This is a genomic window from Mesorhizobium sp. 113-1-2, assembly GCF_016756475.1.
Lineage (GTDB): Bacteria > Pseudomonadota > Alphaproteobacteria > Rhizobiales > Rhizobiaceae > Mesorhizobium > Mesorhizobium loti_C.
This window is the reverse complement of sequence record NZ_AP023242.1, coordinates 7,685,034-7,742,369: the sequence shown is the minus strand read 5'-3', so window position 1 is coordinate 7,742,369 and position 57,336 is coordinate 7,685,034. Positions and strand designations below refer to the sequence as shown.

General features: G+C 60.1%; 48 protein-coding genes and 6 pseudogenes (1 of these 54 cut by a window edge). 36 read left to right on the top strand and 18 right to left on the bottom strand.

The features are described 5' to 3' along the window. Positions 1-99: 99 nt before the first annotated feature. From nifA to nifS, 7 genes are all read right to left on the bottom strand, one after another. Positions 100-1,860 (bottom strand): nif-specific transcriptional activator NifA, encoded by a 1,761-nt coding sequence (gene nifA, locus JN279_RS37170; RefSeq protein WP_044548983.1) that lies wholly within the window; start codon positions 1,858-1,860, stop codon positions 100-102. A 156-nt stretch (positions 1,861-2,016) separates the two neighbouring features. Continuing rightward, positions 2,017-2,316: a ferredoxin family protein gene (locus tag JN279_RS37165; protein WP_006333856.1), complete on the bottom strand. Its 300-nt coding sequence runs from the start codon at positions 2,314-2,316 to the stop codon at positions 2,017-2,019. 12 nt (positions 2,317-2,328) lie between these two features. Then, positions 2,329-3,636 (bottom strand): FAD-dependent oxidoreductase, encoded by a 1,308-nt coding sequence (locus JN279_RS37160; RefSeq protein WP_027056558.1) that lies wholly within the window; start codon positions 3,634-3,636, stop codon positions 2,329-2,331. Positions 3,637-3,647: 11 nt separating this feature from the next. Then, complete coding sequence (locus JN279_RS37155; RefSeq protein WP_010913570.1) at positions 3,648-4,754, bottom strand: electron transfer flavoprotein subunit alpha/FixB family protein; 1,107 nt, start codon at positions 4,752-4,754, stop codon at positions 3,648-3,650. 20 nt (positions 4,755-4,774) lie between these two features. Then, entirely contained in the window at positions 4,775-5,626 is an 852-nt protein-coding gene (locus tag JN279_RS37150; RefSeq protein ID WP_202351641.1) for an electron transfer flavoprotein subunit beta/FixA family protein, read from the bottom strand. 187 nt (positions 5,627-5,813) lie between these two features. Then, entirely contained in the window at positions 5,814-6,197 is a 384-nt protein-coding gene (gene nifW, locus JN279_RS37145) for a nitrogenase stabilizing/protective protein NifW (protein ID WP_027056555.1), read from the bottom strand. Then, entirely contained in the window at positions 6,178-7,434 is a 1,257-nt protein-coding gene (gene nifS, locus JN279_RS37140; protein WP_202351640.1) for a cysteine desulfurase NifS, read from the bottom strand. The genes nifW and nifS overlap by 20 nt, the downstream gene beginning before the upstream one ends. A gap of 682 nt (positions 7,435-8,116) precedes the next feature. Between nifS and JN279_RS37135 the strand changes: the two genes are divergently transcribed. The 4 genes from JN279_RS37135 (at position 8,117) to JN279_RS37120 (ending at position 11,795) form a co-directional block, all read left to right on the top strand. Next, on the top strand, positions 8,117-10,015 hold the full coding sequence (locus tag JN279_RS37135) for an ABC transporter ATP-binding protein (RefSeq protein ID WP_244734815.1): 1,899 nt from the start codon (positions 8,117-8,119) through the stop codon (positions 10,013-10,015). Between the two features lie 618 nt (positions 10,016-10,633). Then, positions 10,634-10,837, top strand: a complete 204-nt coding sequence (locus JN279_RS37130) for a CCE_0567 family metalloprotein (RefSeq protein ID WP_027033180.1) — start codon at positions 10,634-10,636, stop codon at positions 10,835-10,837. Continuing rightward, entirely contained in the window at positions 10,834-11,151 is a 318-nt protein-coding gene (gene fdxB, locus JN279_RS37125; protein ID WP_096453599.1) for a ferredoxin III, nif-specific, read from the top strand. The genes JN279_RS37130 and fdxB overlap by 4 nt, the downstream gene beginning before the upstream one ends. Then, positions 11,148-11,795 (top strand): nitrogen fixation protein NifQ, encoded by a 648-nt coding sequence (locus tag JN279_RS37120; RefSeq protein ID WP_202351638.1) that lies wholly within the window; start codon positions 11,148-11,150, stop codon positions 11,793-11,795. Before fdxB ends, JN279_RS37120 begins: the two co-directional genes overlap by 4 nt. Here JN279_RS37120 and rpoN read toward each other — a convergent pair. Beyond that, on the bottom strand, positions 11,792-13,246 hold the full coding sequence (rpoN, locus tag JN279_RS37115) for an RNA polymerase factor sigma-54 (RefSeq protein ID WP_202351637.1): 1,455 nt from the start codon (positions 13,244-13,246) through the stop codon (positions 11,792-11,794). The two genes, JN279_RS37120 and rpoN, sit on opposite strands and share 4 nt — an antisense overlap. A 74-nt stretch (positions 13,247-13,320) precedes the next feature. Continuing rightward, positions 13,321-13,869: a peroxiredoxin gene (locus tag JN279_RS37110; protein WP_096458527.1), complete on the bottom strand. Its 549-nt coding sequence runs from the start codon at positions 13,867-13,869 to the stop codon at positions 13,321-13,323. A gap of 248 nt (positions 13,870-14,117) precedes the next feature. Here JN279_RS37110 and JN279_RS37105 point away from each other — a divergent pair, with 248 nt between their 5' ends. From JN279_RS37105 to asnB, 13 genes are all read left to right on the top strand, one after another. Beyond that, a complete protein-coding gene (locus JN279_RS37105; RefSeq protein ID WP_202351636.1) occupies positions 14,118-14,609 on the top strand; it encodes a hypothetical protein in 492 nt (163 codons plus the stop codon). A gap of 262 nt (positions 14,610-14,871) precedes the next feature. Continuing rightward, positions 14,872-15,303: a hypothetical protein gene (locus tag JN279_RS37100; protein ID WP_202351635.1), complete on the top strand. Its 432-nt coding sequence runs from the start codon at positions 14,872-14,874 to the stop codon at positions 15,301-15,303. Positions 15,304-15,320: 17 nt separating this feature from the next. After that, the gene (locus tag JN279_RS37095) at positions 15,321-16,538 is read left to right on the top strand and encodes a cytochrome P450 (protein ID WP_010913582.1); all 1,218 of its coding nucleotides are present in this window, start codon (positions 15,321-15,323) and stop codon (positions 16,536-16,538) included. A gap of 38 nt (positions 16,539-16,576) precedes the next feature. Further along, positions 16,577-16,822 (top strand): ferredoxin, encoded by a 246-nt coding sequence (locus JN279_RS37090; RefSeq protein WP_027056547.1) that lies wholly within the window; start codon positions 16,577-16,579, stop codon positions 16,820-16,822. A 211-nt stretch (positions 16,823-17,033) separates the two neighbouring features. Continuing rightward, positions 17,034-17,573, top strand: coding sequence for a nuclear transport factor 2 family protein (locus JN279_RS37085; RefSeq protein WP_010913584.1), 540 nt, complete (start codon positions 17,034-17,036; stop codon positions 17,571-17,573). A gap of 183 nt (positions 17,574-17,756) precedes the next feature. Next, positions 17,757-19,397, top strand: a complete 1,641-nt coding sequence (locus tag JN279_RS37080; RefSeq protein ID WP_202351634.1) for an SDR family oxidoreductase — start codon at positions 17,757-17,759, stop codon at positions 19,395-19,397. A 250-nt stretch (positions 19,398-19,647) separates the two neighbouring features. Continuing rightward, entirely contained in the window at positions 19,648-20,691 is a 1,044-nt protein-coding gene (locus JN279_RS37075) for an LLM class flavin-dependent oxidoreductase (protein ID WP_010913587.1), read from the top strand. A gap of 507 nt (positions 20,692-21,198) precedes the next feature. Further along, the gene (gene aepX, locus JN279_RS37070; RefSeq protein WP_010913588.1) at positions 21,199-22,107 is read left to right on the top strand and encodes a phosphoenolpyruvate mutase; all 909 of its coding nucleotides are present in this window, start codon (positions 21,199-21,201) and stop codon (positions 22,105-22,107) included. A 44-nt stretch (positions 22,108-22,151) separates the two neighbouring features. Then, a complete protein-coding gene (locus JN279_RS37065) occupies positions 22,152-23,342 on the top strand; it encodes an aminotransferase class I/II-fold pyridoxal phosphate-dependent enzyme (RefSeq protein WP_202351633.1) in 1,191 nt (396 codons plus the stop codon). 30 nt (positions 23,343-23,372) lie between these two features. Further along, entirely contained in the window at positions 23,373-24,191 is an 819-nt protein-coding gene (locus tag JN279_RS37060) for a phosphocholine cytidylyltransferase family protein (RefSeq protein ID WP_202351632.1), read from the top strand. After that, on the top strand, positions 24,188-24,787 hold the full coding sequence (locus tag JN279_RS37055) for a phosphatidylcholine/phosphatidylserine synthase (protein ID WP_010913591.1): 600 nt from the start codon (positions 24,188-24,190) through the stop codon (positions 24,785-24,787). Before JN279_RS37060 ends, JN279_RS37055 begins: the two co-directional genes overlap by 4 nt. A 30-nt stretch (positions 24,788-24,817) precedes the next feature. Next, positions 24,818-25,732 carry a class I SAM-dependent methyltransferase gene (locus JN279_RS37050; RefSeq protein ID WP_202296329.1) on the top strand — a complete coding sequence of 305 codons (915 nt, stop codon included), beginning with the start codon at positions 24,818-24,820 and terminating at the stop codon, positions 25,730-25,732. 32 nt (positions 25,733-25,764) lie between these two features. After that, positions 25,765-27,657 (top strand): asparagine synthase (glutamine-hydrolyzing), encoded by a 1,893-nt coding sequence (gene asnB / locus JN279_RS37045; RefSeq protein WP_202296327.1) that lies wholly within the window; start codon positions 25,765-25,767, stop codon positions 27,655-27,657. Positions 27,658-27,695: 38 nt separating this feature from the next. On the opposite strand, the gene JN279_RS37040 is transcribed toward asnB, so the two are convergent. After that, positions 27,696-29,003 (bottom strand): alkaline phosphatase family protein, encoded by a 1,308-nt coding sequence (locus JN279_RS37040; RefSeq protein ID WP_199201500.1) that lies wholly within the window; start codon positions 29,001-29,003, stop codon positions 27,696-27,698. Between the two features lie 166 nt (positions 29,004-29,169). Between JN279_RS37040 and JN279_RS37035 the strand changes: the two genes are divergently transcribed. The 7 genes from JN279_RS37035 (at position 29,170) to JN279_RS37005 (ending at position 37,265) form a co-directional block, all read left to right on the top strand. After that, a complete protein-coding gene (locus JN279_RS37035; RefSeq protein ID WP_202351631.1) occupies positions 29,170-30,876 on the top strand; it encodes a pyridoxal phosphate-dependent aminotransferase in 1,707 nt (568 codons plus the stop codon). Between the two features lie 54 nt (positions 30,877-30,930). Continuing rightward, the gene (locus tag JN279_RS37030) at positions 30,931-31,722 is read left to right on the top strand and encodes a DeoR/GlpR family DNA-binding transcription regulator (protein ID WP_096453625.1); all 792 of its coding nucleotides are present in this window, start codon (positions 30,931-30,933) and stop codon (positions 31,720-31,722) included. A gap of 189 nt (positions 31,723-31,911) precedes the next feature. Further along, on the top strand, positions 31,912-33,474 hold the full coding sequence (locus tag JN279_RS37025; protein ID WP_202351630.1) for an ABC transporter substrate-binding protein: 1,563 nt from the start codon (positions 31,912-31,914) through the stop codon (positions 33,472-33,474). A 5-nt stretch (positions 33,475-33,479) separates the two neighbouring features. Further along, positions 33,480-34,511, top strand: coding sequence for an ABC transporter ATP-binding protein (locus JN279_RS37020; protein ID WP_010913598.1), 1,032 nt, complete (start codon positions 33,480-33,482; stop codon positions 34,509-34,511). Beyond that, positions 34,508-35,467, top strand: coding sequence for an ABC transporter ATP-binding protein (locus tag JN279_RS37015; protein ID WP_010913599.1), 960 nt, complete (start codon positions 34,508-34,510; stop codon positions 35,465-35,467). Before JN279_RS37020 ends, JN279_RS37015 begins: the two co-directional genes overlap by 4 nt. Next, positions 35,467-36,408, top strand: coding sequence for an ABC transporter permease (locus tag JN279_RS37010; RefSeq protein ID WP_202351629.1), 942 nt, complete (start codon positions 35,467-35,469; stop codon positions 36,406-36,408). Before JN279_RS37015 ends, JN279_RS37010 begins: the two co-directional genes overlap by 1 nt. Further along, positions 36,405-37,265, top strand: coding sequence for an ABC transporter permease (locus tag JN279_RS37005; protein ID WP_202351628.1), 861 nt, complete (start codon positions 36,405-36,407; stop codon positions 37,263-37,265). The genes JN279_RS37010 and JN279_RS37005 overlap by 4 nt, the downstream gene beginning before the upstream one ends. A 165-nt stretch (positions 37,266-37,430) precedes the next feature. Here JN279_RS37005 and JN279_RS38615 read toward each other — a convergent pair. The 5 genes and pseudogenes from JN279_RS38615 to JN279_RS36980 form a co-directional block, all read right to left on the bottom strand. Next, positions 37,431-37,496, bottom strand: a pseudogene (locus JN279_RS38615) (3'-5' exonuclease); the annotation flags it as partial. 281 nt (positions 37,497-37,777) lie between these two features. Beyond that, positions 37,778-38,569 (bottom strand): annotated as a pseudogene (locus JN279_RS36995) (nucleotidyl transferase AbiEii/AbiGii toxin family protein); the annotation flags it as partial. 81 nt (positions 38,570-38,650) lie between these two features. Next, on the bottom strand, positions 38,651-40,165 hold the full coding sequence (gene ltrA, locus JN279_RS36990) for a group II intron reverse transcriptase/maturase (protein WP_202351627.1): 1,515 nt from the start codon (positions 40,163-40,165) through the stop codon (positions 38,651-38,653). A gap of 617 nt (positions 40,166-40,782) precedes the next feature. Continuing rightward, a pseudogene (locus tag JN279_RS36985) lies at positions 40,783-41,006 on the bottom strand (nucleotidyl transferase AbiEii/AbiGii toxin family protein); the annotation flags it as partial. Beyond that, positions 40,999-41,592 carry a DUF6088 family protein gene (locus JN279_RS36980; RefSeq protein ID WP_202351626.1) on the bottom strand — a complete coding sequence of 198 codons (594 nt, stop codon included), beginning with the start codon at positions 41,590-41,592 and terminating at the stop codon, positions 40,999-41,001. The pseudogene JN279_RS36985 and the gene JN279_RS36980, both read right to left, overlap by 8 nt. Before the next feature lie 461 nt (positions 41,593-42,053). Here JN279_RS36980 and JN279_RS36975 point away from each other — a divergent pair, with 461 nt between their 5' ends. Then, positions 42,054-42,353, top strand: a complete 300-nt coding sequence (locus tag JN279_RS36975) for a hypothetical protein (RefSeq protein WP_202324357.1) — start codon at positions 42,054-42,056, stop codon at positions 42,351-42,353. Next, positions 42,350-42,672 (top strand): annotated as a pseudogene (locus JN279_RS38610) (VapC toxin family PIN domain ribonuclease); the annotation flags it as partial. The gene JN279_RS36975 and the pseudogene JN279_RS38610, both read left to right, overlap by 4 nt. A gap of 134 nt (positions 42,673-42,806) precedes the next feature. Here the strand turns inward: JN279_RS38610 and JN279_RS36970 are convergent. Further along, positions 42,807-43,362, bottom strand: a pseudogene (locus tag JN279_RS36970) (IS110 family transposase); the annotation flags it as partial. A 362-nt stretch (positions 43,363-43,724) separates the two neighbouring features. Here JN279_RS36970 and nifH point away from each other — a divergent pair. The 10 genes and pseudogenes from nifH to JN279_RS36920 all read left to right on the top strand — a co-directional run. Next, entirely contained in the window at positions 43,725-44,618 is an 894-nt protein-coding gene (nifH, locus tag JN279_RS36965) for a nitrogenase iron protein (RefSeq protein WP_006331760.1), read from the top strand. Between the two features lie 104 nt (positions 44,619-44,722). Beyond that, positions 44,723-46,228 carry a nitrogenase molybdenum-iron protein alpha chain gene (gene nifD / locus JN279_RS36960; RefSeq protein ID WP_202351624.1) on the top strand — a complete coding sequence of 502 codons (1,506 nt, stop codon included), beginning with the start codon at positions 44,723-44,725 and terminating at the stop codon, positions 46,226-46,228. A 131-nt stretch (positions 46,229-46,359) separates the two neighbouring features. Further along, on the top strand, positions 46,360-47,901 hold the full coding sequence (gene nifK / locus JN279_RS36955) for a nitrogenase molybdenum-iron protein subunit beta (protein ID WP_202351623.1): 1,542 nt from the start codon (positions 46,360-46,362) through the stop codon (positions 47,899-47,901). 59 nt (positions 47,902-47,960) lie between these two features. Beyond that, on the top strand, positions 47,961-49,451 hold the full coding sequence (nifE, locus tag JN279_RS36950) for a nitrogenase iron-molybdenum cofactor biosynthesis protein NifE (RefSeq protein ID WP_202351622.1): 1,491 nt from the start codon (positions 47,961-47,963) through the stop codon (positions 49,449-49,451). Positions 49,452-49,460: 9 nt separating this feature from the next. After that, a complete protein-coding gene (gene nifN, locus JN279_RS36945) occupies positions 49,461-50,843 on the top strand; it encodes a nitrogenase iron-molybdenum cofactor biosynthesis protein NifN (protein ID WP_202351621.1) in 1,383 nt (460 codons plus the stop codon). Continuing rightward, a complete protein-coding gene (nifX, locus tag JN279_RS36940) occupies positions 50,809-51,306 on the top strand; it encodes a nitrogen fixation protein NifX (protein WP_109671388.1) in 498 nt (165 codons plus the stop codon). The genes nifN and nifX overlap by 35 nt, the downstream gene beginning before the upstream one ends. A 16-nt stretch (positions 51,307-51,322) precedes the next feature. After that, positions 51,323-51,802, top strand: a complete 480-nt coding sequence (locus tag JN279_RS36935; protein ID WP_010913614.1) for a NifX-associated nitrogen fixation protein — start codon at positions 51,323-51,325, stop codon at positions 51,800-51,802. Between the two features lie 24 nt (positions 51,803-51,826). Further along, positions 51,827-52,606 carry a response regulator transcription factor gene (locus tag JN279_RS36930; protein WP_202351620.1) on the top strand — a complete coding sequence of 260 codons (780 nt, stop codon included), beginning with the start codon at positions 51,827-51,829 and terminating at the stop codon, positions 52,604-52,606. A gap of 98 nt (positions 52,607-52,704) precedes the next feature. Continuing rightward, complete coding sequence (locus JN279_RS36925; protein ID WP_202351619.1) at positions 52,705-53,592, top strand: universal stress protein; 888 nt, start codon at positions 52,705-52,707, stop codon at positions 53,590-53,592. Between the two features lie 177 nt (positions 53,593-53,769). Continuing rightward, positions 53,770-54,393, top strand: a pseudogene (locus tag JN279_RS36920) (NAD(P)/FAD-dependent oxidoreductase); the annotation flags it as partial. Between the two features lie 1,040 nt (positions 54,394-55,433). Here JN279_RS36920 and pyrE read toward each other — a convergent pair. Next, the gene (gene pyrE, locus JN279_RS36915; protein ID WP_096453656.1) at positions 55,434-56,030 is read right to left on the bottom strand and encodes an orotate phosphoribosyltransferase; all 597 of its coding nucleotides are present in this window, start codon (positions 56,028-56,030) and stop codon (positions 55,434-55,436) included. Positions 56,031-57,100: 1,070 nt separating this feature from the next. Beyond that, positions 57,101-57,336 carry the final stretch of an acetoacetate decarboxylase gene (locus JN279_RS36910; RefSeq protein WP_202351618.1) on the bottom strand. The gene runs 508 nt beyond the window's last position, so 236 of the gene's 744 nt are visible here — the last part of the coding sequence; the start codon falls outside the window, past its right edge — the gene reads right to left on this strand; the stop codon is at positions 57,101-57,103.

Below are 57,336 nucleotides of genomic sequence, written 5' to 3'. Positions count from 1 at the left end.
CGACAACGGTCAAAAGCAACGCGAAAAGTGACGTCTTGTCTCAGTTACGCCCGGTGCGGGCAGCAACCGCGCCCCCACGTTTGATGTCATCAGGGACGTTTAGAACTTCTTCACTTCGATATGATGCCGGCGCAGAGCATAGCCGACCTGCCGCGGCGTGAGACCGAGGAAACGAGCCGCCTTGGCCTGAACCCAGCCGGCTTTCTCCATCGCATCGATCAGTCGGTCGCGTTCCGTCAGACGCTGGTTGATTGCTGGGCAAGCTGGATGGTTGGGGTCGCAGGTCTCGCCGGGCGATGCCTCATTCTGGGAGGGGCCGACTCGCATGGCAGGCAGCGGCGATCCAACCGGCATCATATTGCCACGTGCGAACTCGTCGACGGCATAGGCGCCGTGCGAACGGCCGACTCCTTTCCACAGAAGCGAAGAAAGGCACTGGCTGTTCTGGCAGGCGAAATCCGACGGAGTTATTGTCATTGAACGCGCAAGTGTGGCCGTCCGTCGCACACAATTCTCCAACTCACGCACGTTGCCAGGGAAATAGCATTGCGAGATCAGGTCAAGCGCCGACGGCGTGAAGGCAAGATCGCGATGGTTCTCCTTGTTGAATCTATCGAGGAGAGCTTTGGCAAGGCGTGGAATATCGCCCGGCCGCTCTCTGAGGGGAGGCAAGACTATTGGCACCACATTGATGCGGTAATAAAGGTCGGCCCTGAACTCTCCATTCCGGACAGCCATCTCGAGGTCCTTGTTGGTGGCGCATATGAGCCGCACGTCAACCTTTAGGGTCCTGGTGCCGCCCACTCGCTCAAGTTCTCCTTCCTGCAAGACGCGCAACAGCTTGGCTTGAAAGGCAGGCGAAATCTCGCCGATTTCATCAAGCAGCAGGGTTCCGCCATTCGCCAATTCGAACCGGCCGGCGCGCTGCAGGATAGCCCCGGTGAAGGCGCCCTTCTCGTGGCCAAAGAGCTCCGATTCCAAGACGCTTTCGGGCAATGCGGCGCAGTTCAATTTGACGAAGGATTTCTCCCTCCGATGCGAAAGCTTATGGATGGCCTGTGCAAAGAACTCCTTGCCGGTACCGCTTTCGCCTCGCAGAAGCACGGTAGAATTGGTCCTGGCCACGACCGAGACGATCTCCAGCACTTGCTTGAGTGCGGGACTTTCTCCGATGATTCCGTCGATCTTGACATGCGGATGTCGGGCCGGATGGGTCCTGTCCTCGTCGAGCGATTGCTCTGGTCTCGGTTGCTTCTCGATAAGTCGCTGACCAGCCGTGCTCAAAGTGCGATGCAGGCGGATGGTCCGGCCGACCAGATTGGCGACCATGGCCAGGAAACGTAAGTCCTCCTCGTAACGGAACTTGGTGGTACCGTTCCTGACCCGGTCGATCGACAGCGTCCCGAAGATCTTTTCCTCAGCCTTTAGCGGGACACCGATAAACGCAGTTGCGATCGTGCCGCTGGTCGATTGAGGATCGGCCTGAAACAGCTCCGACGTGCTTGTGTCTTGTATGACGATCGGCACTCCAGTAGCGACGATTTTGTCTATTACGGCCTGGGGTATGACACTGCCGATGGCTGACTGAGGCACAGCGCCGCCGGTAGTTGCGCTAATCTGCGGCTCTCCTTCAGCGTCCAGGACGACAATTGCGCCATGACGCATTTGCACAAACGAGGAGAGGATATTCGCGACATTGGCAAGCGTAATCTCCAGCCGGGTCGGGGCAGTCAGAATCTTCGATATCTCGTAGATTCCCCCGAGCAAGCTGTCCGCATTGCGCGCCGCTTCGACCGCAGGTTCAGGCGGGGTGTTCCGAGATACAATTTCACCGACCTGATCTGGAAGCATGTGAGCCATGCAAACACCTCAAGGGTTGTCCAAGGTGCTCCTCCCAGGCCCTTTTTTGTATTTTGAGTTCCAGAAACATAGTATTTTCAGCCTTTCGGCAATTGTGAACAATATTGGCGGTCTTGACCGCATTCCGAGCCTCTCGTTTCCCGCTCTTTGCGCCAGTCATCCGAACTTGAAGAGAACGCCGAAGCCGCCGCGCGGGTAATTCCACACGATCTCACCGCTGGCCTCGCACAGCACGCGACAGGTGCCGCATTCCATGCAGCCGTCGGAAGTGGTCTCCACCTGTCCCTTGTCGTTCAACTCATAGCATTTGGCCGGGCAGATGTGTGTCAGCGCGAGCAGGTTCGCGCTCGGCCTCTCGTGCGGTCGCACTTTGATATGCGGGCGGCCCGGATCGACCAGATAGCGGTTCTGATAAAGCTTCTCCTCGACACGTAACTTCGTCACGGCCATCGTCATCCTGTTTCTCCTTCAGCGCCAGGCGAGTGCCAGGCGGACCACATCGCTGATCAGCCCCCAGCGCGAACGCGCCTTGATGAAGGCAGCAGTGGTCGCCTTTTCCTTCTCGATTTTCGGGGTTCCGTCGACCCGCATGAAGTTCTGCGCGGCCTGCGACATCAACTGCGGGTAAGTCATGAAGAAATTGCGGGAATTGGTGTGTATCAGGGCCGGCATGTCCTTATATTTCATCAGGTCTTTGACTACGAAGGACTTGTCCAGCATGGTCTTGTAGAGGGCGAGGTTCCTCCTGATCATCGGCTGGTTGCGGCCCTTGATCTCAATGATTGCCTCGCCCGCGATGCGACCGGAAGTCATGGCAAGGTTCGAACCCTCGCGGTGAATAGCGTTGTTCAGTTGGGCGGCATCACCGACCGCCACCCAACCGTCGCCGAAGAGCTGCGGAATTGCCTTGTAGCCACCTTCGGGAATGAGATGCGCGGAATACTCCTTGACTTCCGAGCCCGCGATCAGCGGCCGGATCGAAGGATGGTTTTTGAAGTTGTCGAGGAGGACGTAAGGGCTCTCCATTGTCTGGGCGAAATCGGAGACGAGGCAGCCAATGCCGAGAGAGATCGACTCCTTGTTGGTGTAGAGGAAGGCCAGTCCGGCCATGCTGCGGGAAATCGTGCCCGCCGCTTCGATCACGCAGCCTTCGTCGCCCTGGAGGCCGAACCGCTGCTCAATGACCTCATCGGGTAGGAAATGCATTTCCTTGACAGCGAGCGCCACGCTTTCTGGCTTCGGCATCTTGCGCAGGCCGGCCCGTGTACCGAGCAGTCCGTTGACACCTTCTGCGAGCACGACGACGTCCGCGTAGATCGGCCCGCCAGCCCGGTCGGTGCGCACGCCGATCACCTTGCCGCTGGCATTGCGGACAAGTTCGGTCACCGTCGTCTCGCAAAGCACCGTCGCGCCGGCCTGGCGCACCTTGCGCGAAAACCACTTGTCGAATTGGGCGCGGATGATCGTGTAGCGATTGGGCTTCGCCTCGTTGAAATCGTCCGATCGATACTGCATCCCGGTGTGGGAGGTGTCGTCCATCACCCAGAATCGCTGCTCGACCAGATGCCGCTCGAGAGGCGCATCATCCCGGAAATCCGGAATGATTTGCTCCAACATGTCGGCGTACATGATGGCGCCCTGGACATTCTTGGAGCCCGGATACTCGCCGCGCTCCAACTGCAGCACCGTCAGGCCCTGGCTTGCCATGGTGTAGGCGGCCGCGTTTCCGGACATACCGGCCCCGACGACGATGGCGTCGAATTCTTCCTCGATCATGGCCCTCTCCCTTAGCTCGCAAGCTTGTCGTGGCTGTGCGGCGACAGCCGCCGGGTGAAAGCTTCCGTCAATGCCGGCAGGAAACGGATTGCGTCGGTGACGATGCCGAGATGGGCAAATTCGAAGATCGGGGCGTTCGGGTCGGTGTTGATGGCTACGATCAAATCAGCCCCCTCCACGCCAACCCGATGCTGAATGGCGCCGGAAATCCCGGCCGCTATGTAAAGCTTTGGCCGGATGGTCTTGCCCGTTTGGCCAACCTGCCGATCGGCAGGCATCCAGCCCTTCTGGACCAACGGGCGCGAACAGCCATATTCGGCGCCGATTGCCCGCGCTAGATTCTTCACAAGCTGCAAATTCTCCGCTGAGCCGAGACCGAGGCCTCCGGCAACCACGATGTCGGCGTAGGCGAGATTTGCCTTTGCCGACTGGCGATCGAGGTTGAAGCCAAGGACTTTGGTGATGATCTCTTCCTCGGTCATTGACAGCTTGTGCCGGATGACACGCCCGACCGGCTTGTCCGTCCGCGGTGGCATGGCCATAACCCTCGGTCGTACCGTGGCCATCTGCGGCCGGTAGTTGAGCGTATAGATCGTGCACAGCAAGGAACCCCCGAAAGTCGGACGGGTCGCGGCGAGCGAACCGTCGACATCTACATCGAGTTCGGTACAGTCGGCAGTGAGCCCTGTCAGCAAGGTCGTCGCTACTGAGCCAGCGAGATCCCTGCCGAGCGTGGTCGCACCGAGAAGCAGGATTTCCGGCTTGTGGGTATTGACCAGATCCGTCATCGCCTTAGTGAAAGGCTCGTTGCGATAGTCGGCAAGCAACGGTGCCTCGACGAGGTAGACAAGGTCGGCGCCGTAAGCGAAGGCCTCGGCAACGGCATGCTGCGTCGCGTCACCCGGCGGTCCAAGCACGATCCCCGCAAGCTGGATGCCTAGCTTGTCGGCGAGCTTGCGGCCTTCGCCAAGCAGTTCGAAGGACACGGGATGGACCTCGCTGCGTTCCAGTTCGATGAAAACCCAGACGTGCCGATAGTCCCTAAAGTGCTCAGGCAATTCCCTCTTGATGCCGGCACGGCCGGCGGAAGGAGGGGCTTCGCGGTTAGCGTTCGACATCATCTCTCCTTGCCGTCCCGTCACTGGCCGCCGTCGAAGGCGAGTTCGTGTTCCAGCGCTGGCTGGCGGGTAAAGATTGAGGCGATCAGTTCGTCAGCGAGGTCGTGCTGCGTCTTGTCGGTCATGTCGATCTGCGTCGCCTTTTCCGCTCGCGTGGTAGGGGCGAAAACGCGCTTGACGACCGTCGGCGAGCCGCGCAGGCCGCATTTGTTGAGGTCCTCAATGCCAGCTTCGGCCGCGCTCCATTTCACGATCTGGCCGCGCGCGGCGCGCATGGCGTCCTCGAGCGAGCCTCTGCGGATTTCGTTGGTGCCTTCCAGCATTGTGATGAGGCAAGGCAGCCTGCTTTTCAGCATCTGCGTACCGCCTTCCGAACGGCGCTTGACGGTGATCTCGCGCGCATCGACATCGATAGAGGCGATCTTCGCCACATAGGTGAACTGCAGGAGGCCGAGGCGCTTGGCGATGCCGGGCCCGACCTGGGCGGTATCGCCGTCAATCGTCTGCTTGCCGGCGAAGACGATGTCCGGCGCGCCGAAGGTCTCGCCAATTCTCACGATTGCCCGAGAAAGCGCGAAGGAGGTCGCCAGCGTGTCGGAGCCGGCAAAACAGCGGTCGGTCAAGAGTACCGCGCGGTCGGCGCCATAGGTGAGCGCCTTGCGCAGCGCATCTTCTGCCATCGGCGGACCCATCGTAAGCACGGTGACCTCGCCGCCATGGGCGTCGCGCAATCTCAGTGCCTCTTCGAGGGCGAACAGGTCGTAAGGGTTGATGATGGTCGGCACGCCCTGGCGCATGATCGTGTTCGTCACCGGGTGGACACGTATCTGCGCGGAGTCCGGCACCTGCTTGATACAGATTACAATGTGCATTGCGTCTTTCTCGGCTCCAATCCGCAAGCGGCCCTGGCGTTCATCTCCTTCGCAGCATCATTCGTGCCAACCGCTTTGCGTTGCTCTGTTTCCTTTTGACATGGGGTTGTATTTCTTCCGAAGGGTGCCGTCGTGATGACCGGGTTTGTCGGCTTTTCGACATTGTCGCGTCGCACTCGTGTCGCGTTCATTCTGTCCCGAACCGCCTCAGGATCGACTCGAACGGGACAAAGGTGTGGTCCCGAGTGGCCGGTTTGTCCGGATCGTGCTCTTTGAGCACCTTGAAGACCCGGTGGGTGAGTGGCGAGGATGTCGCGAAATCCTCATAGGCGCGTTCCAACGTCGCACGCGCCCGCGCGGCGATCACCCCGTCGGGAAGACCGGCGAAATCCTCTTCAGCGAGATATTGGCCCATGCGCTTCAGGATATGCAGCCGTGAGACATTGAGCACCTTCGGATCATAAGAGATGCCAAGGACTGCGAAGAACTCCTCCGCAGCCGACAGGCTCTTCAGCCGGGCGAGGATGTCGGTGACATCGATGGCGCGGCTTTCAGCGAAACAACTGCGCATTGCATTCTCCTGGGCCGGAAACGGTTGTCGGGTTTGCCTTGTCGCCCAGGCCTGGAGTTGATTGAAGTCCTCTCGCCTGGCTGGCAGATGGGGAAAGCTCACGCAGCTTCCTAACGATCCCGGGCATGACCTCGAGCACCCGGTCGACGTCCTCCTCGCCGTTGTTGCGCGAAAAGGAGAAACGGATTGCGCCGTGTGCCGCGTTATTGGGGATATTCATCGCCACCAACACGTGGCTCGGCTCCAGCGAGCCGCAGGCGCAAGCAGAGCCGGAGGAGCAGGCAATGCCCTCGCGATTGAGGAAATGCAGTATGCCCTCACCTTCGATATCTCCAAAGGCGATGTTTGCGGTGTTCGGCAACCGCTTTAGCAAATCGCCGGCGACGAAGGCGTGTGGGATGCGCTGGAGAAGTTCCTTCTCCAGGCGGTCGCGCAACGCCTTTACCCGTATGTTCGCGTCGTCCATGAATTTCAAGGCAAGATCGGCTGCCACGCCGAGACCGACGATGCCTGGCGTATTCTCCGTGCCGGCGCGGCGGTTGCCCTCCTGGCCTCCCCCCTTGATCAGCGGACAGAAGCGCACGCCGCGCTTTACATAAAGTGCGCCGACCCCTTTCGGTCCGTGTAATTTGTGACCGGAGAGAGACAGCATATCGATTGCCGTCGATTTCAAGTCGATCGCAAGCTTGCCGACCGCTTGCACCGCGTCGGTATGAAAAAGGGCGCCGACTTCCTTGGCCAACTCAGCAAGCTCGACCACCGGGAAGATCGTTCCGGTCTCGTTGTTCGCCGACATGATCGAGACGATCGCCACGCGCGGGGTGAGGGCGGCCTTATAAGTGTCGAGGTCGAGCCGGCCGTGGCGATCCACCGGGATCCTATGCACCTTGATGGCGCGCGTCTTCTCCAGGTGGGCGCAAAGCGTCAGCACGGCCGAATGCTCGACTGCGGAAGTCACGATCTCTGTGCGCTCAGGCATCACCTCGAGCGCTGAAAGGATCGCGGCGTTGTCGCTTTCCGTCCCGCCCGAGGTGAAGGTAATCTCGTCGTCGAACTCCGCGCCGATGAGCGTTTGCACCTGCAGGCGCGCCTTTCTCACCGCCGCCCCGGCGGAAGTGCCAAAATCGTGGCTCGACGAAGGGTTGCCGAATTGGTCGGTAAAAAGCGGCAGCATCGCTTGAACGACTTCAGGATCGACCCGTGTCGTTGCGTTGTTATCCAGATAAACAGGCCTCATTGATGTGATCCTTCTCCTGAGCGCAATCACGCAAAGCGCACTTCCGGTCTGTCATGATGATGGCTAGCCGAAGGAGTTGCCGCGCGCTTCTTGGAGCCGGCGCGGCCGCTCGCCTCGACTTGATACGCCAGGCTTGCGCCGGCTCGGGAAAACGCCGTCTTTAGGCCAGGGCGTTTCGGTGTGCTGGATCATGGACTGTTTCTCCTTCAGGCCGGGACGCGTTCTCGAACAGCTACGCATGGACCGTGCCAAAGGAGGGGATCATTTCAAAACAACATGATGGCTCCAACACTGCTATGTCGCATGTCCGACATCGGAGGGAATTGTTCAACGCGGAACGCCGTTAAATCGGCGTGAATTCCGCTTCGCGTGAGGAGCAATCCTGTCGGGCCGTTCGCCAAGGATGCCGGCGCGACCGAGGCGTCCTGTCGGGTTTGTCGAGTGCGCGACACGGCACTGTTACGCCCCCGTTGCCCTGCTGGGATCTCGTTTGTCATTGTAGAATATGCAGAAAATTCTTCTGAGCTTCTTTCTGAGCTTTGGCGCGGCTTTTGCGGTTCTCTCCTCGTAGGGCAGCGCGTGCCCGCGGCCGATATTCATCTCGCGGGTGACATCGCGATCGATGGAACGAAGGAAAGAAACCAACATGTCAGGTCCAGATCAGTCACCCGCATTCCGAGCGATGTTTTCGTCCTCACGCAGACCTTCCATTTCGGCTTTCTTGAGACCGAGCGGCCTGCTGCGCTCGTACAAAGCCACGCGGCGTTTTCACATCGATCTGCGCGGCGCCGCCTTTCGCGACGTTTTCGCCTTCACCATGCGCCACTGGAGCAAGCAGCCGGTCCGGCTCGCGATCATTATGATCGCGATGCTTGTCGCCACGCTCCTTGACGTCCTGACTCCGTTTTATTCCGGACGGCTCGTGGACGCGGTCGCCCAGGCAGCGACAGCCGACGCCGTCGTGTGGGATGCGGCACTTGCGGCCTTTTCAATGTTGATTGCGCTCGCACTCGGCGCCGTCGTCCTGCGCAACATCGCCTTCGTTGCCTACAATGACTTCATTCTGAAGATGATGTCGGACATCGCCAGCGACGCGTTCCATCGCGTCCAGCGCTTTTCGACCGATTGGCATGCGAAAACCTTCGCCGGCTCTACGGTGCGCAAGATCACGCGCGGCATGTGGGCGCTCTGCCTCCTCAACGACACGATCCTTTTCGCGTTGTTCCCGTCGCTCATCATGCTCGTCGGGTCGAGCGTTCTGCTCGGCTGGTATTGGCCGATGATGGGGCTGATCATCGCCTGCGGCTCGGTTGGCTATGTGGCGCTGATCATTATCCTGTCGCTCGGCTATGTGGCGCCAGCGGCAAGCCTTGCCAACAACTGGGATACGAGGCTTGGCGGCTCGCTTGCGGACGCGATCAGCTGTAACGCTGTGGTCAAAGGCTTCGGCGCCGAGGCGCGGGAAGATCATCGCCTGGCGAAAGTTATCTCCAAGTGGCGGCACCGCACCCGCCGGACCTGGGTGCGCGGGACGGTCAGTGCTGCATTCCAGGGGATCATGCTTCTTGCGCTGAGAGCGGCTTTGATCGGCTATGCCTTATTTTTGTGGTCGCGCGGCCAGGCTACCCCAGGTGACATCGCCTTGGTGCTCGGGTCTTTCACCGTCCTGTATGGGTACTTGCGTGATGTTTCCATACACGTGCGCACCATCCAGCGCTCTGTAAATGAGATGGAGGAACTGGTCCAAACCTACAGCCAGCCGCCCGACGTGGCCGATGTTCCGGGCGCCAAGCCGATCCGGATCACGAAGGGTCACATCGATTTTGAGAGCGTCCATTTCCACTACGGCAATCATTGGTCGCCATTCTACAGCGACTTGTCGATTTCGATTGAGGCCGGCGCACGGGTCGGTCTGGTCGGCCCCTCTGGCTCCGGCAAGACCACCTTCGTCAAGCTCATCCAGCGGCTTTACGACCTGGATGCTGGACGAATCTTGATCGATGGGCAGGACATCTCGCGGGTGACGCAGGCCTCGCTGCGCTCGCAGATCGCGATCGTACAGCAGGAGCCCCTCCTGTTCCACCGCTCGCTGGCCGAGAACATAGCCTATGGGCGGCCGGGTGCTTCTCGATCCGATGTCGAGCAGGCGGCGCGGCTCGCCAGCGCGCATGACTTTATTGCGCGCCTGCCGAACGGCTATGGTACGCTGGTCGGCGAGCGCGGCGTTAAGCTTTCAGGCGGCGAGCGCCAGCGTGTGGCGATAGCGCGCGCCTTCCTCGCCGATGCCCCAATCCTGATTCTGGACGAGGCGACATCAAGCCTCGACTCGGAATCGGAGGTGCTGATCCAGAAGGCGATGGAGCGGCTCATGGTCGGGCGCACCACGCTCGTCATTGCGCACCGGCTTTCGACGGTGCGGGCACTCGACCGGCTGCTTGTCTTCGACCGTGGTTGCATCACCGAGCAGGGCGACCATGCCGCGCTGATCCGTCGCGACGGCATCTACCGCCGCCTGTTCGAGCGGCAGGCCTTGGAACTGACAAAGGGGGGGTGGGATGAGACCAATGTGCAACGCGGTTGAACGCGGCGTGAATTCAGCTTGCCTCCCCAGCAATCCTGTCGGGCCGTTCCTGAAAAGGCGGCCGCAACCTGTCGTCGGGCTTGTCCAATCCACGACACGCCTGGTGCCGGCCTGTCTTCCTGCCGCGCTCTTGAGCAAACCCATGAATGGGATGAAGACAACTTTTTATGAGCTGCGTCCTGCGTTCCCGGCACGGCGCTTGAGGCTTCCTCCTGAGGCGGCAGCCGCCTCGCGATTATTTAGATCCTGGTTGATGCGATCAATGGAGCGAAGGAAAGCAACGCGCCGGATCCACGCGAGATCCGCCTTCTCTGGCATAGGGGCGTCGCCAAAAAGACACCCTCACAATATGCGCTCACCGCCCGCGTCGACGTCGGGAACAAGATCTTGATTGTCGTCTGCGCTCAACCGCTCTTATGCCGAACTCGAAGGATACGGACCTGCGTCTCGCCGCGCGGGATTGCATAAGCTGGCTGCAGCGTCCATCGGTATCACCGGTTCGGCTTCGAGACGTTCCGGAAACCCGCCGAGGCCGGCGCGCCGGCGATGCGCTCGTGGCCATCGAAGCGCGTCCCGACATGGCGCGGGCGTAACGACCGGCTTGCGAGGAAGGGGATCATGTCAGACCTTGCGCTGTTGCAGAAGAAGGTCCGCAAGCTGCAGTCGCGCGCGGGAGCCGCCAAGATGGAATTGCACGACCTTGCCGAGGACCTTCCGGTCAACTGGACCGAGATCGAGGCGGTCGCCTGGAAAGCCTTCGAGGTTTTTGCCGAGTTGGATGCGGCAAAGGAAGAACTCGCAGCGTTGGAGAATTCACAATGACGGGCGCTTTCGTCACCCGCGACGGCTCTCCCTGGACGCCGCACTATCTGACTGCGATCGATGGCGCGACCTGCATCGGCTGCGGCCGCTGCTTCAAGGTCTGCTCGCGCGAGGTCATGCACCTTCATGGCGTCGATGACGCAGGCGAAATCCTCGGCATCTGCGCGGGCGAGGACGACGACTTCGACGGCGAGCTCAACCGCATGGTCATGATCGTCGACCATGCCGGCCGCTGCATCGGCTGCGGCGCCTGCGGCCGCGTCTGCCCGAAGAACTGCCAGACCCACCTTGCGGCCGACCAGCTTGCTGCATGAGCTGGGAACAAGACCAGCAGAACGGCGCCACATTCGCCCATCACCGTGGCTATTTCAGCACCAGCCAATGGCCGCCGACAGACCAGGCGGCGGCGTTCGACCGGCATGTGCTTGCCTGTGTTTTCTACCTCGCGTTCGAGGAGGTCGAGGCCGGCAAGGCGACCCCGACCGAAGCAACCGGCCTTTCGCGTGCCGACCTGCGAGATGTCATGACACGCTATTTCCCGGCTGTTCCCGTCAACGCCTTCGCGCTGGAAATGCTGACCGATCCCGAGCCGGATATGGAGGAAGGGCTTCTGCGCGGCTTGCTTATTGGACATGCCAGGCCAGGCGATCCGGCGAGCACCCTCTTCGCCAAGATCATCGCCAGGCGCAGTTTGCGCAATGACCATCTGTGGCAGGACCTTGGCCTTTTCAATCGGGCCGAACTCAGCCGCTTAATGGCCAGGCATTTCCCGGCGCTGGCGGCCGGCAACACCAAAAACATGAAATGGAAGAAGTATTTCTATCGTAAGCTCTGCGAGGCTGAAGGCTTTTCGCTATGCACCGCGCCCAGTTGTCAGGAATGCGGCGATTTCGAAAGCTGTTTTGGCCCGGAGGAAGGCGAAAGCCACTTGGCACGGATCAAGAACGGGCTCGCTTAAGAGCCGCTTTCGTCGCCGCCGCCGTCCGGGCTTGATTGGCATCGAAGACGCACGCGCTTTTCCCGGCGACGTCGCGCGGAGGACGGGATGTTCAGCGCCTCACGATATTTCGCAACGGTGCGGCGAGCAATGTCGATCCCGGTTTCCTTGAGCCGGGTGGCAATGTCGTCGTCTGAAAGCACTTCGTTGGGCGATTCCACGGCAACCATCGCCTTGATTTGATGGCGGACAGCTTCGGCGGAGTACGCGTCGCCGCCTTCGGAGGAGCCGATCGCGACAGTGAAAAAATACTTCAGTTCGAACACGCCGCGCGGGGTCAGCATGTACTTGTTCGACGTTACCCGGCTTACCGTCGACTGGTGCACGTTGATCGCATCCGCGACAGTCCTGAGATTGAGAGGCCGCAGGTGGGCGACCCCATGTTCAAAAAAGGCGTCCTGCTGGCGGATGATTTCAGCCGCTACCTTGAGGATCGTCTTGGCGCGCTGATCAAGGCTGCGGATTAGCCAGTTCGCGTTTTGGAGGCATTCGTTGAGAAATGACTGATCTTTCGAATTTTGAGCGCTTAGGCGGGAGACCTGGGCAAAATAGTTTTGGTTCATCAGCAGCCTAGGCAGCGTGTCTGGATTGAGTTCGATTTGCCACCCACCTCCGGGAGAGGGCTGGACCAAGACGTCGGGAATGATCGATTCAGGCCCTCCGGATTGGAATCGGTTTCCGGGCTTGGGATCGAGCGCGCGGATTTCGTGCAACATTTCGAGAAGGTCGTCTTCATCGACACCGCAATGGCGCTTCAATGTTTGAAAATCGCGTCGCGCCAGCGCTTCAAGATTGGCGACCAGCGCTGCCATTGCCGGGTCGAACCTGTCTAGCTGCCGCAATTGTATCTCAAGGCATTCGCTGAGAGTTCGCGCAAAAATACCCGGTGGATCGAACTGCTGCAAGGTTCCGAGAACCCGTTCCACAACAGCCTCCCGGACATTCAGGCTGCGGGCCAGTTCCGAAAGGTTCACCGGAAGGTATCCGGTGTCTTCCAGATGACCGGCAAGCTCGCCAGCTATTCGCCGCTCCAGCGGCGCGAATGCGCTGAGAGCGATCTGACGAGCGACATGGTCGTGCAATGTTTCGATGGACGTCCAGGAATCTTCGAACGCATGGTTTCCCCCCGGTTGGACATTGTTTTTGCCGCGGATTGATTTCCACTGCGAGGCCCGATCCGATATTCCGCCCGTGGTCGGCCCGATGCGCGGGTTCCCGGTCGAAATCGACGGAATGTCCTTCGGCGCCCGGTTTGAGGCCCGTTCCAGAAAGGGGTTCTTCTCGATTTCCTGCTCGACGAACTGATGCAGTTCGGGATGCGCCAGTTGCAACAGGCGAATGGATTCCATCATTTGCGGCGTCAAAACCAACGATTGCTTCTGACGCTGAAGCAGGCTTGCTGAGGACTCCATGGCTAGCGTGAAACTCCTACCGAGCGACCCTTCGCCTTGTGCAAGGGGATTTTCGAGACGTTGACTCGTCTAGATCATGCAGCCGTCACGGCTTTGGCGGCTCTCAACGTTTCAAGGACGTTCTGCGGCGACGATACGCCATAGGGATCGGCCTCGCAGTTGTCGCAGAAACCGTCCTCCTCGAAGCACTGCTCCACTACGCCATTGTTGATCACGGCAGCGTAGCGCCAGGAGCGCATGCCGAAGCCGAGATTGTCCTTGGCAACCAGCATGCCCATCTTGCGGGTGAACTCGCCCGAGCCGTCTGGGATGAGCTGGACTTTCTGCAGCCCCAGGGCCTTGCCCCAGGCATTCATGACGAAGGCATCGTTGACGGAAACGCAGTAGATCGCGTCAATTCCCTCCTTCTCGAACTCGTCGTAGAGCATTTCGAAATCGGGCAACTGCAAGGTCGAGCAGGTCGGGGTGAAGGCACCGGGCAGCGAGAACAGGATGATGCGCTTGCCGCGGAAATAGTCGTCGGATGTCTTGTCTTCCCAGCGGTACGGGTTTGGCCCCTCGATGGAGTCATCGCGAACACGCGTGCGAAAGGTGACGAAAGGAACCTTTTTTTTGACGGTCATCAATGTGCTCCTGGAGGAAAACTGGTGCGCTGCTTTTTCGGTTGAAACTGACACGGCATCGACCTCGGCCGGCAATTCGGCCGGGCGCCGCGCGTTTTGTGTCGTCCTTGGATCAGCCATGGCAAAACCGCTCGCAAGCACGGGCGTCTGAAGAAACGAGCTCTCGATTTGCCGCGGCAACGAGAACGGTACGCGCTTGTACGGGGCGTCGCGATGTCAGCAATGGTCTTACTCCTGGCCACCTTGTGATGGGTTCTGCCGAGTACGACGCAAGCGCCATGCCATTTGATTTTAGGCTTGGGTTCACACTGTTTTTTGCAGCGACCCTCTTTGCCTTGAGCGGCCAGAACCATGCCTTCGCCGAGACCGAGCGCGCGCCCATAATCACCAGATCGTGGGCTCTGGGCGGAGGGCATCCCCTTTATGGGTATCAAGCCGCGACCCTCTTTGTCCGAAGCTGGACAAAAATGTCGGAAGTCGGACCGGAGGGTCGCCGGGTCCGGGTCGCCGGCGCGGCGAACACGTGGCTCGTATTCGAAGCGAAAATCTGGGCTCAAACTCGGAACGAGGGACAGGAGTCGATCGGGGTTAACCTGACGAGGGTCCCTATGGCCTCCGTTCTCAGGATTGAGACGGCTGACAGGCCCACGCGCTTCGCCTATCGACGCTCGCGAGACCGCTTCGAAATCGACAACGGGTACAAAAAAGCCAGCACGTCCATTAGCAAGCTGGCCATGTGATCTTTCTGAACCGCGCTTGCGTGAGGCGGGCACGGTCCCAAGGTGATGGAAAAAGCCGCCTTGTGCTCTCGGAGCATTTTGAAGCTGCCGCGACTTTGCTGTCGGGTTTGTCATGTCCGGGACAGCCAGGCTTGCGGCTGCGCATTCGTTCAAGCTGTTGAATGATATGTAGAAAATCTCCTGCAGGGCTCTTTCCGCGCCGTTGGCACGACTTTTGAAGCTCTCATGTGAGACGGCAGGAGATACCGACTGGCGTCCATTCGTGAGTGATATCGCGCTCAATGCAATGAAGGAAGACGACATGTCAGGTCAGCGTCAGTTCAGATTCTATCCGAAACGGGCATTGCCCGCGGAATGCAATATCGACCGGCGTGACTGGCGTCACCGTCACAACCGCCCGGCACCGGCCAATGGCCACCGATCGATCTGCAGATACGGTTCGACCAGAATGTGCTTGCTCCTGCCCTCTCGCCGGCGCTTGAGGAGACCGGCGAGCACTTCGGCGGCCAACCGGTCTTTCGCGTGCCGCGCTACGGATATCCTCGCAGAGATGATCGACCCCGAACCGCTGTGGAGCAAGAGCTTCATTCCGGTTCGCCGTTCGAAGCTGGAAAACGCCGGGTCTCCGACGATTTCGCTCGTCGGCTCTCTAGATGACCAAGATGCCATGGTGCGCGGCCTGGTTAGTGGTTAGACGGCAGGAGAAATGCAATGGCGATCAACCCGGTCCCAGATCATGTCCCGCCCGAAATGGTGAGAGACTTCAGCCTGTTCACATCGCCAGGCATGCCACCAACGCCCAACGGGGATCCACACGCAGCCGTCGCTTGCGCCCATGACGGGCCTCCGATCTTCTATTCCCCCTACAACACGCAAGATGGCCGGGGCACCTGGGTCATCACCCGCGCCGCAGATCAGCGTAAGGTGCTGCAGGACACTGAAACTTTTTCCAGCCATCGCAGCATCTTCTCCTCCATACTGGGCGAAACCTGGCCGACGATCCCGCTTGAGCTCGATCCACCGGCCCATGGCGCATTTCGCTCACTGCTCAGTCCGCTGCTTTCGCCCAAGCGGGTGACGGCACTGGAACCGGCTGTCCGTGAGCGAGCGATAGCCCTGATCGACCGGATCACCGCATCGGCCACGAGCTGCGACGTCATGAAGGATTTTGCCTTTCCGTTCACTGTCAGCATCTTCCTTCGGTTTCTGGGGTTGCCGGATCAGGGACTCGATACATTTGTCGGCTGGGCGAAAGATCTGCTCCACGGCGACGATGTGGAACGACCTGTGGCTGCCCGCAAGATTGTGGCTTTCATCGATGAACTTGCAACCAATCGCCGCAAGGATCCGGTCGACGATCTCATGACCTTCATCGTGCAGGCACAGATCGAGGGCCGCCGGCTAACCGACGGGGAGATCCGTGGCATCGGCGTGCTTGTGTTCGTCGCGGGACTTGACACTGTCGCAGCAGCTATTGGCTTTGACCTGGCTTATCTAGCGCGCAACCTCAAGGATCAGGAACTGCTGCGCAGCGAACCGGCCCGCATCCTGCTCGCAACCGAAGAGTTGCTGCGGGCCTATCCGCCCATTCAGTTGATCCGCGTGGCTACGAAAGATATCGACTTCGAAGGCGCGCCGATCCGAAAGGGGGACTATGTTTCGTGCGCCACGATGATTGCAAATCGCGACCCGGAGGAATTCGAATCCCCCAACACGGTCGATCTGGCGCGAGATCACAACCGCCACGCCGCCTTTGGCTATGGTCCCCACCGTTGCCTTGGCTCACACCTTGCCCGGCGCGAGATTGTCATTGGCCTGGAGGAATGGCTGGCGCGCATACCGACCTTCCGGATCAAGGAGGGTACAGCGCCCATCACCTGTGGCGGCCATGTGTTCGGGATCGAAAATCTGATCCTGGACTGGTCATGACCATCGCCGAGCCATGCCAAGACAATGGAGGCAGCGCTATGCGCATTATCGTCCACAATGCCAAATGCCAGGGTCACGCGCGATGCTGGGCGCAAGCGCCGGACATCTTCAAGCTTGATGACGATGGCTACATCCTGCCCGGTGACATTCAGGTTGCGGAGGGGGAGCAACTGCTTGCGTCACAAGGCGCGCGATCCTGCCCCGAACGTGCGCTGGAAGTCGATCGCACCTCGGCAGCGCGGTTCGAACCAGCCGCCATGCAACCAAGAACTGGGGAAGCTTAGGTGGAATCGACGAGACGTGGCCCCACACCGCAAAGCAAGATGTCCGGCCGCTTCCCTGCCAACCTCCTCTCCGGCATCGAGACCTCAATGACACGCACGCGACACGTGAAGTTCGTCTCCGTTCTGGCTTCTTCAGTTGCCGATCGGTTCGACCTTGCACGCACCTAGAGGCACGAAACGCCTCTTCCAATCTCAAATTTGCGACAGAGCGATGGGCCAGGCAAAAATCACCGAACTGCGCGACCGCGAGGCGATCCGCGACTGCCTTTATCGGTACTGCCGCGGCATAGACCGCGCGGATGAGGCTGCGCTGCGCAGTGCATATTGGCCCGATGCGCATGACAATCACGGTGCCTATCGCGGCTCAGCCGAGGGCTTCTTTGAGTTTGCGCTTGGTCTCTTCAAAACCGGACCGCGCTTAATCCACCAGATCACGAACGTCTTGATCGAATTCATCGACCCGTCGGAGGCCGTGGTCGAAAGCTATTTCACCGCGCTGCAACGCGGACCAGACAATGACGGAGAAGCACGCCAGGTGCTTCTCTGCGGCCGTTACTGCGATCTTTTTCAGAAGAGGGAAGGGGCGTGGCGCATTGCCGAACGGACCGTCGTTTACGATTGGCTCGAAGAGCAGACCCCACCAGCGGTCCCCGAGGCAGAACGGTTCGGCTTGCGGCAACCGATCGGAGCAGCGCATCCCAATGACCCGGTTTACGCGCTCAGGAAGCGCCGCAGCTCGTCATCAAAATGAAAATGCCATGCATGTCACCACAATGCTTTCCAAGGCTCCCAATTGCGGAGCCGCGTCGCGGGAGCGGTCGCGGAACGCAACACGTCTACCCGGTATGGAAACTCGCCGTCACCAGGACGTCCGCGACCGGTCTTGCGGCTGACTCGCGTCGATATCTCTGACGCTGGCTGCGGAGAGGTTCATATGAAGCAGGCAGGACGGGTCGTCATCATAACGGGAGCGGCAGGCGGAATCGGCCGTGCGCTGGTCGAGATCGTTGCCGCCGATGGAGACATCGTCGTTGCGGTGGACCTTCCTGGCAGCGGCGTTCTTGAACTGGCCGGCGGTCTCGGCCATCCGCATCTGGGCCTCGAATGCGATGTCTCACGAGAAGAGGACATTGTCGCCCTATACGGCCGCATCGAAGCGCAGTTCGCGAAAATCGATGTTCTCGTCAACAACGCGGCGATAGGACCCGCCATGGCTGCGACTATCGACACCGGTTTCGAGGCCTTCCGACGCGTGCTGGCAACAAATCTGATCGGGCCTTTCATCATGGCCGGCGAAGCGGCAAGGCGCATGCAGCCCGGCGCTGCCATTGTCAACGTCGCTTCGCTGGCGGGCGTGCTCGGCAATCCCAAGCGCAACGCCTATGCCAGCTCGAAGGCAGGCTTGATCGCTCTCACGAGATCGCTTGCATGCGAGTGGGCCTCGCGCGGCATCCGCGTAACGGCGGTAGCGCCAGGATACGTGCGCACGCCGATGGTGGCGGAACTGGAACGTGCGGGCAAGATGGACCTCGCGGCCGTGCGCCGCCGCGTGCCCATGGGGCGAATGGCGCGCCCCGACGAGATCGCTCGGGCCGTGCGTTTTTTGGCCAGCGCACAGACGGGCTACATCACAGGATCGGTGCTGACGGTCGACGGCGGTTGGATGTCGTTCAACCAGCCGGGCGACGCGCACCCGCCGGTCGACGAGACGCCTCGAGCCGAACTCTTCCGGCCGGCCGAACGAACTGGCGCGCGCACAGTGGTCGTGACGGGCGGCGCGAACGGTATAGGCGCCGCCGTCGTTCGCCGCTTTGCCGCGAACTCCGACACAGTCGTGATTGCTGATAAAGATGGTGCTGGGGCGGCAGAACTCGCTGATTTGCTGGGCGGCAGGCACGTGGCGAAATCCGTCGACTTGGCGGTCGAGAGCGACCTGGTGGCGCTGTTCGAGGAAATACGGGGGCGCTTCGGTCGCATCGAGGTCCTCGTCAACTGTGCTGCTATTGCCGATACGTTTGTGCGAGGGATCGAAATCCCGCAACAGATCGAGCGGGTGCTGGACGTCAATCTCACCGGCACCTTCACCTGCGCGCGCGAGGCGATCAAGTCGATGGACGCCGGCGGCGTAATCCTCAATCTTGGATCGATCAATAGTTTCCTGCCCTTCGTGCCGCGCCATGCCTATGGGGCGTCCAGGGCGGGTATGAACATTCTGACCCGGTGCATGGCGGCCGAACTCGGGTCGGTCGGCATCCGAACGGCCACCGTCGCTCTTGGCTATATCCGTACGCCTGACATTGCTCAGTTGGTCGAGTCCGGCTGCATCGATTCCGTAGCGATCAAACGGCGCATCCCGATGGGGCGGATGGGAGAGCCCGAAGACGTCGCCGAGGCAGTGTTCTTTCTGGCCTCGCCTGATGCCTCATACGTAAACGGCTCGACCCTCTACGTGGACGGCGGCTTGACCTCGTTGGCTGACGCGCGAAACGCCCAGCCAACCGATCAAGAAAATCCAACGGAATGTTCGCCGGCGACGGGTTGCGGTTCGTCGAAGCCGACGAGGTTCGAGGATTGAGACTGCGGCTGCATGGAACGTGCCAAGCGCGGCTTGCCAAGTGATCGTCTTCATCGGTGACGGAAAACTCGTCATCAGGGTCGAATGACTAGCCAGGTTTTGGCGCTTGCCTGCGGCCGCCGAACGATAAGCGGCTTTGCGCAAGATCGTCGACTACGTCGTCGCCAGGCCGCATCGATACCGCGACCCACCCGCAATCGGCACAAGTCGAAGGCTTGATTGGCCACTTTGTGTAAACGAGGGACACGCCATGGAATTCGCGACGTTCATCTTGGCGGCCCAGCGAGGCTATCATCAATCGTGCGACAGCGTCATCGGTAACTCCATTGAACAGACAATCGCTTCGGAGCAGGCTGGCTTCAACACCGCTTGGTTCGCCGAGCACCACTTCAACAATTACAGCCTGGTTCCCTCGCCCTTGATGATGGTGGCGCACTGTGCTGGCCTTACGAGCACCATTCGCCTTGGCACCGGTGTGTGTGTGCTGCCGCTATATCAACCGCAGCGCCTGCTCTCCGAGATCGGCTTTGCCGAGATCGTTTCGAACGGCCGCCTCGAACTCGGCGTCGGCTCGGGATACCAGCAGTTCGAGTTCGAGCGCTTCGGCGTCGATGTCGATCAGGCGCCGGCCGTGTTTGCGGAATACCTGGATATCCTTCTCAAGGGCCTTAACCAGAAGGTCTTCGAGCACAATGGCCAGTATGAGAAGATACCTTTAACGGCGATTTCGCTGCGCACCATCCAAAGGCCAGCCCCACCGATCTGGATCGCCTGCGGGTCCGCGCGAAGCATGTGCCGGGCCTATCGTGAGGGCCACAATCTTTTCGTCACGGCGTTCCACAACGGCTTGGAAAACTTAAGAACGCTGCGTGAGACCATCGAGGCAGCAGCGGCCTCGCGGGGTAAGGATGTCACCGCCGCCAAGATAGGGCTTCTGCGCTGCTGCTATGCCAGCGACGATCAGGCGGAGATCGACAGCTATCTCGACAACGCCCGCTTCCAGCGCCGGCTATCTGAAGCACTTCATCAGCGCCGCCAGCAGAGCCGGGACGGCTATCTGCTGCAGGAAACACCGACGCAGCAGGATCTGTCGTTCGAGACCATGCGCCAGAACCTGCCGATCGGCAGCGTAAGTCGCGTCATCGATCGCCTGCTGGAAGAGATAAGTATCCTGAAGCCGGACCAGATCGCAATTCAGACCCAATTGGGAGATTTCGACCAAAAGACGATGCTACGCCAGATTGAGCTCTGGGGAGACAAGATCATCCCATCGATCAACAAGTCGCTTGGTTAGGTCAAGGCTTGAAGTTCGGAACGGCCACTGGGGGAGCTGAAATCTCGCATGCCGATGCTCGACACTTCGTCCATGAGGCATGGATAAATAATCAAGCCGACCGGCGATCACCGGGATCGAAGACCAACGTCGTCCGTCCTTGCCTGCACGGACCGCCGGTCTTCCGCTCCCTGGCAATCTCGCTTGAGACCGTTGATCGGCAGCCTCGGAACGGCCGCCATGGCGTAGACGAATAGCCACTCCCGCTACCCCTCTTGTGTCCGAAGTTGGACGAGGATGTCGGAAGCCCGACAAATGTCGAGAGGGGACCTGGCCCGCCGGTATGGAGAACTGGTGCGGCGCAGGTGGTTCGCCAATTCGGCACGCGCCTTGCTTCGTTGATTCTGTATGTGTGCACGACAGTGGCAGATCGCCGATCGGTGGGCAGAGCGGTTCGCCTCTGAAAGTACTTCGTCGGCAGCGATGACAGGCTTGTCGGCTGGACAGCGTCGGTGGAGGTGAGACCGCATGGTGGAGAGGCAGTCTGGTGCGCAGACGCGAGAGAGCTTGCGCCGAATGATCGCGTCCAGTGAACTCGCCTTCGCAATGGAGGCTCATGACGGCCTTTCGGCGGCGATTGCCGAGCGCGCTGGCTTCAAGGCGCTCTGGGCGTCCGGCCTCTCGATTTCATCCAGTCTCGGATATCGAGATGCGAACGAAGCTTCCTGGTCCCAACTCGTCGATGTCGTTGAGCGAATTTCCGACACGGTGGACATTCCAGTCCTCGTCGACGGGGACAGCGGGTTCGGGAACTTCAACAATGCCCGTTTGGTCGCCCGCAAGCTGCGCCAACATGGCGCGAGCGGCATATGTATCGAGGACACGGCGTTCCCGAAAATGAACTCGTTCATCGGTGATCGGCACCCGTTGGCCGATATTCCCGAGTTCTGCGGCCGGCTTAAGGCGGTGAAGGACCAAGTGCCGGATGCGGAGTTCGTTCTGGTCGCCCGGATCGAGGCGCTCATCGCCGGCCGCGGAGAGGATGAGGCGCTGGCGCGAGCACAAGCCTACGCTGAGGCCGGCGCCGATGCTATTCTGATTCATTCCCGCAAGTCCAACGCTGAGCAGATTTTCGCCTTCACGCGCGCCTGGCAGAACCGCCTTCCGGTCGTGATCGTGCCTACGAAATATTACCGCACACCGGTCTCCGCGTATCGGGCGGCCGGAATCTCCACGGTCATATGGGCGAACCACAACATGCGCGCGGCGATCTCGGCCATGCGCCAGGTCTGCGACCGCATCCTCCGCGAAGAAAGTACCGCCGGTATCGAGGACGAGGTGGCGACGCTCGACGAACTCTTCGATCTGCTCAATTACCAGGAACTCTCAGCGGCGGAAGAGAAATATCTGCCGCAGACGGCGACCGGCGTGCGGTAGCAGGCCCAGCCCGTCTTTGAAAGCAAACGAAAACGGGAGCGCACATGCTTGCGCATCGGACAAACCTGTTCGGTACATCGGGTACCGCCGCGGCGCGCGCTGCCGCAAAAGCGGCGGCCGATGCTGGCAAGGAGATCATCGATCTGACCGCCGGCGAGATCTGGAGCGAGCTTGCTCCCACGATTCGCGACGGCGCGATCGACGCCATCAATAAGGGCGTCAATCGCTATACCGATACGGTTGGCATGGTGGAGCTGCGCGAGGCACTGGCGCGGAAGATCTCCCTCGATACCGGACAGATCTGGAAGGCCGAGGAAGTTGCCGTGACGTCCGGAGCGAAGCAGGCCTTGTTCAATGCCGCAATGGTGCTGCTGAACCCGGGCGACGAGGTCATCATCCCGGCGCCTTACTGGACAACGTTTCCGGCCCAGGTGCTAATCGCCGGCGGCACACCGGTCTTCGTCGACACCAGATCCAACGGTTACGTCCCGCGCCCCGAGCACATCAAGGAGGCGGTCACCGAACGAACGCGGGCGATCGTCGTCAACACGCCCAGCAATCCGGCCAGTGCGGTCTACGATGTTGAGACCCTGATGGCCATCGCTCAACTGGCGGTCAGCCACAACCTGTGGATCATTTTCGACGAGTGCTATGGCGACTTCGTGCATGAGGATCATACCCACCATCCGATCGTCTCGGTCGCCCCCGAAATTCGAGCACGCGCGCTGATCGTCAGCTCCTTCAGCAAATCGCTGGCATTGACCGGCTGGCGCATCGGCTATCTGGCGGGTCCAAAAGAGGTGATCAATGCCGTCAACGCGCTGCAATCGCACACCACTTCGAATCCAAACGTAATTGCCCAGCACGCGGTGCTCGCCCATTTGCAAAGGGGTGGCTCGGACTATGAAGGCAAGCTGCGTTCACGCCTCACAAGCGCCAGACGGATCGGTCTTGACGTGCTTGCTTGGTTGACGCGTGTACCGGTCCCCAGGGCGCAAGGCGGCTTCTATTTCTATCTCGACCTTTCCCATCTGCTGCGATCGGCATCGGAAGACGGCGCCTCAACGACAGCCGACGATATCGTGACGGCACTGCTTGCCGAAACTGGCGTCGCAGCTGTGTCGGGCGCCGCGTTCGGTGACCCCGCCGGCCTGCGCCTGTCCTATGGAATTCCATCTGAAAAACTCGCGACCGGCCTGGCCCGGCTCGTCGAATTCCTCAACTCCTGGAAATGACACCGCAACACAACGAAAGAGGTGAATGAGATGCCTCCCGCTGCTCCCAGGAAAGCCGTCATTCTCGCTGCCGGCTTCGGCTCCCGCCTGCGTCCGCTGACCGATCTGTGTCCCAAGCCCCTCGTCGAAGTCAACGGCACACCGATACTTTACAATGCACTGTGGAACCTTCAGACGGTGGGAGTTGAAGAGGTGACGATTGTTGTCGGCTATCGCAAGGATGCCATTCGCCATGCCTGTGGCGAACGCTTCGGTAGACTTGAAATCAACTATGTCGAGTCCTCGGTCTTCGACAAGACAGGGAGCGCCTACTCGCTCTGGCTGGCACGCGACACGCTTCTTTCCGGCGACTGTTATCTCCTCGAAGGTGACGTCTTCTTCGAAGAAGATGCGCTGCGCCACCTGATCAGGGTGGAGGCGGCCAATGCCGCCGCGGTCGCGCCCTTCGATCCATCCATGGAAGGGTCCGCGGTCGTCCTTTCCAGCAACGGCTTCATATCCGAAGTCCGGTTGAAGCAGACGGCGGCAAATCTGGTATCAGGCACCCCGGTGCTCTTCAAGATGATGAACCTCATCCGGTTCTCTGGCGCCGAACTCCAAACGGCGATCGTCCCGGTCCTCCACGACCTGATCGGCTCGGGCGCAATCAAAGCCTATACCGAGGAGCTGCTCGCGCATCTCATCGAGCAGCGCGGACTGCAACTCGCCGCGGCGCGATGTGACGATTTGCGATGGTACGAGATCGACAGTGAACAGGACCTGCGGGTAGCGGAAAGGATTTTCGCCTTCGAGCGACCTCGCAGACATAGTGCCGACGCGCCGGCCGCCGTGGCGGGGGTAGGAGGATGATCCGCTATCTGTTCGACGCTGCAAATGCCATTACGGCCCTTGGGCTGATCTTGGCCACCACGGCGATCTACTTTGCTTTGATCGGGCGCTTCGAGATTGGCATCTGTTTCGGCTTGTGGGCTCTTTTGGCAGATGATGCCGACGGCATGGTCGCGAAGAGTTCCCCGAACCGGTCCGCTTTGATGGCACAGCTGGGTGGCGCGTTGGACGGGCTGCTTGATTTGGTCTACGCAGCCGTCTTTCCAGCGGTTCTGATTTTGTCCTTCAACGCGTTCTCCGTTCCCGCATTGTTGGCTGCCAACTGCCTCATCCTGTCAGGGGCTCTGCGCCTCAGCTATTTTTCGACGTTCGGACTGGACGCTGACGGATTCGGCAGAGGATTGCCGTTGAACAATAATCTCTTCGTGTTGGCGTTCCTCTTCGTCGCCGACCATCACTTGCCGGTGCAAGGCCTGGGCAACCTATTGATCGGTGCAGGGTTTGTGCTGTCGGTCCTGCATCTTTCAAACTTCAAATTTCCGGGTACCGGCAGTGCATTGCGCTTGGGCAACCTTACACTCGCCGCAGCCGGATCTGTCGCCTTGCTCACAGCGTGAATCAGTTTGTAGCCATAGGGAAGAGAATACATGGAAAGCTCTTTCGAGGTCGAAACTCGCACCGTCTTTGATCGCTACCAGCGCCAGCAGGAGAATGATGACCACATATTCGACAGGTTGGTCTCTCTAATCGAGGAGGAATATTTCGGCCTGCCAACCGGTAGCTTCCGCGGCCTTGATGTCCTGGACGCGGGCTGCGGCTCTAACGCGAATGCGTCCTATGCGTTTCTCGACAAGGGGGCACGAAACGTTGTTTCGCTTGAATTGAGCAATGATTGGATGGATTGCGCGCGCAAACGGCTCAGCCGATTTGGGCCGCGCTCGGAACTGGTCGCTGGCAGTGTGCTCGATCTGCCGTTTGACGACTTCAGTTTCGATTTTGTCCATTGCGCAGGGGTTTTGCCGCACACCAGCAATCCGAAAAAAGGCTTTGAAGAGCTTGCCCGTGTAACCCGCCCCGGCGGCAGCTTCTTTTTGACGATTATGGGTACCGCCAACGGCGTCATTTACCGATGCATCAATCACTTGCGAGAACTCTACCAAAGCGACGAACAATTCCGCAGTTCCATTGACAATCTGGATGCATCCACCGCACGCGAAGCCATCAACTGGCTGTTGCGAATAAAGGACGGCGAAGAGAAAGAATATATACCCGGCGAAAACGAATTCTTTCGGAGTCTTTTTGACGATGATTTGTTCGTGACGATCCGGGATCGTTTCCAGGCGCCGACCTATCACGGGTTCGCATTCACAGAGGTGCAAATCCGAGGCTGGTATGGCGAGTGCGGCTTCGAGAAGATCCGCAGGATCTCAAGGTATACAAAAAATTTCCATAATCTTCGGCGCTTTCTCGCTCCGATGTACCGTCATTATGACCACCCGCTGGCCCGCTTCTGGTTCGGCGATGGCTGCATCCAGATGATCGGCGAAAAGCCGAGCACGTAGTTGGCGTTATTCGTGCCAAGAGAGCGACCCCAATGTGCGGAATCTTTGGGATAGTCCTCAAAAACGAGGGAACACCCGTTTGTGCTGAGGCCGTTGAGCGTTGCGCTGAGGCTCTCGCTCATCGCGGGCCTGATGCCAGCGGCCTATACATTGATCAATCGGTCGCATTCGCGCATCGACGGCTATCGATTGTCGACGCTCATTCTCGCGCCAATCAGCCCTATCGCGATGACAATACCGGAGTTGTGGTGACGTACAACGGCGAGATATTCAACTATCGGGAAATTAGAGCTGAATTGAGGGATATGGGTTTTTCCTTTTCGACGGTGTCCGACACCGAGGTTCTAATTCTTAGCTATATTGCTTGGGGAAAGTCATTCTTAAACCGCCTTGACGGGATGTTTGCCTTCGCGCTTTTCGATCCCCGGAACTCGCTTGCTCTCATCGCCCGAGATCGTTTGGGGGTAAAACCCCTTTACTACACGATCTGCGATGTTGGCCTTCTCTTTGCGTCGCAGCCGAACGCTCTCATTCGCTGGCCGGGCGTCATGCGCGGACCCGACATCATCGGCGCGCTCAGTTTTCTTTCCTATCGCGCGGTTGTCGGTGCCAGGACGCTGTTCGCCGGGATCTCCAAGTTAGAGCCCGGCCATCTCCTCGCAATAAGGAACGGGCGACACACGTCCGAACGTTGGTGGAATCTGTCGGAGCGCATTTCGCGATCGAAGCCGGACTATTCCGACATAAGGAGACTATTTGGAAGCGCCGTCGAACGTCAGCTGGTGTCTGACGTACCGGTCGCCGCATTGTTGTCCGGTGGACTTGACTCGAGCATCCTCGCCTATGAGGCGTCCACCCGCTCCCAAATCCGTCCGATCTGCTATACCGGCAAGGTCGAGACCGCCGATTATGACGAGACGGCCTATGCGATGGAGGTCGCCGCAGAATTTGGGCTCACTCACCGGGTCGTCCCAATTGGAGAACCTTCCGATATCTACGCTGTGTCAGAGCTGGTTCGCCTGCGCGGACATCCGCTTGGGATGCATAACGAAATCGCAATGTTTACGCTCGCAAAGGCGATTTCGAAGGAGCATAAGGTCGTCCTCACCGGCGAGGGGGCCGATGAGATTTTTGCTGGCTACAGCCGATTGTTCCGTACGCCGTATGATTACAATCGAAGCAAGATCATCGCCGCATTACCACGTGCTCTTGCCCAGGTCGCACGCCGGCGCCTCGGACTCGACGTCCATGGCAGTCAATTGCAGTTCTTCCTGGCGCGTTACAGCTACTTCCCGACCGATGAAATCCGCTCGCTTGTCATCGATGGGCGGGTACGAAGGGAGCACGAGATGGCTCTGTTCGATCACTTCTCGACTCAATTTGCAGAGGCCGGCGGAGATTTCTTTAGCAAGATCTCATATGTTCTCGTCTCTACGCATTTGCCCGCATTGCTGGAAATGGTTGACAACACCACAATGGCAGCTGGGCTTGAAGCTCGCGTTCCTTATACCGATCACCAGCTCGTTACCGCCGCAATGGCGATGCCCGGCTCACAGCGGTTGAGGTGGAGGTCTCCAATCGCTTCGGTCCAGGCACTGTGGCATCCGGTTGCTTCCTTCAGCGAACGTCTCGATGTCTCAAAATTCCCCTTAAGAAGGGAATACCGGAGCGTCTTGCCCAGATCTGTTCTATCTCGCAAAAAGATGGGATTTCCGCTGCCACTGGGTCAGTGGGCCGTTGGCGAGGGAGCAACGGAATATCGAAGGCTGCTGTTTGATAAGGACTCTCCACTGGGAGATTTGTTCGATCCTGCTGCTTTGCGGCGTTGGTTCGAGGCCGGACGACGAAATCCTTCAGACTCGTTTGGTCGGAAGTTCTGGCTGTTGGCCAACCTTGGGATATTCTTCAAAGAGGTATTCTCATGACGAATATGCGAGCCCGCAGGCGGTCGCTTGCGGGCATGTTACAGAAGACCCCTTGCCGAAAACGGGGCGTCGGACAATCCCAAGATCTGAGCAATGGTTGGCGTGAACTCTTCAGCGGAGCCCCAGGCAATATTGCAAGGTTGCATTCCAGGGATGCTCAACAGGCATATCCGATCGTCCTCCGCGCTGCCCGGTCGAAAACCGTGGGTGGACAAGTATCGAGGTCTGCCCGTCGGGCCAGCTTCTTGCGTGTCTCCAACGGTCTCCTCGAAGGAGTGTCCAGGAGGTGCGACATAGGTCGCTATGCAATCGCGTTCATTTACCGGAACATGGTCGCTCGACCACGGCTCCACTTGGAAGCGCGCCAACAGTCCGTCTGCGATTCTGCGGTCATGAGCTCCGTCAACCAGGACATGGAGCGTCGCTCCTTCACTTTCCCAAAGCAAGTCAGGGATGATCGCATCCGGATAAATGGTTGTATGGACGGCGCTATGTCCATGGTCACTTGCGACTACGATCGCGTAATCGTCTTTCCGCCCGACTCGCCTCAGTCCTTCGATGAGAGCGCCAATCATCATGTCGGCCGCGGCGATAGACCAATGTGCCGCCTCGCTTTCGTATCCGAACTGATGCTGAATCGAATCCGTCATGTCGATCTCGGTCAAAATGAGATCAGGCGGGTTCTCCGAGCAAGCCAGCGCTCCTGCAGCCCCGATCATGAGATGATCCGCGGCCAGGCCCGCAACGAGAGCAGTGCTCGCAACGGTGTCGCTACTGGACGGGAAGCCGAAGAGATCGAGCACGCCGGCGGCTCGCAACCGCCCATTTGGATCTTTGATCATGCGCGAGCGAGCGATGCGGTTTTCGGGCAGGCTCTTAAATGACCGGCTTCCCTGGAGAAACCCTCGTTCCCACCAGGCCGGCACGAAGACATCGCAATCGGCTGGGTCGATCAACCCAGCGCCGATGGACGCGACATCAAGCCCGCTATTTTTGGCAAGCTTTGCAATGGTCGGAACCCGCAGATCAGACGCGTCGGCGCAGACAAACGAGCCATCTCGCACAATGTGGTTTCCGTAGATCCCGTTCGCTTGAGGCGCCGCGCCGGTTAGCATGCTTGCGCGCCCCGGCATCGACGTTCCCGGCACCGTTGAGCGCAGGCGAGTGATGGACAGACCGTCTCCTGCCAAACGAAGAAGCGTCGGCAACCGATGTTTGTGCTTTTCGAAATAGTCCGCGCTTACGCCGTCCATGAGGATCAGAATCGCTTTCGTAGGAGCGCGCGGCTTTATCGAGGCAGGCGTCTGAAAACGAGCGGTAGGCCTGGATGGATTGGTGTGGGTCATGTTGCACCTGGAAGAGACCGATCGAAACCAAAGCCCCCTATAGGCTTCGGATGACGCCGGTATGAACGCATCACGGGATACTTCGAGCGCCAGTGGGTCGTTTTGATTTTGGGAATGGGCGCTTCTACGCGCTCTTTTTGCTTCCTTCAGAAGAAAGGAGTCCGAGATGGCCGATACGACCCGTGCTATTTTTATCCTCGATTTCGCAGGGCCAAAAATACATCTGTGGAGTGGCAGCTACGATGCACCGTTGGTTCCTATCAACGGTCAGCCGCTCTTGGACCGTCTCGTCAACGCCTGTGTCGAAAACGGCATTGAAGATGTCACTCTCGTTGAAAACTTGAGTAGCGGCACATTCGATGGGTTCCGCCTGCAGGACAGCACAAATACGCTTTCGTGGCACGACGCGCATGACGGCGATCTCATTGAGAAGTTCCGCCAACATGATGGCGATACTCTCCTGATATGGGGAACACCGCTTTTCGACAGTGAGGTTCTTGACGGTATCGATGTCAACAAAGGTTTGCGCGGCTCCGCTTGGCGGCCCGACGCGCCGACCGGGATTTATCGATTGAGGGCTGATGTTCTACGCAATCTTTTGACCGAAAGCCGCGCCGCGGCATCTCTGCATCAGGCCTTGAGCAGGTTAGTCGCGGGCCTGTCCCAACGAGACGTAGCGTTGCCTGACAATGTGCTGACTGCCGGCTCCAAGCTGCTCGATATTTGCGACGGTGTCGACGTATCCATCGCCGAATTTCGGTGTGACAAGGAGAACGTGCTGCGGCGTCTGGAAACGAGCGTCGGAGGTTATTGGCGCAAGCCAATCGCCGAGCACATGCTTCTTTGCAATACCCGCTTCCCTCCCAAGACTTTTTACGATCGGCTGGCGGCGAGGCTCGAAGGCGTGTTGACATGCTACCCTTCTCAGCAGATCGATATCGCTTCAGTTGTTGGCACGATGACCTCGCAGCAGCCGGACTTTATTGCAGTCGGAAACGGGGTGACCGATCTCATCCAGGCGCTCTATTCAACGCTGAACCCCACAATCGCGATTCCCGTGCCGACGTTCGCCGGCTTTCAAACACCACTCGATGACGAACAAAAGAACAACTTCGTCCTCACCCCGCCCTATTTCGATCTCGACGTTCGAGCTTTCCTGGAATTCGTACTGGCGACAGGCGCGGATACGGCAATCGTTGTAAATCCAAACAATCCGACCGGTCGACTTGTTGATCATGCTGACGTGGCATGGCTGGCGGAGGCCCTAGGATCTCGAGGGCGGCGGCTGATCGTGGATGAATCGTTCATTGATTTTCCCGCTGATGGCCGATCAAACAGCGTTGAGACTCTGGTGCCGTCCTGTGCCAATTTGATCGTGGTGAAGAGCCTTGGAAAGGTCTTCGGACTTGGAGGAATCCGGCTCGCCTACCTCATGGCTGGCGATCCCGCGCTCGTTGCCGCCGTGCGCCGGAAACTGCCGCTGTGGAACATTAACGGTATTGCGGAATACACACTGTTCCTGCTTCCCGAATTCGCAGAGGAACTGGAACACAGTCTAGAGATGTTGCGAGAAGATAGAGAGCTGTTCATCGAGGAGCTGCGGACGGTACCGGGCCTCGACGTCGTACCTTCGCAAACGAATTTCATCTTGTGCCGGCTGCCTGAAAATTCGGTATCCGCTGCCGAGCTCAAGCGCCGCCTCGTTCTGTTCGAATCCGTCCTCGTAAGAGAATGCGGCTATCAAGCCATGAACGACGCAGATCGATATCTGCGCCTGACGGTTCGAAGTCGGACGGAAAACGAAAGGCTGGCAAAAGCTCTGCGGCGCACCTTAAGCCGCTCAACGGCCTCTGAGAGTGACGCCCTGACGTGACATTTGCGCAGCGAACTGAATAGTCTTTTTTCGAATGCCGCGAGAGAGAGAAGCATGTCGCTAAGTTACAATCGTCATAAAAGGCTCGTTGAAATCATCCAGGCGAATGGCGAAGTGCGCATCCGAGATTTGATGCAGCGGTTCAATATTTCAGAAGAGACTGCGCGGCGGGATATCAAACGGCTCGAGCAGGATGGCTTGGTCGCACGGGTCCATGGTGGCGCGGTCGCAACGCAACAGCCAAAGCTGCTGGCCATCTCATCGCGAGCTGTTTCCGAGCGCGCGGAAAAAAGCACCATCGCTGAGATCGCCCTGGGTCTTCTGAAGCCCGGTCAGAATCTCTTCTTCGGGGGCGGCAGCACCATTCTGTCGTTGGCCAGCCGCATATCGGCCCTCCCGGAAATGCGCGTCGTCACCAACATGGTCGATACTGCCATCGCCGCGGCCGAAGGCTATCGGCATCGCGTTGTCATGCTGGGGGGCGATTTCAATGTCGATTTCCGGACCGTAACCGGATTCACCGCCTTGCGTACACTCCGCGAACAGCAGATCGACATCGCATTTATCGGCGTCAATGCGGTGCATCCGAATGGCGTCTTCGACCATGAACAGGTCGGACAGGAGCTTGCTGCGACGCTCTGCGAGCAAGCACGGAAAATTGTCGTTCTCGCCGATCACAGCAAATTCGGCTTGTCGGCGCGCTACCGCATCCTGCCCCATTCGGCGATTACCGCGATCATCACTGACCGGAGGCCTGCATCGGACATGCTGGACAAGATCGAAGCCGCCGGTGTTGAAGTTCTATATCCGCAAAACCGTCACAACCCCGCACTGGTCTCTACTTGATCCTCTGCTTTCAGCCCGCACGGCTGCCCCAACCGTGAAACATTTTTTTCCATTTATTTCAATAACCAACACAATCCGTCTCAAACCTGCAAAAAACCGTCACATAACCGCGCTATGTCTCATCCCGTCTCGGGAGCGGATTTCATTCGCTCCGATTGTCATCCCGACTGAAAGAGAGGGGATTTTGATATGCAAACGACACGTCGCAGATTTCTCGGCATGAGCGCCATGGCGGCTGGCGCAATAGCATTGCCGAACACGATCATGGCGGCAGCCGGCCGGCGGCCGAACCTCAATATTGCCGTTCAGGACCTGCGCACAATTCTGGAACCGGTGGACGGCTCCTCCATCGCCAACGTTTCCTGGCGGGTGCAATACAGCGTTTTCGATCAGCTTTTACGGACCGACTACAACGACAATTTTCGCCTGAATTTCGCGCTCGCGACATCATTGAAGCAAATCGACGCCACGATCCATGAGATCAGGTTGCGCGACAATGTGAAGTTTCATGACGGGTCCACAATGACGGCGGATGACGTTGTCTTCTCGCTCGGGCCGGATCGACTGCGCGGCGAAAAAGCGCCGGGCGCGGCCGTGTTTGCCAACTTCCTCTCCTCGCTTGCCGATGTGCAGAAGATCAATGATCGCACTGTCCGTTTGATCACCAGGACAGAGGATCCGGTCTTCGCCCAGCGGCTCGGCGCCTGGGGCACGCAGATCATCAGCGCCAGGGCACGGGCTGGCGCCAGCAGCTATGACGCCTGGGCGGCGAAGCCGATCGGCACCGGCCCTTACAAGATCGGCGAGGTCCGCAATGGCGACGAGATCACGCTGGTGGCGCACGACGAATATTGGGGAGGCCAGCCGCCATTTGCCTCGATCCGCTTCAAGCGGCTGCCGGAAATCGCCGCGCGCATCGCCGGACTGAAGTCGGGCGATTACGATATCGTCACAGACATCACTCCGGACCACATTGCCGAAATTGAGGGTGTCAACGGCCTCTCGATTGTTGGTGGCGAAGCCATGTGGTTCCGCTTTCTCACATTTGCTCCGCTCAGGACTCCCATCCTGAAAGATGTCGATCTGCGTCGCGCGCTCGCTCTCGCTATCGATCGCGGTGCGCTGGCGGACGGCCTCTGGGACGGCCGGGCGAAAGCGCTGACCAGCTGGCAGCTACCGATCTTCGGCGAGATCAACGACCCCAACCGCAAGGGAGTGTCCTATGATCCGGCGCAGGTCAAGGAACTGCTCGCCAAGTCATCCTACAGGGGCGAGGAAATCCCTTACCCTTCCGTCGGCACCTATTATCCGATGCAGCTCGCCGAGAACCAGGCGCTTGTCGAGATGTGGAAGGCTGCCGGGATCAACGTCAAGCTGATCATGTGTGAGAACTGGACGCAGGTCGGCGACATTGGCGGCATCAATGACACGTCCGGCGGCGCCTTCTACGCCGATCCCGTTTCCATGCTGTGGCAGATTATCGGTCCGACCAATGACCTCCAGTCGACAGGTGGCTGGACCAATGCCGAGTTCAACCGGCTCGGTCACAAGCTTGAAACGACGACCGATCTCGCCAAGCGCCAGGCGGCCTTCAAACGGATGCAGGACATTGTCGAGATCGAGGACCCTTGCATCACGCCGCTGCATTCCATGCCCTTCATCTATGGGCAGAAGGCGGATGTCAGCTGGCAGCCCAACCCGTTACCGCAAATGTATCTCGGCCCGAAGATGCCGCCTGAGCCGGTGGCCTGAGTTCCATGCTGCACAAGTCCTTCCAGAACAGCGCGGGCGCCGCGCTGTTGCCGGCCCATGACATCGGGGCTTCCGCCACCAAACCTGCCATAAGCATTGCTGGCTTGAGGGTGGCGTTCGGCGATGTGCCTGTGCTGCACGGTGTCGATCTCGCTGTGAACAAAGGCGAGGCCTTGGGTATCGTTGGCGAATCCGGCTGCGGCAAGTCCGTGACTTGGCGGGCGGTTCTTGGCCTGCTGCCGAAATCCGCCGAGATCGGGGGCGAGGCCAGGATTGGTGATCTCGATCTTGTGGGCGCACGACAATCCGTTTTGGATCGGGTGCGCGGCGGACGCATCGCCATGATCTTCCAGGATCCGGCCAGCGCGCTGAACCCGGTGCATCGCATCGGCGCGCAGATCACCGAAGCGCTTCGCCTGCACCGTGGCCTCAGCGGTGCCGCCGCCCGTGCCCAGGCCTGCCGCCTGCTCGACCAGGTCGGGATAGCCGCTGCGGCAAGCAGGCTCAACGCGTACCCCCACGAACTGTCGGGCGGCCAGAACCAGCGGGTGATGATTGCCATCGCGCTCGCCGGCCGGCCCGAACTGCTGATCGCCGATGAGCCAACGACCGCGCTCGACGCTACCGTGCAGGCGCAGATCCTGCTGCTGCTCAAAGATATTCAACGCGACACAGGCATGGCGCTGGTCATGATCAGCCATGATCTCGCCGCGGTGGCTGCCGTCTGTGACCGGGCATGCGTCATGTATGCGGGCCAGATCGTCGAAACGGCACCGAAACACACGCTTCTGACCGCGCCGGAGCACCCCTATACACGCGACCTGATCGGTGCCATTCCGCCCTCGCACGGTCCGCGCATGCGGTTGACCGCCATTGCCGGCGCGCCGCCACAACGCAATCTGCCGCCGGGATGCGCCTATGCGCCACGCTGCCGGCACGCGATCGCGGTATGTCGCACGAGCCGACCGGAACCGCGGCAGGTCGCCGCGCGGCATTCGGTGCGTTGCCTTCGTTTGGACGCCGGCACGTATCAATGACCCTGCTGCGTCTCAACAACCTCACCCGTCGCTTTCCGCTCGGCTCGCCACTCTACGGACCGCGGAAATATCTTGTAGCAGTCGATGGCGTGTCGCTGGATGTCGAGATGGGCCGGACGACCGGCATTGTCGGCGAATCCGGATGCGGCAAGTCCACCACCGGCCGTATTGCGCTCGGTCTGGAGCCGCCGGACAGCGGAGGTGTGCTGTTTCAGGGTTTGCCGCTGCCGCGCATCGACAGCAACAGGTGGCGCGCGCAGCGGCGCCAGATGCAGCTGGTCTTTCAGGACACCTTGGCAGCGCTTGATCGCCGAATGACTGTCAGCGCTCTCATCGCCGAGCCGCTGGCGATTCACGGGATTGGCGATCCGGCAAGCCGCAAGCAACGTGTGGCCGAGCTTCTCCACGGCGTCGGCCTCGGCGAAGACCATGGCGTGCTCTATCCGCATCAGCTTTCCGGCGGCCAGCGCCAACGCGTCGTGCTTGCCCGGGCGCTCGCGCCAAAACCCTCGCTTCTGGTTTGCGATGAGCCGGTCTCGGCGCTCGACGTGTCCGTCCAGGCGCAAATCGTCAATCTGCTCATGGATCTTCAGCAGGAGCTCGGGCTCGGCCTCTTGTTCATCAGCCATGACTTGCGGGTCGTTCGCCATGTCAGCGACCGGATCGTCGTCATGTATCTTGGCCGCGTCGTCGAGCAGGGGCGCGCCGACGCCATTATCGATCAACCCGCCCATCCCTATACGCAGGCGCTCGTCTCGGCCATGCCGAGGCTTCCGGGCGGATTCGATCATTATGTGGCGTTGCCAGGCGAACCGCCAAGCCCCACCGATCGGCCGAGCGGATGCCCGTTTCATCCACGCTGTCCACTTGCGCGCGATGTCTGCCGCCAGAGCCTGCCCGAACTCCTGCCGCTAGGATCGGAACGGCAGGTCGCCTGCCATTTGGTGAGGCATTGATGAGTGCTGTGTTTCGTTTCGCCGGCCCCAAGATCCTGCGTGCCGGCCTGTCGATCCTGGTCGTGGTGACCTTTACATTCGTGGTGCTGCGGGCCTCTGGAGACCCGGCGCTGCAGATACTCGGTCCCAGCGCCCGCGCCCCGGATCTTGAGGCGTTTCGCCGGCATTGGGGGCTCGATCAGCCTCTGTATGTGCAATATGTTCGCTATGTCCTGGCGGCACTTCACTGCGATTTCGGGAATTCCATGCTAGCTGGAAAACCGGCCCTGCAGCTTGTGTTCGAGCGCGTGCCCCTGACATTGGCGCTGATGCTGCCCGCACTGGCGCTCACGATGCTGATCGGCATTCCGGTCGGCGCCTACGCCGCCATGCATCGCGACACCTGGGTCGACCGATCGGTGATGATGCTGACCGTGTTCGGCTTCACCGTGCCAAGCTTCGTGCTCGGGCTATTGCTGATCCTGATCTTTTCCGTGACGCTCGGCCTGTTCCCGTCCGGCGGCGCGGACCGGCCGGAAAGCTTCGTGCTGCCGGTGCTCACGCTTGGTCTGGGCGGGGCGGCCATTATCGCGCGCTTCACGCGTAGCGCCATGATCGAAGTTCTGTCGCAGCTCTACATCGTGGCGGCCAGCGCCAAGGGCGTGACGTGGCGGCAGGTGGTTCGCCACCATGCCTTTCCGAATGCGATCATTCCTGTGCTGACGCTGTTCGGTCTGATGCTCGGCGGGCAGGTCGCGGGTGCCGTACTGGTAGAAAGCGTCTTCGGCTGGCCCGGCATCGGCCAATTGCTGGTGGTTTCGGTTGCGAACCGTGATCTCGCCGTGGTGCAGGTCATCCTCCTTCTCGTGGCGCTGACCATGACATCGGCCAACCTGCTGATGGACCTGCTTTATGGCGTGTTCGATCCGCGCCTGCGTGGAACAAACTCAGGATCGCAATGAAAACGGCAACTGTAAAAACCAACCGTCCGCCGCCTCGCACGGTGGACCTGCCGACACTCCTTGCTGTGGGCTGGGTTCTCCTCATGCTCTTCACGGCGCTCGCCGCGCCGCTGATCGCTCCTTATGAGATCACTTCTATCGACCTGCGCCATCGCCTGACGCCGCCCGTCGGTTTTGGCGGAACGATGCTACATGTCCTGGGAACCGACGATTTGGGCCGTGACGTGGCCTCGCGTCTTTTCTACTCGATCCGCACCAGCTTGCTGGTCGCCTTCGGCGCCACTGCGATCAGCGTGTTGGTCGGTACCGGGATTGGCTTCATCGCCGCGTATTTCCGCGGGCTCGTCGAGCATGCCCTGCTGCTAATGATCGACGTACAGGCTTCGCTACCATTTCTAATCGTGGCGCTGGCAATGCTCGCCTGTTTCGGTAATTCGCTGACGCTGTTCGTCGCCCTGATGGGACTTTATGGCTGGGAGCGGAATGCGCGGCTGGCACGAGGACTGGCGATCACCGCCAGCGCGCAGGGCTATGCGAGCGCAACGCGCCAGCTCGGCGCCCATCCGCTGCGTGTCTATCTGCGGCATATCCTGCCCAACAGTTCGGCGACGCTTCTCGTGGCGGCGACGGTGACCTTTCCGGAAATCGTCCTGGTGGAAAGCGGACTGTCCTTCCTCGGCCTCGGCGTCCAGCCGCCTATGACCAGTCTGGGTGTCATGGTCGCGGCGGGCCGCGAGTATATCACCCGCGCCTCCTGGATGCTGCTCGCTCCAAGCCTTGTCATTGTCATGACGGCCGTTGCCGTTAGCGTCCTCGGCGATTGGTTGCGCGATAAGCTCGACCCGACCCTCAAATAACGGTTTCCCAATGCAAAGGAAGCTGATCTCCATACTTGTCGACGGCTGCGCTCTTGCACGGAACGGGGTGCCGAACCTTCGCCCGCGGCCGGTATCGACGTAACCGGAATACAGCATATGGATCTCGTCGCGGGCCCGCGTCAGGCCAACATAGAACAGCCGTCGGCTTTCGCGTCGCGCCGCCGGCTGCTCGTTGCGCCACGGCAAACCGCCCAGATCGAGTCCCACCATGATCACGACATCATCTTCGCAGCCCTTTGCCGAGTGCGGCGTCAACAGATTAAGATGGAGAGGCGACGCGTCGCGTCCACCGAGGCTCGCCAGATCCAGGTCGGCGAGCGGCTCGCCGACAGCGAGCGCCGCCGACATGCGCACCACCTGTTCGCGTTGATCGGCGAGGCTTGGCTCTGCCGCCATCAGCGCATCGAGCATTCCCGGCCGCAGCGCGCCGATTGGCGAAGTTTGTAATTTTGACCCGCGAAATTCGCACGGCGCCGTCCCCCCAGTTTTTTCTATTCGCGGACGCAGTTGGCTCGCTCGGCGATATCGGCACATCGCGCCATCAGCGCTTCGAAAGGCTCCGCGTCTTCCAGAAGAAGCCCGTCGTCGACCATGCGGGCGTAGTCCTCTTCAAGCGCCTTCAGACCATCGCCTGCGGGCACAAGCCGCAGACCGCCGTTGACAGCCGCCGCGTAATCGATGGGCGTTCGATCGGGCGCTTTCTCGGCGAAGAACATGGTCTTGTGGCGCGCCACTGCGTTCGCCAGATCGCGATCAGCAAAGGCGGACGCGGTAAAACCGGTTTCGTCCAACCGCGCGACATCGTGCCAGTGACGAGCAAAGCGATCGCCGCGCAGGCGCTCCTGCAGGCAGAAGACATGGATGGCCGTCGCCTTCTCCCAGAAGGTCCGCTCCGCATGCATCACGCGTGGACGAGCCGTGGGAAAGGTCACGCCCTCGATCAGGCCAGACGCGTCGCAGGCGATGTCGCGCAAGCTCGCCGGTTCGCCCGTCGATCGTGCTCCGAATTCGAGCATCACGCTCGGCGCCACATAGCCGGAGCCAGCCGTCGCGGCTTCGTAATCGATGAACAGCTTCTCGCCCTCGACGCGGATGGCGGCCGCCAACGCTTCAGCCGCGAGCGCATCTGCGATGATCGGCTGAACGCTTCCTTCAACCCAATTGGGCAGGCGCTTGCGCACCTCGCTGGACCAGCGTTTTTCCTCGCTACGGGTCTCCGGCAACGCTTCGCCGTCGTCGCCCACCAAGTCGGGTGCAATCGCCCGGATGTCGTATGTTAGGTGTAGAGTAGGTGGCGAGCGCGGTACCGCCTTGCAGCGGTCCGTTTCTCACCACCCCTCGCAGAACCGGACGTGCACCTTTCGTTATGCATCCGGCTCGCCAGAAGACGTGGCGAAGTTTGGCGTTCCCATCCACGCCAGACGAAACCGGCAGACGGGAGTCCACGCGAGCATATACTGCTCGACGGACCCATCACGCCACAGTCTCACCGTCGGACGGCGACTGCTGCGTTGTCGGCCTTTTGCGATTTCGCTCGCGTTGGCGTTTGGGCGAACTTTCCGCTGCCAGCGCCAGAGCCGATCCCCGGTGTACCAGTCGAGGCTGGTGAACACGTTGCTGGCTCCGTAGCAGAAACGGAAGTAATTCGCCCATCCGCGCAGGATGGGATTAAGCTCCTGAAGCTTTGCGCCAAGGGTGCCTCTCGCGCTGGTGCGCCCGGTACACTCCTTGACTTTGTGACGGAGATCGAGGGACTTGGTCTTCGGGATTTGTACGCGTGCACAATATCCGTAGCGCCCGTCCCATTCCATGACGAAGCGGAATCCGAGGAACGCGAACCCGTCCGTCATTGCTGTGATCTTCGTCTTTTCCGGTGACAGCTCGAGGCCTGTCGTCTCCTGCAGGTATTTTGCCAGCCCGGATTTCTCCGCAATAGCCTCTTCCTGCGTACCGGAGACCAGCACCACAAAGTCGTCCGCATAGCGTACGGGGAAACACACGCAGTGCCCTGCTTTGCGATCCCACAGACGTCTACCCGATGCCGCCGAGAGTATCGATTGTCGTGAAGACCTCCCCGTCGGATCAGGATGCACCCACCGTTTATATCTCTCCTCAATCGCGCTAAGCGCAATGTTGGCGAGCAGCGGTGATATGATCCCACCCTGCGGGGTTCCGGCTTCCGTGCGGAAGAATTGCTCCTCCGTCAGCACGCCGGCTTTCAGGAACTGCCCGACCAACCGTACCACCCGCTGGTCGGCGACGCGTTTGCGTAGCCGTTCCATCAGATAGTGGTGGTTGATGTTGTCAAAGCAGCCCTTGATGTCTCCCTCGATAACCCAAGGATATGGCATCCCGTGCCTCCGGGTATCCCCGCCGCGTTTGTGCGACTGAGCAGCCCGGCGGATATGCTCCAAGGCGCCGTGCGTGCTCCGTCCGGGCCTGAACCCATAGGAAACATGCCAGAATTGCGCCTCGAAGATTGGCTCCAGAAGTGCTTTGACCGCGCTTTGTACGACGCGGTCCTTGACCGTGGGAATGCCCAAGGGCCGGAATTGCCCCGGTTTACCGGCTTTGGGAATGATCTTGCGTCTCGCCGGACTCGGCCGATATGCGCCGGAGCGCAGTTCGTCCTGAATCCCGGCAAGGAAGCGTAGCTCTCCTTTCTTCCGGATGCGTCCCACGGCCATCCCGTCTACCCCGGCTGTGCGCCCGCCTTTGTTGGTGGACACACGACGCCAAGCGTGACGAAGCATGCGCGAGTCTGTCAGCCAGCCCCACATGTCCCGCCACTGGTCGTCGGGATTCGCCTTACTCCACTGATACAGTTTGCGCTGAACGCCGAGTACCCAAGCTTTATCAGCCTGATGATCCGTGTCCACAGATCACTCCTCCGTCATGCCAACCGATCATCTTCCTGCCTCCCTTCGCCATGTGTCCGGCTTTCCCGGACCCGGACTACTACGGAGGCTCCGCCCTTGAACGCGCCCGTCTCCGGTCGTCGCGGCTAGCCCGGTTCCTGCCGGGCAGACGGTTCAAGTTCCCGTGTTCCGATTTTCAACCTTCGTGCCTGTAGGTGGTGCGCTATACCCCTGGCGATACGGAGAGTGGGCTGAAGGAACTCGCCCACTCCGAGCGCGTATTTCTCGCACCCCTCAGCAGGGAACATTGAGCCCTGCCATGTCTGATCGCGCTGTTTGTCTCCCCCGCCATCACGCTTGGGAAACTTCTCGGATATTCAGAGGCTTCTATCACGCACTTCGTTGTCTCACCGTGAGCACTGCGGTAGCCCGGCCCAGAAGTGATGGCTTCCGTCCGGTACAGTTCAGACCGATCTGCTTATGGCACCGAACCGGCGACACCCGGTCCAGCTTTTCGGTCCCCTTCCTTTCGTTGTTCCGACGAAAGGGACGGCATTACAGCCGTCGGTCGAAAATCAGCAAAGCTAGGAAAGGTTCTAACTATGTCATACTACCCTCCCGCGCCGTCACGGCGCACCGACGTCCTCGGAAAACCGCTGGATAACCTGATAGGCTTTGGACAGCGACGTGCCGCCCTTGAACACCAGATGTTCGCCGAGCGCCGAGCCGTAAAGGTGGCGAGCGCCCAGACCACCCACACGTCCTTCTCGAGGAGATGCGCCGGCCGGCCGGACCGATCGGCCGCGACGCCGAGCGCCTCCCGCCGATCCTCGATCGGGAGGTGGAGAAAGAGATCAGCCATGTGCGGCCTTGCCTACGCTGCGCGCCAGCCAGGTCGGAAGCTGCGGCGCTACCGCGACCAGCTCGCTGAAGGCGCCCGGCGGGAGTTTCCGCTTCAGTGTCTGGAGGGCGGCCTCAGCCTTCTCCGGCCCAAGCCAAGCCAACGCTCGCACCGCCTCGCCAGCGGGCCTATGCGCCATGGCAAGCTGCCAACGAGGCGCGTGGCGAAGCTCGACGACCTGCTTGCCGAGGCTCATCTTCCGGGTGCGGCCGGAAGTCAGATAGACCGACCGGACCGGCACCTGTGTCGTGAGACCGAGGGTGTTGGCGGCAGCGGCCCCACTCGGGACGATGGTCTCCCCGCGCTGGCTGGCAAGCGCCTCGACCGCTTGCTCCACGGAGGGAGCCCGGGTGCCGAACCTGCTCGTGACCGGAAGGAGATAGACGCCGCGACCCGCCCGGATCAACTGCGTCCGCTCGGCTAGACGCGACAATGCCTGATCCACCGCGGCGCGATTCCCGAGGTGAAGCAAGCTCTTAGCTGCGACCGGCGTGCCCTCTGGCAGCCCTTTCGCGTGCGCAAGAATCTGTTCGGTCAACCGTTGCATGGATGCTCCTGTCAGAAATGTATGCGATTTTCTGACAGTTCTCAAGGCGGGCAGCGACGGGCAGCTGCACGCGGAACCCGTCCAGCAGGCGTTGTGGTCAATCATCGCCGCGCGAATCGACCAATCCCTGTTTCGCGCCGTTCTCCGAACGAGCCTCGCCCGTCCTGGGGCCGACGCCCTCTGGTCGGCGCCGAGATATTTCTCTTGTCAGCGCAAGAACTCGACGCTGGTCAAAAAGTACCGTCGCGTAACATATATCGCGCGTCCCCCACCGATGCCATTCAACCGAAAGAGAGCACTGCCCGGACTGCCTGCACCTTGATCAAACCAAGTATTCTGGTTATATTACTGGAAATGAGAAATGAAGACTGTCTTTCTATTTAGATCTGTATGTTCCTTCTTGTTGTAGTTATGATGTATGTCGAATGTATTATGTATGTGTGTTGTAGTCGGAGGCAGCTATGAGCAGCTCGCAAAAACGCGCCATTCAAAACTATCGATCTCGCCTCAGCGAGCGCGGCTTGGCGCGCTTCGAGGTGCTTGGCCGCGATGCCGATCGCGACCTCATTCGATCTTTGGCTCGCCGCCTGGCCGAAGATGGACCGGATGCCTCTAGCCTGCGCGCTGCTGTCAGCCAGACCATCGCCGGCGAGCCACCCAAGCTTGTCGGGATTCTCGCCGCATTGCGTCGTTCGCCGCTCGTGGGAGCTGACCTCGATCTTTCCCGCCCCCATGAAGAGGGGCGGAAGATCGACCTGTGACACGCTACCTCCTCGATACCAACATCATCAGCGATGTCGTCAAATCGCAGCCTTCGGAATCGCTCCTGGCATGGATGTCGAGACAGCGTGACGAGGATCGTTCATCGCTTCGCTGACCGTTGCGGAAATTCTTCGCAGGGTTCTGGAGAAGCCGCGCGGGAAAAAACGCGACGCACTCGACAACTGGTTCTCTGGGCCTGAGGGGCCGCAGGCGCTGTTTGCGGGCCGCATCCTCTCGTTCGACGACAAGGCAGGGCTGATCTGGGCGCGGCTGATGGCAGGAGGAAAACTGGCCGGCAAGCCGCGCAGCGGGCTCGAAGGCAAGATGGCTGAAACTCAGATAGAGTGGACAGAATCCACTTGGAACGCTCGCGGATTTGGCTGATCCCCGCTCCTTCAGCGCGCCAAATCCAGCGGGACGAGCTCCCAGATGATCTACAGCCAAGGGAGGGTCTTCTCGAGCTCGGCGATCTTCTCGCTGTAGATGGCGATCTGCTGGAGGTAGAGACGACCAACGTCGCGGACGATCGGCTGGATGAGGCCTTCCTCGTCTTCGATTGCATCCGCAAGGCGCTTCACGTGGGCCGGGCCGTGTGGGGCGACGACCCCGTGCTCGGCTTGGCCGCGCAGGGCGTTTATCAGCCGCGTGCGCTGGCGCACACCAAGAGGTCGCGCGCGGAAGATCATCGACCGCGCCTCTTGCTCCTCGGTTTTGACAGTCACGAAGCGCATTGTCGCCCTGAGGGCCGCTTCCGCGTGCCGCTTTGCAAAGGACTTCACATAGAGCGGCGGCAGGAGCCGGACGGTATGCCCGAGCCCGCCGATCGTACGCCCCCAGTCGTGGGCCGTCGCGCTTCCATCGCCACCGTGCACCGGGGCTGTCCGGCGAGAAACGGCAGCAACTGCGCGCGACAGCTTCTTGCGAAAGACAACCTTCCCGTCGCTAGCCGCGCCGTGAACCTGGAAAGACCCGCTTTGCGAGATCGATTCCAATGATGGTAACTTCCATGGATGCCGTTTGGTCGATTCTGGCAATCACCAAACTGGCACATTGCGATGGCGTCGGGAGGGGGTATCTACTCCATCAGATTTTGACAACTAGCTTCTTTCCGGGCTCCGCAGCCGACGTCTCACTCAACGCTATCCGACATCTCCTGTCGCCTTTGTCAGGGCCGCGACACAAGTTTATTTAGCCAATTTAATATTTTTGCCAAATGTTAAACGGCTGAAAAGCAATCATAAAATTTCTTCTTCGATCCAGTCGGCCAATTTGGCACGAGTTTTGAAACGATCGGTGCGAGGCGGCGGGATCTGCCGACCGGCATTGAAGTCGCGGTAACCGCTATGGATGGAAAGAAGGAAGGAAGCAACATGTCAGGTCTGCGTCAGATCGCATTCTACGGAAAGGGGGGCATCGGCAAGTCCACCACCTCTCAAAATACGCTAGCCGCCCTGGTCGACCTCGGACAGAAAATCCTGATCGTCGGCTGCGACCCCAAAGCCGACTCCACCCGGCTGATCCTGAACGCAAAGGCGCAGGATACCGTTCTGCATCTCGCCGCCCAAGAAGGTTCTGTGGAAGACCTTGAACTCCAGGACGTGCTCAAGATCGGCTACAAAGACATCAAGTGCGTGGAGTCCGGCGGCCCCGAGCCGGGTGTCGGCTGCGCCGGCCGTGGCGTCATCACCTCGATCAACTTCCTCGAGGAAAACGGCGCCTATGACAATGTCGACTATGTCTCCTACGACGTGCTGGGCGACGTGGTGTGCGGCGGCTTTGCGATGCCGATCCGCGAAAACAAGGCCCAGGAAATCTACATCGTCATGTCCGGCGAGATGATGGCGCTCTATGCCGCCAACAACATCGCCAAGGGTATCCTGAAATACGCCCATTCGGGCGGCGTGCGGCTCGGCGGGCTGATCTGCAACGAGCGCCAGACCGACCGCGAGCTCGACCTCTCCGAGGCGCTGGCCGCCAGGCTCAATTCCAAGCTCATCCACTTCGTGCCGCGCGACAACATCGTCCAGCACGCCGAACTGAGGAAGATGACGGTAATCCAATATGCGCCGGACTCCAAACAGGCAGGGGAGTACCGCGCGTTGGCCGAGAAGATCCATGTCAATTCGGGCCAGGGCACCATCCCGACCCCAATCACCATGGAGGAGCTCGAGGACATGCTGCTCGACTTCGGCATCATGAAGACGGACGAGCAGATGCTTGCCGAGCTTCAGGCCAAGGAAGCGAAATTGGCCGTCGCTCAGTAATCGCCGCTACCGACAGGGGGCGCAGACCGTGACCTGACGCCCCTTTCTACGAAACAAGGCCTCGTCGGCGAGGCGTTACCCGAACCTTGAAAGGGGCAGGTCCCATGGGCCTCGACTATGAGAATGACGGCGCCTTGCATGCGAAGCTTATCGAAGACGTGCTGTCCCAATATCCAGACAAGGCGGCGAAGCGTCGCAAGAAGCACCTCAGTGTCGCAACGAGCAAGGACGAGGCCGGAGGGGAGGACAAGGGCCTTTCCGAATGCGACGTCAAATCGAACATCAAATCCATTCCGGGCGTGATGACAATCCGCGGCTGCGCCTATGCCGGCTCCAAGGGCGTGGTGTGGGGTCCGGTCAAGGATATGGTCCACATCTCGCACGGGCCGGTCGGCTGTGGGCAATATTCCTGGTCGCAACGCCGCAACTATTACGTCGGCACGACGGGCATCGACACATTCGTGACAATGCAGTTCACCTCCGACTTCCAGGAGAAGGACATCGTTTTCGGCGGCGACAAGAAGCTGGAAAAGATCATCGACGAGGTCGAGGACTTGTTTCCGCTCAGTGGGGGCATCTCGGTGCAGTCCGAATGCCCGATCGGCCTGATCGGGGACGATATCGAGGCAGTGTCGCGCAAGAAGGCCAAGGAGCACGAAAAGACGATTGTACCGGTGCGCTGCGAAGGTTTCCGCGGCGTTTCACAATCGCTCGGCCACCACATTGCCAATGATGCGATCCGCGATTGGGTCTTCGACAAGGACGATGTCGCGTTCGAGTCCGGCCCTTACGACGTCAACGTCGTTGGCGACTACAACATTGGCGGCGATGCCTGGGCTTCGCGAATCCTGCTTGAGGAGATTGGACTTCGGGTGGTCGGCAACTGGTCGGGCGACGCCACGCTCGCCGAGATAGAGCGCGCGCCCAAGGCCAAGCTCAATTTGATCCACTGCTACCGGTCGATGAACTACATCTGCCGGCACATGGAGGAAAAGTACGGCATCGCCTGGATGGAATACAATTTCTTCGGCCCCTCCCAGATCGAGGCCTCCTTGCGCAACATCGCCAAACACTTCGGCCCGGAAATCGAGGAGAAGACCGAAAAGGTCATCGCCAAGTACCGGCCCTTGGTCGATGCCGTCATCGCCAAGTACCAACCGCGCCTCGAAGGCAGGACGGTGATGCTCTATGTCGGCGGCCTGCGCCCCCGTCACGTCATCACTGCCTACGAAGACCTCGGTATGGTGATCGTTGGCACCGGCTACGAATTCGCCCACAACGACGACTATCAGCGCACCGGCCATTACGTGAAGAGTGGCACGCTCGTCTATGACGACGTCACCGGTTATGAGCTGGAGAAGTTCATCGAAGGCATCCGCCCGGATCTCGTTGGCTCCGGTATCAAGGAGAAGTACCCGGTACAGAAGATGGGCATCCCGTTCCGCCAGATGCACTCCTGGGACTATTCCGGCCCGTATCACGGCTATGACGGCTTCGCCATTTTCGCCCGCGACATGGATCTGGCCATCAACAACCCGGTCTGGGATCTCTACCGCGCGCCGTGGAAAAAGATGAAGGACGCGCCGCCGACGGCGGTCGCCGCCGAATGAGGACTGGCCTGCCTCCCTGGCAGGGAGGCCGATAAATGCTTGGGGCGCGCTCGATCCACGCGGGATGCCCTTTAACGCTTTGATGTCTCTGTGCTGCCGCTTGCCGCAGCCAGATGGAAAAGGTGACCACCATGCCGCAATCGGCCGAAAAAGTTCTCGACCATGCTCCCCTGTTCCGCGAGCCGGAATACAGACAAATGCTTGCCGACAAGAAACTGAATTTCGAATGTCCGCACCCTGATCAGATCGTCACCGATCAAGGCGAATTGACCAAGACTTGGGAATACCGCGAAAAGAACCTCGCTCGCGAGGCGCTTGTCATAAACCCCGCCAAGGCCTGCCAGCCGCTCGGTGCGGTGTTCGCGGCCGCGGGCTTCGAGCGCACCATGTCTTTCGTCCACGGTAGCCAGGGCTGCGTTGCCTACTACCGCTCGCATCTGTCGCGACATTTCAAAGAGCCTTCGTCAGCGGTTTCCTCCTCGATGACCGAGGACGCGGCAGTGTTTGGCGGCCTGAAGAACATGGTCGACGGACTCGCCAATACCTACAAGCTCTACGACCCCAAGATGATCGCCGTCTCGACCACCTGCATGGCTGAAGTCATTGGCGACGACCTGCGGAGCTTCATCGAGAACGCCAAGAACGAAGGCTCGGTCCCGAGCGACTTCGACGTGCCTTTCGCGCATACGCCTGCCTTCGTCGGCAGCCATATCGATGGCTATGACGGCATGGTGAAGGGCGTGCTGGAGCATTTCTGGAAGGGCAGCGAGCGCTCGCAAGCCGCTGGGACCATCAACATCATTCCAGGCTTCGACGGATTCTGCGTCGGAAACAACCGAGAACTCAAGCGCCTCCTCGACCTGATGGGTGTCACTTATACCGTCATTCAAGACGCCTCAGACCAGTTCGACACGCCGTCTGACGGCGAATACCGCATGTATGACGGTGGCACGAAGATCGAAGACTTGAAAGGCGCACTCAACGCGGAGGCGACACTGTCGCTGCAGCATTACAACACCCGCAAGACGCTGGAATATTGCGACGAGGTCGGGCAAGCGACGGCATCCTTCCACTATCCGCTGGGTGTCCAGGCGACCGACGAATTCCTGATGAAGGTCTCGGCGATTTCCGGCCAGGAGATCCCCGAGACAATCCGGATGGAGCGCGGCCGACTGGTTGACGCCATGGCGGACAGCCAGTCATGGCTGCACGGCAAGAAGTACGCAATCTATGGGGATCCGGACTTCGTCTACGCCACGGCCCGCTTCGTCATGGAGACCGGTGGCGAGCCGACACATTGCCTCGCGACCAACGGGACATCGGCCTGGGAGGCCGAGATGAAGGAATTGCTTGCATCCTCGTCCTTCGGCCAGGATGCCCAGATCTGGGCGGGCAAGGATCTCTGGGCGATGCGTTCGCTGCTGTTTACAGAGCCGGTGGACCTGCTGATCGGCAATTCCTATGGCAAGTATCTGGAGCGCGACACCGGCACGCCGCTGATCCGGCTGATGTTTCCAATCTTCGACCGGCACCATCACCATCGCTTTCCCCTCATGGGCTACCAGGGTGGATTACGCGTGCTGACGACGATCCTCGACAAGATATTCGACAAGCTCGATCGCGAGACGAGCGAAACAGGCGTGACGGACTATTCCTATGACCTCACCCGCTAAGCCCGTGCCGGCCTTTCGCCGAGGCCGCCCATGCCCAATGGACTTCGGAGACTGACGCAATGACCTCGCTCAGTGCCAAGATCCAGGACGTTTTCGACGAGCCCGCCTGCGATACCAACCGCGGCAAGGATGCCAAGGCGCGCAAGGAGGGCTGCTCGAAGCCGCTGACCCCCGGGGCGTCAGCCGGCGGCTGCGCCTTTGACGGCGCCAAGATCGTCCTGCAGCCGATCACCGACGTTGCGCACCTGGTCCATGCGCCGCTCGCCTGCGAGGGCAATTCCTGGGACAACAGAGGCGCAGCTTCGTCCGGGCCAACCCTGTGGCGGACAAGCTTCACAACAGACCTCACCGAACTCGACATCGTGATGGGGCAGGGCGAGCGGAAGCTATTCAAGGCGATCCGCGAGATCAAGGAAACATATGCGCCGCCGGCAGTCTTCGTCTATTCGACCTGCGTGACGGCGCTGATCGGCGACGACATCGAGGCCGTGTGCAAACGCGCGGCCGAAAAATTCGGACTGGCCGTGGTGCCGATCAATGCGCCGGGCCTGGCCGGCTCCAAGAACCTCGGCAACAAACTCGCCGCCGAAGCGTTGCTCGATCATGTCATCGGCACGGTGGAACCCGACGACGCCGGGCCCTACGACATCAACATCCTTGGCGAATTCAACCTCTCCGGCGAATTCTGGCTGGTCAAGCCGCTGCTTGATCGGCTTGGCATCCGGGTGCGCGCTTGCATACCGGGCGATGCGCGTTACATCGACGTTGCATCCGCGCACCGCGCCCGGGCGGCTATGATGGTGTGCTCGAGCGCACTGATCAATCTGGCCCGCAAGATGGAGGAGCGCTGGGACATCCCGTACTTCGAGGGCTCTTTCTACGGCATAACCGATACCTCGGAAGCACTTCGCAACATTGCTGAGCTGCTGGTGAGGAAGGGCGCCGATGCGGAGATCCTCGATCGCACGGAGACGCTGATTGCTGAGCAGGAGGCGATTGCGTGGAAGAACCTCGAGGCCTACCGCCGGCGGCTTCAAGGCAAGCGCGTGCTGCTCAACACGGGCGGTGTGAAGTCCTGGTCGGTCGTCCACGCGCTGATGGAGATCGGCATGGAGATCGTCGGCACCTCGGTCAAGAAATCCACAGTCGAAGACAAGGAGCGGATCAAACGGATCCTCAAGGACGAAAACCACATGTTCGAGCAGATGGCAGCGCGCGATCTTTACGCCATGCTCTCAAAACAGAAGGCCGACATCATGCTGTCGGGCGGGCGCACGCAATTCATCGCGCTGAAGGCCAAGACACCCTGGCTCGATATCAACCAGGAGCGCCAACATCCTTATGCCGGCTATGATGGCATGGTGGAACTTGTCCGGCAGATCGACCTCGCCATTCATAACCCGATCTGGGGCCAGGTGCGGGAGTCGGCGCCGTGGGATTGCCAGCCTGACTTGGAGGACGATCTGGCGAGCACGAAGAACGGGACCGCGACTGTGAACGCCTTCAATGAATTCGCCGGCGCGACGGCTCACCGCTTCGGCGACCGGTGAGGAAATCCGATGGTTCGCATCCTTCGCAATACCAAATCAGCGGCGGTCAACCCGCTGAAGTCGTCACAGCCGCTGGGTGCCGCCTTCGCCTTTCTTGGAGTCGACGGCGCGATGCCCCTGTTCCACGGCAGCCAAGGCTGCACCAGCTTCGCGCTGGTGCTCTTCGTGCGCCATTTCAAGGAAGCAATCCCCTTGCAGACAACGGCTCTGGACGAGGTGGCAACCATACTCGGCGGAGCGGACCATCTGGAAGAGGCGATCCTCAACCTCAAAACCCGCACCAAGCCAAAGCTGATAGGCGTGTGCACGACCGCGCTGGTGGAGACCCGTGGCGAAGATTGCGCGAGTGATATCGCCAACGTCAAGCTGAAGCATGCTGAAGAGCTCGCGGGTACGGAGGTTGTGCTGGCCAACACGCCTGATTTTGGCGGCGCTATCGAAGAAGGCTGGGCCAAGGCTGTCGCGGCGATGATCGAAGGGATTACACGCTCGGGCGCACGGACCCGGCAGCCGAAGAAGATCGCGATCCTGCCCGGATGCAACCTCACTGTCGCTGACGTCGAGCATTTGCGTGACATGGTTGAAAGTTTTGGTCTCAGGCCGGTTATTCTTCCGGACGTCTCCGGCTCACTCGACGGCACGGTTCCTGACCGCTGGGTAACCACTACCTATGGCGGCACCAGCGTCGAGGAAATCCGCGAGCTTGGCACGGCCGCGCAATGCATCGTCATCGGCGAGCACATGCGCCACCCGGCGAAAACGCTGCACGGGTTGACCGGCGTGCCTTACGCGGTGTTCCAGTCGCTGACCGGATTAATGGCCGTCGACCGGTTCGTCTCGCTGCTATCGGCGGTTTCGGGCGCGGCGGTGCCGGACCGGGTTCGCCGTCACCGGGCGCAATTGGAGGATGCATTGCTCGACGGACATTTCCATTTCGGAGGCAAGAGAATTGCGATCGCTGCGGAACCAGACCAACTCTATCAACTCGCAACCTTCTTCACCGGCATGGGCTGCGACATCGCGGCGGCGGTCACGACGACCGACATGTCGAAGATTCTGCAAAAAGTACCGGCGGACTGGGTTCAGATCGGCGATCTCGGCGATTTGGAAGTTCTTGCAGCGGGCGCGGATCTTCTCGTTACGCATTCCCACGGTCGCCAGGCGTCGCGACGCCTTGGCATTCCGCTCATGCGCGTCGGCTTCCCGATCTTCGACCGGCTCGGCAGCCAGCACAAGCTCGCGATCCTCTATCGGGGGACGCGCGACCTGATCTTCGATGTTGCCAACATCTTCCAGGCCAATCAGCGCGCGCCGACGCCTGAGGCGCTTGATCCATTCCGGAAACGAGAAATGCCAGATGAGCTCCGTTCGTCGCCTCTCACTCGTCACTGACGAGGTTCACGCACCAATGCCGGAACGACGAGTAGGCGCATTGCGCGTAGCCATCGCCACGCAAGACATGAAGAATCTCAATGCTCATTTCGGGTCGGCCAAGCGCTTTGCTGTCTACGACGTGACGCGCGAGGAGTGGCATCTCGTGGAAGCCGTGGCCTTCGATGACGTTTCCGATGAGAGCGGGAAGCGTCGGACCGAGGGCGATGACCGCGTCACGCCGAAGGTGGAGGCGCTGAAGGGCTGCCATCTGCTGTTTTGTCTGGCCATCGGCGGGCCTTCGGCAGCCAAGGTTATTTCGGCAAAAATCCATCCAATCAAGGTGCCGCAGCCACAAACCATCCAAGAGGTGCTGTTGCGCACGCAGACGATGCTGAGGACATGTCCTCCGCCCTGGCTGCGCAAGGTGCTGGCCGAAGCTGGTGTCGCCGAAAAGAAACCCTCCTTCGAGGACGAGGACTAAAACGAGGAAGTGCAAAATGTTTGAAGTCGCGATCAGCCCTGCTGTCAACGATGACGAGGCCGCCCTTGCCAGCCCATTCGTCAAATGCCTCGTGCGGCTGATCCGTGCTCAGGATACCCACGGGTCATGGGACGGCACAGCGGATGCCGAGTTGCTGGCCGACTTCATCGTCAGCAAGGAACGGCGTCGTACGATCCCAATCATCGGCGATCCCGATCCGGACGTGCTGTGGAGGCTCGACAAGTTTTACACTGCCGTCGCCCTTGCGATCGAGGAGCGCTCCGGCCTGATGGCATCGCCGATGATCGAAATGAGCCATGAGGGGTTCGGGCGCGTGCTTTTCACCGCCGGGCGGCTGGTCGTTTTGTCCAAGACCGTGCGCGACGTCCATCGGTTCGGCTTCGAGACGTTCTGCAAACTCGCCGCCGCCGGTACGAAACTGGTCGACGATGCCATCGCAGCCATCGACGCCTATCCCGAGGTGGCACGGGCATGAAACCGATTTTCGAGCAAGAGGATCATGTCAGGCCTTGAGGAGCCGCGATGGCCAGCCCACGCGGCCGACGCGGTCGAGGCCAATTTGGTTCTCGGGGTAGCGCTGATGAAGCCACGCGTCCTGATCTGTTCGCAAGATGCGGAGTTCTATCTGTTCCTCAGCCACATACTGGAGGTGGACGGGTTCGTCAGTGAGCCGGCAGGCGGTGCGAAGGAAGCACTTGCAATGGCCGACGATCGCGACTTCCAGGCCGTGGTGCTGGACTGCGGTTCAACGAGCCTTACCGGGTCCGCAATCTGCGCCCGGCTCAAGCGGGAGCCCCGAACCGGCGGCCTGCCCATCATTGCCCTGATCGCGCCCGGCGCCGAGAACCAGCACCTCGATCTGTTGAAGGCCGGCATTGACGAGAGCTTTGTGCGGCCTGTGGCGCCGGCCAAGCTGCTCGATTGTCTGCGGACGAGGCTGGCGCTGCCGAAGCCGGGTTCAAACGAAAACAACAGCTGGCTTTCCTATGGCAGCCTTGAGATGAAGCTCGATGCCCACCGGGTTTGCGGCAATGGCCATGACATCCATCTCGGACCGATCGAGTTCAACGTGCTGCGGCATTTGCTCGAGGCGCCCGGCAAGGTCTTCAGTAGGGACGAGCTGATCGGCGGGGCCTGGCCGGCCAATATCCATGTCGGTGTACGCACAGTCGACGTCCACATCAGTCGGCTCAGAAGGGCTCTGGAGGCGGCCTCGACGGGTATCGTCATCCGTACCGTCAGGTCGGCCGGCTACTCGCTCGAGAAGCTGGACGGCTGAATTGAGTGCCGAGTGTGGTGCCACTCCCTTTCCTCGCGCTGTGAGCCGGTCTTGCGGCCTGAAACGCCCTCAACGGATACTCAGGAAGAAACAGGAAAATGGGCTTTAAAACGGTACTCTGTTTGACCGGCGCTGACCATTCCGATCAGGACGTCAGAACTGCTGCCGGCTTGTGTGCGGAAATCGGCGCACACCTTTCCGTACTGATTATACCCGCTCCGATGCTCCTTATGTCGCATCGGCGGATCGGAGATGGTGTCCCCGAGTGGCCGGCAGGACGTGGACAGGCAATTGCCAGATTGAACGATCGGTTTCGGCAAATCGATCGATTTACACAGGACGCGGTCAGACTGGAAAGACACTCCAGAGATATCCAGAAACTGCTGGAATCTATGTCGCTCGCCTATGACGTTGACACCGACTATTACGATCCGGCCAGCCTCGGTGAAGTGGCACGACAGCGGGCGCTCTGCGCCGACCTCACGATTGTCGGACCAGGGCTCCTCAACGACGAGAATCTCGGACCTCCTGTGGTCAACGGCTGCTTGTTCGATACGGGAAAGCCGGTGCTCGTTGTGCCGAAGGGGGCTGAGGCGACGCTGTGGCCACGGCGCGTCCTGGTCGGTTGGGATTCGCGAGTCGAGGCGTCCCGTGCGGTTCGAGAAGCGCTGGGCCTCCTATGCGTTGCTGAGGAAGTTCGTGTCGCCCTGGTCGATCCGAAGGCCAACTACAACGGGAACGGCGCGGAGCCTGGAGCCGACATCGCTGCCTATCTCACTCGGCACGGTGCTCGGGTGTCGGTTGACCTCCTGCCAAGTGCCGGCAAATCGGCGGCCACGGTCCTTGCGCAGCACGCAATCGACATTTCTGCGGACATGATCGTCATGGGCGCCTATGGCAGCCGTCGGTTGCGTGAGCGGCTCTTTGGCGGTGTGACCAGATGGATCTTTGAAAAGCCGACATTGCCGCTGTTTTTGGCTCGATGACGGTTCCGGACCCGCACCGATGCTGTTCAAAGCTCTACTGTGACGCCTGCATTCATACGTAGAGGGGGCTCCATCGAAATAATCGATCTTACGAAGAGTAACGAACATGAAAAGCATTGCTCGGGAGGCGACGCCCGCCGGAAATCTCTCCAGTCATGCGCAAGGCGGAGGTGGGACGGCCAGAGCGTGACCAGTGTCAGCCTCGACAATGGCGACAGGCTGGAAGTCGGCATCGTCGTCAACTCAGCCGGGCCGAATGCCGGCACGGTGGCTGCCATGGCGGGGCTGGTGTTGCCGGTCGAGCCGCGCAAGCGCAACGTCTTCGTCTTCGAGGCGCGCGACAAATATTCTGATATGCCGCTGCTGGTCGATCCGTCCGGCATCTATGTCCGGCCGGAAGGTTCGGTCTATCTCACTGGCGGCGCCGAACCGGAAGAAGGCGACGGCCCGGCCGACCCCACCGATTTCGAGGTCGACTGGCCGCTGTTCGAAGAGGTGATCTGGCCGGTGCTGGCGACCCGCATTCCCGCCTTCGAGGCGATCAAGCCGACACGCGCCTGGGCCGGCCATTACGACTACAACACGCTCGACCAGAACGCGGTGATCGGCCCGCATCCGCAGGTTAAGAATTTCCTCTTCGCCAATGGTTTTTCCGGCCACGGCCTGCAGCAGGCGCCGGCGGTCGGCAAGGCGCTGGCCGAGCTGATCGTGCACGGCGGCTACCGCACGGTGGACTGCTCGGCGTTTGGGTACAGCCGTGTCGCTGAAGGGCGGGCGTTCAGGGAATTGAATGTGATCTAACGCTGGCGGGACAGCCCCCTCTCTGGCCTGCCGGCCATCTCCCCCGCAAGGGGGAGACCGGCAGCTTCCCTGGCGGCTCCAAACTTCTAGCCTTGGAGATTGGCGAAGGCAGCGATGACGGCCAATCTCCCCCCTTGCGGGCGCGGTCAGCGGGGTCCTTGCCTTTGGCGATGCATGTCGTGGCTGGACCGGGTGAGGTGAGTTCGGCCCGTCTACCCAGCCTCTGCGCCCGCCCCGAAGCCGCTCGCCCGCTCGGCGCTATGAGGGCGCGCTCGCGAGCGGCTTCGCTAAAGCTACGTTACAGCACGTGCAGGGACGCGACCCCAGTGAAGGCATACTCCAGCGTGGCTTCGCCAATTCCGTTTCGTTGGCCCCCCTCAAGCCGGTCTTCCAACCGAAGGCCGAACGCGCCAATTCGCCAGCCAACTCCATCAACGATTGTCGAAATCCGCAACCCGGGGCGGTTCGCTCGAGCTCGCTTGCTTGAGAACGGCACAGACGGGATCGCGAGCATGATGCCGCGGAATGGGAACGCACCCATGCTTGGGTACGAGGGCCCCGAGCCAACGCGCATCGCGCCAATCGGCGTCGTCACGTTCGAGATTCATCACCGGCAGCTCGGCGCTTTTCGCTCGCATATGCGCCGGCACGCCGCTGGCGATCGATGACGCATTTGCCGACGAGCTGCTCGTTCCACGAAAAAGCAATAAGCGCGAGATCAATGGGCAACCTCGTCGGGACCGAAAAGAGCGCTAAACCGGGTTGCTAGATCAATCCAGGGTACCGCGTCGCCGCTCTCTGAAGCTATTCGAACGACCGCCGCCAGATAATCGGTAAAAGCCTTCAGTCTTATGGCGCCTTGCTCTGAGAGGTAGTCAATGGCGTCAAGCCGCTGGTGAACGGCAGCGAGCATATGTTGCACCAAAAGCAGGGAGGATGGGCAGGGGCAATCGCTCTTACTCGCGAGGCGCCTGCACTCACTGCAAAGCGGCGGAATGTCCTCTAAGGCTAGGTCGCCGGAAAGACGTTGTATGAGATTGTCAGTGGCGTTCCACAAATTCGCTCGCATGCAGTACGGAGTGCAGCGTGACGCCATGTTGGGCTAGCAGCGCCGTAGCTCCCTCGTCACGGTCCACGAGGCAAGCAGCGTCACCCACAATGCCGCCGACGCGGCGAACCTCTTCAATCGCCTTCAATATCGACTTGCCGCTTGTGGCAACGTCGTCAACGATCAGGACCACTTTTCCCTCGAGATCTTCTTTAGGCCCAAGTCCTTCAATCACGTCCCTTGTGCCATGGGCCTTTGGAACTTTGCGAACGAAGATCGTGTTTATGGGTTTGTTCATCATCGAGCTGACAGCCGCCATCGATCCGATTACGGGGACCGCTCCCATTTCAAGACCGCCGACGTACTCTGCTTTCACTTGCTCAGCTATTTTTAGGAATTCAAGAGCGGCAAGTTGCGCGCCTCGCGCCACCATCATGGTAGGCTTCATATTGAAGTAGATGTCGCTCTCTATGCCCGACGAGAGCGTGTAGCGTCCGAATCGAAAAGAGCGCTCACGGACAATCTCGCGGAGTTCGTCCTTGTCGTGTTGGCCGGAATCAACTGGTCTGAATTTCGCCAGTGCCGCCATAGATCAGACCTCGCCCGTAGGGAAAAAATTGGCTGCGGCATGCACCTAGTCACTACCGCTATGTGGCTTATGCAAGTGTTCGCGGGGTGTGTCAATTAATGTCAATACCGGTGCGACCGTTTCGCGCAGATTTTTCCATTATCGTTATTGGGTGCCTAAAGCGTGATCACGGGCTTCGCCACGGCTGGGTAGCCTTGGCTCCCGGCCCTTGCCCAATCTCGGCTAGGCACGGGTTTTTTCGACGCGGGCCGTCTCTTTGAGGATTTGGGCGTTTCATCCTCGTCCCCTCGAGTTCCGCCACGCTCGGCCCCGTTTGCGCCAGCTTCTTAACCAGGTTGCGCATGAGGTGAGCGTTTCGGCCGCCATGTCGGCCCCGTGTCACTCTTGTGGTACGAGTGGGCAAGGCCGCGCTTTTCGTGCAACCTCCTCGTAAAGGCGAGGTAAAGGTCGAGTCGCCGAGAATTTCGTTCATCAGCACGCGGCGCAACATTCGGCTCGCTTCGTCTGACCGACGGTAAAAGCCAGCAGCAAAGTCCAAGGTAGGCCGTAGTCCACCTCCCCTGCAGGCCGAGTCTCGACGCGATATCGGCGACAGGGCGAGCGTCTGCCTCTGAGGCAGACGCCGAACAGCAGACCGAGCCTTACACTGATTTTGGTGGCCTTGAGTTCGCCGACACCGTGACATGGAGCCTATCACGGGCGGGAAGTGCCTGGTGGCAGAACTCGACAAGCGGCGCTAAGTTCTGGACGCCGGCGTTGCTGACCAGGACATCGAGGCGCCCGAAGGTTTCGATCGCCTGCATCAGCTGCTTTCCACCTGCCCCTCTCGCTGGCAACCATTTTCTGTCAACCGATCGATCCCGGACGCCGTTGTTGGACTTCGCTGTGATCAAGATCCGCGGACCACTCTTGCTCCCTCGCGGGCGAACCGCGCTATCCTTGCCGACCCCGCTCGCGGCTTCGGTGATCAGCGCCACCTTGTCGAGAAGCCGGGCACCGGCTCCCCATCGCGTTGGTTCAATGAGATATCACTGTAAAAGTTCATGGTTTCTTCCTTTCCGATGGCGAGGCTAGGCTTTCGCGAGATAGTCGTGGACGACCTTCCCGAGCGCGAGCGTGAGATCTGCGACGAGGTGTACGGCCGAGACTACTTCCAGCACCGGCAGTTCGGCGACGGGGGCAAGCGCATGCGACCAGAGGTTCAGGGCTGCCGGCCCGGTCCAGGCGCCCCTCAGATGGACGTCCTCTAGAAGATATTCCACGAGCTCACAGATGCGCGGCGTGCCGTCGACATGCGGGATGATTT

What these genes read in the sequence shown, in the direction of transcription:
- JN279_RS37085 (WP_010913584.1), top strand. Translation starts at nt 17,034, where the DNA reads ATGGGCCAGGCAAAAATCACCGAACTGCGCGACCGCGAGGCGATCCGC.
- JN279_RS37135 (WP_244734815.1), top strand. Translation starts at nt 8,117, where the DNA reads ATGTTTTCGTCCTCACGCAGACCTTCCATTTCGGCTTTCTTGAGACCG.
- JN279_RS37055 (WP_010913591.1), top strand. Translation starts at nt 24,188, where the DNA reads ATGATCCGCTATCTGTTCGACGCTGCAAATGCCATTACGGCCCTTGGG.
- JN279_RS36925 (WP_202351619.1), top strand. Translation starts at nt 52,705, where the DNA reads ATGGGCTTTAAAACGGTACTCTGTTTGACCGGCGCTGACCATTCCGAT.
- nifN (WP_202351621.1), top strand. Translation starts at nt 49,461, where the DNA reads ATGGTTCGCATCCTTCGCAATACCAAATCAGCGGCGGTCAACCCGCTG.
- JN279_RS36975 (WP_202324357.1), top strand. Translation starts at nt 42,054, where the DNA reads ATGAGCAGCTCGCAAAAACGCGCCATTCAAAACTATCGATCTCGCCTC.
- JN279_RS37090 (WP_027056547.1), top strand. Translation starts at nt 16,577, where the DNA reads ATGCGCATTATCGTCCACAATGCCAAATGCCAGGGTCACGCGCGATGC.
- JN279_RS37150 (WP_202351641.1), bottom strand. Translation starts at nt 5,626, where the DNA reads ATGCACATTGTAATCTGTATCAAGCAGGTGCCGGACTCCGCGCAGATA.
- JN279_RS37080 (WP_202351634.1), top strand. Translation starts at nt 17,757, where the DNA reads ATGAAGCAGGCAGGACGGGTCGTCATCATAACGGGAGCGGCAGGCGGA.
- nifK (WP_202351623.1), top strand. Translation starts at nt 46,360, where the DNA reads ATGCCGCAATCGGCCGAAAAAGTTCTCGACCATGCTCCCCTGTTCCGC.
- JN279_RS37065 (WP_202351633.1), top strand. Translation starts at nt 22,152, where the DNA reads ATGCTTGCGCATCGGACAAACCTGTTCGGTACATCGGGTACCGCCGCG.
- JN279_RS37020 (WP_010913598.1), top strand. Translation starts at nt 33,480, where the DNA reads ATGCTGCACAAGTCCTTCCAGAACAGCGCGGGCGCCGCGCTGTTGCCG.
- JN279_RS37015 (WP_010913599.1), top strand. Translation starts at nt 34,508, where the DNA reads ATGACCCTGCTGCGTCTCAACAACCTCACCCGTCGCTTTCCGCTCGGC.
- JN279_RS37160 (WP_027056558.1), bottom strand. Translation starts at nt 3,636, where the DNA reads ATGATCGAGGAAGAATTCGACGCCATCGTCGTCGGGGCCGGTATGTCC.
- JN279_RS37120 (WP_202351638.1), top strand. Translation starts at nt 11,148, where the DNA reads ATGAGCTGGGAACAAGACCAGCAGAACGGCGCCACATTCGCCCATCAC.
- JN279_RS36930 (WP_202351620.1), top strand. Translation starts at nt 51,827, where the DNA reads ATGTCAGGCCTTGAGGAGCCGCGATGGCCAGCCCACGCGGCCGACGCG.
- JN279_RS37060 (WP_202351632.1), top strand. Translation starts at nt 23,373, where the DNA reads ATGCCTCCCGCTGCTCCCAGGAAAGCCGTCATTCTCGCTGCCGGCTTC.
- nifE (WP_202351622.1), top strand. Translation starts at nt 47,961, where the DNA reads ATGACCTCGCTCAGTGCCAAGATCCAGGACGTTTTCGACGAGCCCGCC.
- JN279_RS37050 (WP_202296329.1), top strand. Translation starts at nt 24,818, where the DNA reads ATGGAAAGCTCTTTCGAGGTCGAAACTCGCACCGTCTTTGATCGCTAC.
- JN279_RS37105 (WP_202351636.1), top strand. Translation starts at nt 14,118, where the DNA reads ATGGGTTCTGCCGAGTACGACGCAAGCGCCATGCCATTTGATTTTAGG.
- JN279_RS37035 (WP_202351631.1), top strand. Translation starts at nt 29,170, where the DNA reads ATGGCCGATACGACCCGTGCTATTTTTATCCTCGATTTCGCAGGGCCA.
- JN279_RS37155 (WP_010913570.1), bottom strand. Translation starts at nt 4,754, where the DNA reads ATGTCGAACGCTAACCGCGAAGCCCCTCCTTCCGCCGGCCGTGCCGGC.
- JN279_RS37130 (WP_027033180.1), top strand. Translation starts at nt 10,634, where the DNA reads ATGTCAGACCTTGCGCTGTTGCAGAAGAAGGTCCGCAAGCTGCAGTCG.
- nifW (WP_027056555.1), bottom strand. Translation starts at nt 6,197, where the DNA reads ATGCGCAGTTGTTTCGCTGAAAGCCGCGCCATCGATGTCACCGACATC.
- aepX (WP_010913588.1), top strand. Translation starts at nt 21,199, where the DNA reads ATGGTGGAGAGGCAGTCTGGTGCGCAGACGCGAGAGAGCTTGCGCCGA.
- JN279_RS37040 (WP_199201500.1), bottom strand. Translation starts at nt 29,003, where the DNA reads ATGACCCACACCAATCCATCCAGGCCTACCGCTCGTTTTCAGACGCCT.
- JN279_RS37005 (WP_202351628.1), top strand. Translation starts at nt 36,405, where the DNA reads ATGAAAACGGCAACTGTAAAAACCAACCGTCCGCCGCCTCGCACGGTG.
- nifH (WP_006331760.1), top strand. Translation starts at nt 43,725, where the DNA reads ATGTCAGGTCTGCGTCAGATCGCATTCTACGGAAAGGGGGGCATCGGC.
- JN279_RS37075 (WP_010913587.1), top strand. Translation starts at nt 19,648, where the DNA reads ATGGAATTCGCGACGTTCATCTTGGCGGCCCAGCGAGGCTATCATCAA.
- JN279_RS36980 (WP_202351626.1), bottom strand. Translation starts at nt 41,592, where the DNA reads ATGCAACGGTTGACCGAACAGATTCTTGCGCACGCGAAAGGGCTGCCA.
- JN279_RS37030 (WP_096453625.1), top strand. Translation starts at nt 30,931, where the DNA reads ATGTCGCTAAGTTACAATCGTCATAAAAGGCTCGTTGAAATCATCCAG.
- asnB (WP_202296327.1), top strand. Translation starts at nt 25,765, where the DNA reads ATGTGCGGAATCTTTGGGATAGTCCTCAAAAACGAGGGAACACCCGTT.
- rpoN (WP_202351637.1), bottom strand. Translation starts at nt 13,246, where the DNA reads ATGGAGTCCTCAGCAAGCCTGCTTCAGCGTCAGAAGCAATCGTTGGTT.
- nifD (WP_202351624.1), top strand. Translation starts at nt 44,723, where the DNA reads ATGGGCCTCGACTATGAGAATGACGGCGCCTTGCATGCGAAGCTTATC.
- JN279_RS37165 (WP_006333856.1), bottom strand. Translation starts at nt 2,316, where the DNA reads ATGACGATGGCCGTGACGAAGTTACGTGTCGAGGAGAAGCTTTATCAG.
- nifS (WP_202351640.1), bottom strand. Translation starts at nt 7,434, where the DNA reads ATGAGGCCTGTTTATCTGGATAACAACGCAACGACACGGGTCGATCCT.
- JN279_RS37025 (WP_202351630.1), top strand. Translation starts at nt 31,912, where the DNA reads ATGCAAACGACACGTCGCAGATTTCTCGGCATGAGCGCCATGGCGGCT.
- fdxB (WP_096453599.1), top strand. Translation starts at nt 10,834, where the DNA reads ATGACGGGCGCTTTCGTCACCCGCGACGGCTCTCCCTGGACGCCGCAC.
- nifX (WP_109671388.1), top strand. Translation starts at nt 50,809, where the DNA reads ATGAGCTCCGTTCGTCGCCTCTCACTCGTCACTGACGAGGTTCACGCA.
- JN279_RS37010 (WP_202351629.1), top strand. Translation starts at nt 35,467, where the DNA reads ATGAGTGCTGTGTTTCGTTTCGCCGGCCCCAAGATCCTGCGTGCCGGC.
- pyrE (WP_096453656.1), bottom strand. Translation starts at nt 56,030, where the DNA reads ATGGCGGCACTGGCGAAATTCAGACCAGTTGATTCCGGCCAACACGAC.
- JN279_RS37110 (WP_096458527.1), bottom strand. Translation starts at nt 13,869, where the DNA reads ATGACCGTCAAAAAAAAGGTTCCTTTCGTCACCTTTCGCACGCGTGTT.
- nifA (WP_044548983.1), bottom strand. Translation starts at nt 1,860, where the DNA reads ATGGCTCACATGCTTCCAGATCAGGTCGGTGAAATTGTATCTCGGAAC.
- JN279_RS37095 (WP_010913582.1), top strand. Translation starts at nt 15,321, where the DNA reads ATGGCGATCAACCCGGTCCCAGATCATGTCCCGCCCGAAATGGTGAGA.
- JN279_RS36935 (WP_010913614.1), top strand. Translation starts at nt 51,323, where the DNA reads ATGTTTGAAGTCGCGATCAGCCCTGCTGTCAACGATGACGAGGCCGCC.